This is a genomic window from Saccharothrix coeruleofusca, assembly GCF_014648515.1.
GTDB classification, from domain to species: Bacteria; Actinomycetota; Actinomycetes; order Mycobacteriales; family Pseudonocardiaceae; genus Actinosynnema; species Actinosynnema coeruleofuscum.
This window is the reverse complement of the sequence record NZ_BMRG01000006.1, coordinates 250,435-303,673: the sequence shown is the minus strand read 5'-3', so window position 1 is coordinate 303,673 and position 53,239 is coordinate 250,435. Positions and strand designations below refer to the sequence as shown.

Genomic DNA, 53,239 nt, shown 5'->3' with positions numbered 1-53,239 from the left:
CGCTTCCGTGCCTCGGGTAGTAGTTACCGGCCCTGCCAACCCCGTCGGGTAGTACTTGCCCACGCACCAGGGGGGCGACCCGCCGTCCTTGGCGACCTGCCGCGCGGCGAGCGCGCTTTTAAATCCTCCAACGCTCAGTTCACCGTGCCTGAACGCTCAGTTCACGGTGTCCGGAGGTTCGACTCGCGGGGTGACCAGGCCGGTCTCATAGGCGACGACGACGGCCTGGACGCGGTCGCGCAGGCCGAGCTTGGCCAGGACGCGGGCCACGTGGGTCTTCACGGTCGCCTCGGACAGGTGCAACCGCTTGGCCAGTTCGAGGTTGCTCAGCCCGCGCGCCAGCAGGCGCAGCACCTCCAGCTCGCGCGGGGTCAGCGAGGACAGGTCCCGGTGCACCGGGGGCGCGTCCTCGTTCCGCCGGGCGAACCGCTCGACCAGCCTGCGGGTGATGGTGGGGGCCAGCAGGGCGTCGCCGGAGCGGACCAGCCGGACCGCCGCGACCAGCTGCTCGGGGCTGACGTCCTTGAGCAGGAAGCCGCTGGCCCCGGCGGTCAGCGCGGCGTAGACGTAGTGGTCGAGGTCGAACGTGGTCAGGATGATCACCTTCGGGTCGTCCGCCGCCCCGGTCAGCACGCGCCGGGTCGCCTCGAGGCCGTCCAGCTCGGGCATCCGCACGTCCATCAGCACCACGTCCGGCCGGGTGCGGCGGACCGCCTCGACGGCCTCGGCACCGGTCGCGGCCTCGGCGACCACGTCGATGCCGTCGGCGGCGAGGATCATCCGGAAGCCGGTGCGCACCAGCGCCTGGTCGTCGGCGACCACCACGCGCGGGCCGGTCACGGGGCCTCCAGGGGGATCAGCGCCGTGACGCGGTAACCCCCGGCGGGGCGCGGCCCGGCGCGCAGGGTCCCACCGTAGACGGCCAGGCGCTCGCGCAGGCCGAGCAGACCGAGCCCGTTGCCGGAGGTGGACCCGTCCGGCTCGCCACCGGTGTCGGTGACCTCCACGCGCAGCCGGTCCGCGCCGTAGTCGACGGTCACCTCGGTGCTCGCGCCTGCCGCGTGCTTCACCGCGTTGGTCAGCGCCTCCTGCACCACCCGGTAGGCGGCCAGCCCGACCCCGGAGGGCACCGGGCGCCGCCTGCCGCGCACGGTCAGCTCGACCGGCACCCCGGTGTCGCGCACCCGGCCGACCAGGGCGTCGAGCTGGTCCAGGTCCGGCTGCGGGGCCAGCTCCGCGGCGGTGTCCGGCGCGAGCAGGCCCATGACGTGCCGCAGCTCGGCCATCGCCGCCCGGCCGCCCGCCTCGACCGCCAGCAGCGCCTCGCGGGCCTGCTCGGGGGCGGTGTCCATGACCTTGCGGGCGGCCCCGGCCTGGATGACCATCACGCTGACGTTGTGCGTCACCACGTCGTGCAGCTCGCGGGCGATGCGGGCGCGCTCGCGCTCGGCCGCGCGGCGCACCGCCTCGGCCTGCTCGCGCTCCAGCGCCGTGAGCTGCCGCAGGCTCTCGTCCGTGCGCAGCTTCCACGTGCGCAGGCCGTTGGCGGCTACCACGATCGGCACCAGGACCAGCATCGTCACGTACTTGGTCGGCACGGTCGGCAGCGTCGTGTTCCCGGCCAGGCCGACCGCGGCGACCGCGCCCACCACGCTGGCCAGCGCCCATCCCCGGTGCGGGCTGTAGGCGGCGGCGCTGTAGGCGGCGATGACGCAGGCGTAGAAGGTGAGCCTGGCCCCCTCCGGGGGCGTCAGCAGGGTCGCGGCCAGCACGACCCACAGCACCGCCAGCGGGTAGCGGCGGCGCAGCGCCAGCGGCACCGAGGCCGCGACGGCCAGGAAGACGCCGAACGCCACCACTTCCGGGGTGGGCGTGGCCATGACCGGCAGGCCGCCGACGACCGAGGGGACGAGGTCGTCGGCGCGGTCGAGGGCGTAGTCGACCGTGCCGACGCACACGACCAGCGCCAGCGCCGCGTCGAAGGCGTAGCCGCGCCAGGTCGGCCGCGGTATCGGCCCCGGTGGGCCCAGCAGCAGCCCGGCCCAGTGCCGCAGTCGTTCCACCGGCTCATTCTGGTCGACCGCCGCGCCCGCGCGGCATCCCCCGAGATGATCATCCGCGTACACCGGACGCCTACGCCCCCAGGATGACGCGCCGGCAAGTACTACCCGGCGTGGTCCTGGGGGCCGGTAACTACTACCCGCCCACGGCGTCACCCCGGGCGGGTAGTAGTTATGCGCTCGGTGGGAGCCCTCGGGTAGTACTTGCAGGTGCGGGGATGGAGGCGGCCCAGCTCGCCAGCAGGCGCAGGCGCTCCTCGCTCGGCGAGCCCACCGGGGCGGCGTAGGTGTTGATCGTGATGTCCGGGTCGTCCGCGAGCACCAGCGTCTCGTAGTTCAGGTCCAGGTCCCCGACGACCGGGTGCCGCATCCGCTTGACCCCGTGGGTCTTCTCCAGCACCGAGTGCTGCGCCCACAGCTTCCGGAACACCTCGTCCTTCACCGACAGCTCCTCCACCAGCGCGGTCAGGCGCTCGTCCTCGGGGTGCCGCCCGGCGTCCAACCGCAGGAACGCGACGGTCTCCGCGGCGATCCGGTGCCAGTCGCGGTAGAAGGTGCGCGCCGCGGGGTTCAGGAACGTGTAGCAGACCGCGTTGTGCATGGACCGGGGCAACTCCTCGAAGCTGTAGAGGGCGCCCGCCAACCTGTTCCACGCCAGCACGTCCGTGCGGCGCCCCATGACGAACACGGGCATGTCGCCCATCATCTCCAGCATCCGCCGCATCCCCGGCCGCAGGCGCTGCGGGGCCGGGCGCTTGCGGGGCGCGGGGCGAACCAGGTTGCGCAGGTGCAGCCGCTCGGTCCCGTCCAGGCGCAGCACGCGCGCCACGGCGTCGAGGACCGCGTCCGACACGGCGGGCGTGCGCCCCTGCTCCAAGCGCATGTAGTAGTCGACGCTCACGCCCGCCAGCAGGGCCAGCTCCTCCCGCCGCAGCCCCGGCACGCGCCGCCTGCCGCCGCCGGGCAGGCCCACGTCCTCCGGGCTGATGCGAGCTCGGCGGGAGCGCAGGAATTCCCCCAGTTCGTGGCTCACGCAGCCAGTATGGCCCGGTCGCGAGCGCCGAACCTAGCCCTGCCGGACCTAGGGAAAAGCGGAGCCAACGGACCTCCGCGCCACCCGCCCCAAGGTTGGGCCATGACCACTCACGACCTCAGCAACCGCACCGCCGTCGTCACCGGAGCCGCCAGCGGCATCGGCGCGGCCACCGCCGTCGCGCTGGCCCGCTCCGGCGCGAAGGTGGTCCTGCTGGCCCGCCGCGCCGACCGGCTCGCCGAGCTGGCCGCCGGGATCACCGCCGAGGGCGGGCAGGCGCTCCCCTTCGCCGCCGACGTGACCCGCGACTTCGACACCGCGCCGATCCGCGACGCCTTCGGGCGGGTGGACATGGTGGTGAACGCGGCGGGCGTCATGCTCGTCAACCCCTTCACCGACAGCCGCACCGACGAGTGGGCGCGGATGCTGGACACGAACCTCGCGGGCCTGCTGCGGGTGACCGACACCTTCCGGCCCGACCTCGTCGAAGCCGCCCAGGAAGGCCCGGCCGACCTGGTGAACGTCTCCTCCATCGGCGCCCACCTGACCCTCCCGACCTTCGCCGTCTACTCGGCCACGAAGGCCGCCGTGACCCACCTGTCCGCCAACCTGCGCACCGAACTGGGGCCGCTGGGCGTGCGGGTGACCAACGTCGAGCCCGGTGTGGTCGACACCGAGCTGTCCCAGCACATCGACAACCCGGAACTCGTGGCGCAGCTGCCCGCGGTGTTCGCCGGGGTCCAGCCGCTGTCCGCCGAGGAGGTGGCCGACGCCATCGGGTACATCACCAGCCTGCCGCGCAACGTCAACCTGCCGCAGGTCGTCATCCAGCCGACCAGCCAGTTCTGACCGGCCGGGTCCGACCGGCCAGGTCCGACCGGCCAGGTCCGACCGGCTGAGCTCAGCCCGCCACGCGGCGGCTGAGCAGGCAGAACTCGTTGCCCTCCGGGTCGGCCAGCACGTGCCAGCTCACCTCGCCCTGGCCGATGTCGACCCGGCGGGCGCCCAGCGCCTCCAGGCGCTCCAGCTCGGCGGCCTGGTCGCGGTCGGTGGGGCTGACGTCGACGTGCAGCCGCAGCTTCCGCACCTTCGGCTCGTCGACGGGCTGGAACAGCAGCGTCGGGTGCTGGTCGGGCAGACCTATCTCCACCGAGCCGTCGTCGTCGCGGCCGAGCACCCGCCAGCCCAGCACTTCGCACCAGAAACCGGCGAGCGCTTCGGGATCGGTGCAGTCCAGGACGAGTTCCGTGATGCGGCAAGCCACGGCGTGTGAGGCTACTCGCACCGGGTGCACATCGCGGCCCGCCGGTGTCACGCTGGTCGGGTAACCGTGCAACGAGACCCGGAGACCCGCGACGGCGCGGGCTTCGAGGGAGGACGGTCGGCGATGACCTCAGCGGCTGAGGTGGCGGCGCCCTACGGCAGCGGGGCGGGCAACCAGGCCCCCGCCAAGCGGGTCCGCATCCACCACCTGCAGGAGCTCAAGGAGCGCGGCGAGCCGTGGCCCATGCTCACCGCCTACGACATGTACACCGCCGAGCTGTTCGACGAGGCGGGCATCCCCGTCCTGCTCGTCGGCGACTCCGCGTCGAACAACGTCTACGGGTACGACACGTCCCTGCCGGTGACCGTCGACGAGCTGATCCCCCTGGTCCGCGGCGTGACCCGCTCGGTGAAGCGGGCGCTGGTCGTGGCCGACCTGCCCTTCGGCTCCTACCAGGTGTCGGTCGAGCAGGCCGTGGCGACCGCCGTGCGGTTCATGAAGGAGGGCCGCGCCCACGCGGTCAAGCTCGAAGGCGGACGCCACTTCGCGCCGCACATCGAGGCCATCGTCAACGCGGGCATCCCGGTCATGGCCCACATCGGGTTCACCCCGCAGAGCGAGCACCAGCTCGGCGGCTACCGGGTGCAGGGCCGCAACGACAAGTTCGAAGCCGTGGTCGCCGACGCGCTCGCCGTCGAGGCGGCCGGGGCGTTCGCCGTCGTGCTGGAGATGGTCACCTCCGAGGTGGCCAAGCAGATCACCCACGAGCTGCGCATCCCGACGGTGGGCATCGGGGCCGGGCCGGACACCGACGCGCAGGTGCTGGTCTGGCAGGACATGCTCGGGCTGCGGCGCGGCCGGGCACCCCGGTTCGTCAAGCGGTACGCCGACCTGGCCGGGGTGATGACCTCCGCGGTCCAGCAGTTCGCCGCCGAGGTCCGGGGCCACCAGTTCCCCGGCCCGGAGCACGCCTTCCACTGATCGCGGTCGGGGCGGGGTCGGGCAGAGTAGGGGGCATGTACCCCGAGATCGAACCCCACGAGCAGGGCCTGCTCGACGTCGGCGACGGGCACCGCGTGTACTGGGAGGTCAGCGGCAACCCGGAGGGCAAGCCGGTGGTGTTCCTCCACGGAGGACCCGGCGGCGGCAGCACGCCCGGCCACCGCAGGCTGTTCGACCCCGCCGCCTACCGGATCGTGCTGCTGGACCAGCGCGGGTGCGGCCGGAGCACCCCGCTGGCCAGCGAGCCCGGCGCGGACCTGTCCGCGAACACCACCTGGCACCTGGTCGCCGACCTGGAGCTGCTGCGCGAGCACCTGGGCATCCAGCGGTGGCAGGTGTTCGGCGGGTCGTGGGGCAGCACGCTCGCGCTGGCCTACGCCGAGACCCACCCCGAGCGGGTCACCGAGCTGGTGCTGCGCGGCGTCTTCACGCTGCGGAAGAAGGAACTCGACTGGTACTACGGCGGCGGCGCCGGGTTCCTGTTCCCCGAGCTGTGGGAGAAGGTCGTCGCGCACGCGCCCGACGGGGACGTGATCGGCACGTACTCGCGGCTGCTCAACGACCCCGACCCGGCCGTGCACGAACCGGCCGCGGTGGCGTGGAGCGTGTGGGAGGGCTCGACGGTCACGCTGCTGGAGCGGCCCGATCTCGTCGCCCACTTCGCCGAACCCCAGTACGCCCTGGCGTTCGCCCGGATCGAGAACCACTACTTCGTCCACAAGGGCTGGTTCGAGGAGGGGCAGCTGATCCGCGACGCGGGCAAGCTCGCGGGCATCCCCGGCGTGATCGTGCAGGGGCGCTACGACGTGGCCACGCCCCCGGTGACCGCGTGGGAGCTGCACCAGGCGTGGCCCGGCTCGGAGCTGGTCATGGTGCCCGGCGCGGGCCACGCCTACGACGACCCCGGCATCCTCGAAGCGCTCATCGCAGCGACCGATCGATTTCGCTGAGCAGCGCGGCCCTGGCCGCCACCAGTGACGGGCCGTACCAGGTGAGGTGGCGCCCGGAGACGTGCACCGGTGTCATGCCGGGGAACGACTCCGGGCCGTCCTCGGGCGTGAACCGGTACGGCTCGTCGGGCAGCACCACCAGGTCCGCCCCGCAGGACCGCAGCTCGGCCAGCGGCGGGCGCGGGTAGCGCTCGGGGTGGTCGGCGTAGGCGTTGGCCACCCCCAGCCGCAGCAGCACGTCACCGGCGAAGGTGTCCCGGCCGACCACCACCCACGGCCTGCGCCACACCGGCACCACCGCCGTGGCCCGCACCGGTTCGCGCTGCCGCCACAGGGTTTCCGCCTCGACCAGCCACCCCGGCTCCACGTCCCAGGCGGTGGCCAGCAGGCGGCGCAGCGACCCCAGCGCGGCCAGGACGGTCGCGGGCGCGGCCGTCACCCACACCGCGATCCCGTTGGCGCGCAGCCGCTGCACGTCCTCGGGCCGGTTCTCCTCGCTGTTGGCCAGCACCAGGTCCGGCGCCAGCGCCAGCACCCGGTCCACGTCGGGGTACTTCGACCCGCCCACCCGCGCCACGTCCAGCTCCGGCGGGTGGGTGCAGTAGTCGGTCGCGCCGACCAGCACCGCCGGGTCGACGGCGTCGGTGAGCACGGCCTCGGTGAGCGAGGGCACCAGGCTGACCACGCGGCGCGGCGGGCCGGGCAGCGGGACCGGCTCGCCCAGGTCGTCGACGGGGATCACGGGGTCAGGGCAGGTCGGTGATCCGCAGGCCCGCGTGGGCCTTGTAGCGGCGGTTGATGGCGATCAGGTTGGCGGTGAACGCCTCCACCTGGTGGGCGTTGCGCAGCCTGCCGCCGTAGACGCCGCGGAAGCCGGGCACGGTGTCGGCCAGCGCCCGCACCAGGTCGGTGGCCTCGCGGTCGTCGCCCAGCACCAGCACGTCGGAGTCCAGCTCGGTGACCGACAGGTCGGCCAGCTTGACCGCGGAGACGTGGTGGAACGCCGCGACCACGCGCGAGTCCGGCAGCAGCGCGGCGGCCTGCTGGGCGGCGCTGCCCTCCTCCACCGGCAGCGCGAACGGCCCCTGCTTGTCGAAGCCCAGCGGGTTGACGCAGTCGATCACGACCTTGCCCGCCAGCGGCTCCCGCAGCGACCGCAGCAGCTCGGCGTGGCCCTCCCAGGGCACCGCCACCAGCACCACGTCGGCCCGCTCGGCGCAGGCGGCGTTGTCCGCGCCGCTGACGTGGTCCACGCCCGCCGCGTCGCGGACCTCCGCGGCGGCGGCCTCCGCGCGCTCGGCCCCGCGCGAGCCGATGACCACGGTCAGCCCGGCCTTCGCCCAGCGCAGCGCCAGGCCCCTGCCCTGCGCCCCGGTTCCGCCCAGGACGCCGATGGTGAGTTCCCCGATCTCCGTCACCGGGCCATCACATCACACGCGCTCGAAGACGACCTTCCGGCGCTCGGGGTCGGCCTCCACCAGGCGAACCGCGATCCGCTCGCCCTCGGGCAGGTTCTCGCCGGTGCAGCGGCCCATCACCGGTGGCTGCGGGGTGAACACGTCCGCGCCGTTCGCGTCGGCGCGCAGCACCACCGCCTCGAACCGGTGGCCCACCCGGTCGGCCAGCACCCACGCCTCCACCTGGTCCAGGCACGCCCGCTCCACCTTGGCCGCCAGCGCGTCCGACCCGCCCATCAGCCCCGGCAGCCGCGGCAGCGCGGCGCGCAGCCAGTCCGGCACCTCGCGGCCCGCCGTCACCGCCAGGCACACCTCGGCGGCGAACCGGTCCACCAGCCGCCGCAGCGGCGCGGTGACGTGGGTGTAGGGGGCGGCGACGCCTGCGTGCGTGGTGACCGCCGGGATCTCGCCGTCGAACGCGGTGTAGCCCGCGCCGCGCAGCAGCTTGGTGGCGTCGACGAACAGCGCCAGCGACTCGGGCCTGCTCGGGTCCAGCCCGGCCAGCAGCCGCGACGGCGTCACCTCGGCGGGCCAGGGCACGCCCAGCGCGTGCGCGGAGCGGCGCAGCGCGGACACCGCCTCCCCGTCCGCGTCCGGCAGCGTGCGCAGCACGCCGACCCGCGCCTCCAGCATGATCTTCGCCGCGGACATGCCGGTCAGCAGCGAGATCTCGGCGTTCCAGGAGTCCACCGCGGCCCTGGGGCGCACGGCCAGCTTCCAGTCGCCGTCGCCGTTGGGCACGATCTCCTGCTCGGGCAGCTGCAGCTCGACCGCGCCCCGGTCGACCGCGCGCTCGCGGCGCAGCGCGCCGAACTCCGGCAGCGCCGCCACCGACGGGTGCGCGGCGCCCCCGTCGAACGCCGCCTGCACGCCCTCGTACTCGAACTGCGCGGTGGAGCGGACCACCGCCCGTCGCACCCGCACGTCGACCGGCTCGCCGTCCGCGTCGCACTCGAAGGTCCACAGCACCGCGGGCCGGATCTGCCCCGGCAGCAGGCTCGCCGCGCCCTCTGACAGCTCGGTCGGGTGCAGCGGCACGTTGCCGTCGGGCAGGTACAGCGTCTGGCCACGCCTGCGCACCTCGGCGTCCAGCGCGCCGTCCGGCGGCACGAACGCGCCCAGGTCGGCGATGGCGTAGTGCACCCGGAAACCGCGTCCGGCGCGCTGGACCAGCAGCGCCTGGTCGAGGTCCTTGGCGCCGGGCGGGTCGATGGTCACCAGCGGGAGGTCGGTCGCGTCCTCGCGGTCCGCGCCGTCGAACCCGGCGGAGACCGCGCGCCGCGCTTCGGCCAGCGCGTCGGCCGGGAACTCCTCGGGCAGCGCGAACTCGCGCCGGATGCCGGTGAAGTCCAGGTCGGCGCGGCCGGTGCGGATCACCACGGAGGCCACGCGTGCACCTTAACGCGCGTTCCACTCCTCGTCGGCCTCGTCGGCGGCCTTCGTGCGCTCGCGGGCGATCTCCAGCGCCCGCGCGGCGGTGGCCCGGTCGGGGTAGGGGCCCATCCGGTCCATCGCCCGGCAGCCGAGGCCGTGCTCGGGCTCGCGGTGGGTCAGGCAGTAGTACCAGGCGTCCGGGTCGACCATGCCGTCAAGGTTGGCACGCCGCGTGTCCGCTGTCATGCCAGGAGCGTCTGCAAGTACTACCCGACGGGGGTCGGGTAGTACTTGCAGACGCCGGTCACCACTTCCACTTCTTGCGCGGGGCCTGGGCCGGGACCTGGGGCGGGGCCTGGGGCGGCACGGGCAGCGGGCCCGAGGGCGGGCCCTGGTACGGGCCTGGGTGGGGACCGGGGTGGGAGCCTGGGTGCGGGCCGGGCTGGGGGTGCCCCTGCGGCGGGAAGCCGCGCGGCGGGGTGTTCTGGGTGGCGTTGGCGAACTCGGCCGGGATCGGGTCCAGGCAGGACACCAGCACCACGCGGTTCTCCGGGTCCTCGATGCGCTTGCCGTAGCGGTCGCGGTAGACCAGCTCGCCGTCCGAGTCGATCTCCGCGATCGCGCCGACCTCGGCCAGCTGGTCCTCGTCCAGGTCCACCAGCCGCTCCCGGCGGGAGGGCACCACCCGGTACACCGGCCACCTCAGGTGCGCGTAGGACCGGTGGAACTCGGCCAGCAGGTGCGCCATCTGCTGCTGCCACGGCAGCGGCATGGCCTCCACCAGCGACCGGGGCAGCACCGCGTAGTGCTGGTCCACCCCCGGCGGCTGGGAGCTGAGGTAGTCCCTGGTCGGCGTGGTGGAGGCGGGCGGTCCCGCGGGGCGCTGGATGGGGTCGGGGGTGAACATCAGTGCCTCCCTCGCACGACTTACACGCCCGGCCGGACGGCCAGCGGCATCAGCTCGTGGTAGTCCCAGTTGATCTTGCTGATCTTCACCACGTCACCGGTCTGGGGGGCGTGGATGTACTCGTCGTTGCCCAGGTACATGGCCACGTGGTGCACGCTCACCGGGTTGGCCGGGTTGGTGGCCCAGAAGATCAGGTCGCCCGCCTTGGCCTCGCGCACCGGCAGGTGCGCCCCGCCGGACATGTACTGGTCGTTGGCCACGCGCGGGATCTTCACGCCCACGCTGGCGAACGCCTTGACCAGGATGCCCGAGCAGTCCCACTGGTCGGGCCCGTTGCCGCCCCACTGGTACGGCTCGCCGAGCTGCTGCTTGGTGAACTCGATCGCCCCGGCCGCCACCGAGGACGCCAGCAGGAACTGCCCCGCCGCCTGGCCGCAGCCCGCCGGGTCGACCACGTCGCCCAGCTCGCCGATCAGGAAGGCCGCCATGGCCTCCCAGTTGTGGTACCGGTCCGGGAACGCCGAGCGCTCCACGGCCTGCGCCGAGTCGCCTGGCCTGCGCTCCTGCCAGTTCGGCACGGCCTCCAGCACGTCGTAGAACTTGTTGATGGCGTAGATCGGGTCCATGACCTGCTCGGGCGTGCCCCAGCCCATCGACGGCCGCATCTGGAAGATGCCCAGCGAGTCGCGGTCGCCGTAGTCCAGGCTGCGCAGCCCGGACTCGGTCATGCCCGCCTGGATGGCGATCTGCCAGGCCAGCGGCGGCAGCTTGCGCTCCTGCCCGATGGAGATGATCTTGGCGACGGTGCCGCGCTGCTCCTCGTTCAGCCTGCTCGCGTCGTGCCTGCCCTTCTCCGCGCCACCGCCCTCCCACGGGCCGATGGCCGCGTTGCAGCCGACGTTGCGGATGCCGAACGCGCCCCCGCCCTCGGTGGGCGTGGTGCCGCTGATCACCGTGGACACGCCGTTGGTGACGGCGACCGCGACCACGGCCACCACCGCGGTGACCACCAAACCGACCTTCAGCATCCTCAGCCCACCCTGCTGTACTTGTGCACGCGCCAGCCCTCGGGCAGCTTCACCACGGTCAGCACGAGCTTGCCGGTCTCCAGCGCCGCTTCGAAATCAGCCGAATCGGTGGTCGCCCCCGTCCGGGTGATGGGGCCCTTGATCTCGTTCGGCACGTTGGCCGGGTCGACCGACTGCAAGGTGGGCAGCAGCTCCTTCGACGTCCACGGCTCCAGCCCCTTGAGCCACTGCTCGTTGCTGGTGCCCGGCGGGTGGTCGACCCAGGCGTCCACCCAGTTCTCCGCGGTCAGCTGCACGTCGCCGGGCAGCTGGACGGCGGAGGAGGGCGGCGGGGTCGTGGGGCTGGGCGCCTTGGTGGGCAGCGGGCTGGAGGTGACCGAGGGCAGCACGCCGATCTGGTTGCCCGACGGCGGGGGCGCGGCCGGGGTCGAGCCGCCCGCCGGTGGTGTCGCGGACTTCGAGCCCACGGTGTTGGGCAGCACCACGCTGAGCGTGGCCACCAGCGCGGCGAAGCCCACGATGGTGGCGACGAGGTGGTTGGGTGAGCGCAGCGGCCAGCCCCACAGCCTGCGGTAGACCGCGGCCCGGCCCCGGTTGGTCCTGATCGGCATCAGCTGTCCCTGACTTCCAGCCCGCGCGACGGCCGGTAGATCACGTGCACCTGCCGCCCGGCCACCACTTCCGTCTCAGCCCGCCGCGGTCCCGGCACCACCGGGCTGTCCGCGGCCCTGGCGAAGGCGCCGGTCACCCGCGAGGGCACCAGCACCGCGTCGTCGACCCGGTCCCAGCCGCGGTCGGCCACCGGCGGGGCGTCCACCAGCCTGGACCCGCCCGCGACGGGCAGCGCCTGCGTCGGGCCGCCGTAGCCGCCCGCGGGCAGCGCCGCCACACCCGCGCCGCCCGACGCGGCGGGCAGCTCGCCCGAGGCGGGCCGCCGGTCCAGCCGCTGCGCGGTGGCCACCACCGGGTTGGCCGCCTCCGGCCGCACCCGCCGCCGGTCCCGCTGCGGCACCTCGACCTCGTCCGGGTCGCTGTCGCGCACCGTCTCCCAGAACTCGTCCTGCGGCGACGGGCCGGGCTTGCGCTTGCGCAGGCGGGAGAGCAGGCCGCCGCTCATCGGCAGCGCGTTGCTGGCCGAGCCGACCGACATCTCCACCATCTGCCACATCCGCCGCATCGGCTTGCCGATCACGAAGCAGACCAGCGTGAGCATCAGCGCCAGCAGCGTCCTGGTCAGCAGCGACAGCCCGCCGGCGTTGAAGATCGCCTGCAGCATCAGCGCGTGCGTGCCCGCCAGCACGGCCAGCACCAGCACGTTGAACACCGTCGCCGCCGCCGCCCGGCCCACCTTGCGCAGCAGGTCGTGGTGGATCAGCGCGACCAGGCCGATCAGCGGCCCGGCCAGGGTGAGGATGCGCAGCAGCAGCTGCGCCAGCAGCACCGCGGCCTTGGCGAACAGCTGGAACAGCGAGAACGCCACCGCCTGCAGCAGCGACAGGAAACCCGCGCCGGTGCGCCCGCCGTCGGCCCCGGTGAAGTAGCCCTTCACCGGCCCCAGCTGGCTGCCGATGGCCTTGTACTCGTTCCTCTTGGCCTCCAAGGCGGCCTGGTCGCCGTCCTTGTGCTCGGCCAGCTCCTGCGTCGTCCACGCCTGCGTGCCCAGCAGCCGGGGGCCGAACTCCTTGGCCTGCGGCGCTTCCGGCGAGCCGAACTCGCCGCGCAGCCAGCTCTGGTAGACCACCGCGTCGTGCAGCCGGGACGGCAGCACGTGCAGCGTGCCCTGCTCCTCCGGGGCCTCGATGAACCCGGCCTGGATCTCCGAGGTCTTGGTCACCAGCGTGCTGTCGAGCAGGTTGTAGAACTGCGGCAGCGCCAGCGTCGAGGTCGCCAGCCACATCGCGGCCAGCGCCCACAGCCCCCGCTTGCTGATCGAGGCCAGGTCGCCCTGCCAGATCTGGCGGAACATCAGCACCGCCAGGATCAGCGCCACCAGGCCGAACCAGCGCAGGTAGACGTTGTCGTAGACCTTCTGCACGCCGCTCTTCACCGCGTCGTCCAGCGGCACCAGCAGGCCCCGGCCCATCACCGTGTAGTGCAGCGCGTTGGTCGCGCCCACGATGTTCTTGCCGATGTTGAACAGCTCGTTGCCCATCCAGGTGTCGATCACCGCGGCGGTGTCCGGCAGCTGCAGGCAGCTCTCCTGGTAGACGTGCCACACCATGCCCGCGTACCCGTAGGTCAGGTACGGGGTGTCCTTCAGGCCGTTGCCGATCGGCGGGTCCAGCGCGCCGACCATGCCCGAGCCGGGGCGCTCCGGGTTCGGGGCCTCGCCGCAGGCCGCCGCCTGCGCCGCCGGGGCGCCGATGACCACCTGCAAGCCGAGGACGGCGGCCACCAGCAGCACGGCGCGCGCGCGGGGGCGGGGACCGCGCTTGAAACGCCGCCGCGCGTAGAGCGCGACGGCGACCAGCGCCACCAGCGACAGCAGCGTCATGCCCGTCCTTCCCGGCCGGTGCGGCGGTTTCCTCCCTCGCCGTGCGCGGAGTCGACCAGCTCGTCGACCAGCCCGACCTCCAGGTCCGCGGCCAGCTCGTCGTCGTAGTCGTCCGGGTAGCCGTCCGACGAGGCGGCGGCGGGCGAGCTGTCCTCGGTCCGGGCGAACGGGTCCTGCCTCGGCGCGGAGACCTCCACCTCGGCGGGCAGCCTGGTGTCGCGCAGCGCGTCCGGCGTGGTGTCCAGCGCGTTGCGCAGGTGCTCCAGGTGCGGACCGGAGAAGTCGATCCGGATGCGCTCCACGCCGCCCGCGCCGTCGGCGAAGATGAACTGCCGGGGCGCGCGGTCGCGCTCGGTGGCGTTGCGCGCGCCGCCGGGGCGGCGGCCCAGGCTGGCCACCACCTGCTCGTAGCCCGCCCCCACCGGCACCTTCAGCAGCCGCAGCGCGTCGGCCTGCGCCTGGTCGTCGTCCAAGCGGCCGACGAACACCGAGTCCAGCAGCGCCACGAAGCCCTGGATCTTGAGGAAGTCCGCGGGGATCTGCGAGGACAGCAGCACGCGGACGTTCCACTTGCGGGAGTCGCGGGCGAACCGGTTCATCAGCACCCGGCCGGTGGGCACCTCGGACAGGAAGAACGCCTCGTCGATCCAGACGCCCTTGCGCAGGTCCTTGGGCCGCTCGTAGATGGAGCGCTGGGTCAGCCACGCGGCCAGGTTCAGCATCTCCACGCCGAGCGCTTCCGCGTCGGTCCAGTGCTCGCGGCCCACCCCGTCCTTGGGCAGGTTCAACCCGGCCATGGTCAGCACGGTGAGCCGGTCGTCGCGCTGCTCGCGGTAGGGGTCGGCGTCCTGCTCGGGGATCAGCAGCGACATGCGCTCGCGCATCTCGTCGAGGAAGTCCGCCACCACCACCGCGTGCTCGTGGTGCTCGCTGGCGTCCCGGCGCAGCGCCTCGAACACCTGGCCGGGGTGGGCGTCGGGACGGCCGCCGACCGTGCGCACCGCGCGCAGCAGCACGATCCGGGTCTGCGGCAGCCGGGCCACCTCGTACGGCAGCAGGCCGGTCAGCGCGTCCAGCACCAGGCGGCGCCGGGTGGCCGCGGCCAGCGCGCGCTCGCGCCGCCACGCCCGCTCCGGGTCGTCCTCGTCCAGGAAGTGCTCCAGCAGCGGCTCGGCCACCACCCGGTAGGGGTTGAGGATGCCGGGCTGGGCGTTGAGCAGGTTGATCAGCCGGGCGTGCGGGCGCAGCTCGGGCAGCTCGCACAGCGCCGCCAGCGGGCCGGACGGGTCCAGCAGCGTCCAGTGCGCGCCCGCCCGCAGCGTCTTGTAGACGATGCCGCCGCCCAGGAACGACTTGCCCGCGCCCAGACCGGCGACCATCGCGGTCAGGCCCGAGGCGTCGCGCAGCTCCTGCGCCATCCACGGGTCCCAGGCCACCGGGCGGCGGGTCGCGGTGCAGGTCTCGCCGAGCAGGATGCCGCGCCGGTCGCCGACCTCGGCGGTGGCCGTGGGCACCGCGCTGGCCGCCCACAGCACCGAACCGCGGCGCAGGTAGGCCGAGGACGACAGCGGCTCGCCGGGGATGAACTCCCGCGCCAGCGCGTACTGCGCCTCCGGGTGCTCGATGGCCACCTTGGGCTTGTAGAGGTCCAGCAGCGCCTGCGCCAGCCGCAGCGCCTCGCGCTCGGTCGGCCCGGACACCGCCAGCCGCCACCAGCTGCGCACGCGGGTGCCCAGCGAGGTGAAGCCGGAGGTCATCTCGTCGTCGATCTCCAGCACCCGGCTCGCCTGCCGGGCCAGCGACTGCGGCGGCTCCAGCTCGTGCTCGTCGGTGTAGTGCCGGACCTGCGAGCGGACCTTGTTCATCTGCCGCTGCAGCTCGCCCGCGACCTCCTCCGGCCTGCGCACGTAGATCCGCGCCGACCACTCCACCGCGGCGGGCAGCCGGTCCGAGCGCTGCACCCACGGGTCGTCGACCTCGGGGATCTGCAGGCCGTGCATCAGACCCACGGTGAGCACCGCCACGTGGCGCTTCATCCCGGCGTTGGAGCCGGTGCGCCCGCGCACGGTGACCGTCGGCGAGTACGGCTCCTGGTGGAAGTCCGCCGCGTCGGTGAAGCTGGCCAGGTCCTCCGGCTCCCAGGGGGCGCCGGGCACGGCGGGCAGGTTGCGCGGCGCGGGCAGGCCCAGCGAGCACGACCGGTGCATCAGCCAGGACATCTCCTCGGCGGTGGCCGGGCGGCCCTCCAGGCCCGCCGAGCCGATCACCTGGTCCAGGTGGTCGACCTCGGACTCGATGGCCACCAGCTCGGCGTCCACCGCGTCCGGGAAGACCTTGCGCAGCACCGGGGCCGCGCGCTCGACCGCGCGGTCCATCATGTTGCGGGTCTGCACCTGGACGCCGAGGTAGACCTCCTTCTCCGCCATCGAGCGGCCCATCAGCTGCTGCTGCTCGCCGACCATGTAGTCGTCGAAGCTGAGCGTGCCGGGGGTGTCCGGGAGCCGCCGCACCGCGTTGTGCACGTGCGCCTCGGCCCACATCCTGATCGGGTACGGGCGCGTGGTCACCCGCAGGTGCATCCAGCGGCCCTGCAGCTCGGCGTACTGGCCCGCGATGGCCGCGATCAGGTCCTGGCGCTGCGAGTCCGACCGGAACGACCAGCGCTGCGGCGCCAGCTTGTACCAGGCGTAGACCTCCTGGCCGGTGCGCAGCAGGTGGCCGTCGATGCTGCGCGCGGCGATCGACGGCGTGTAGCTGGGCACGGCCTGCTCGCCCGGCAGGCGCCTGCCGCGCTTGCTGTAGACCTTGCGGTCCTGCCCCGCGGCAGCAGCGTGCTGGGCGACGTGCTGGGCCGCGGAGCGTCGGTCACGGTCTCGCCGGCGTCCGAACACCGCGAACCTCCTTCTTACGGCGGTCTGGCTGCCTGCGCTGGGATCGGGCGCTCGCGGCAGCGCGCTGCACACCCCTTGGACGTTTGCGCGGCCGCTGCTGGTTGACCCGGATTCGCGCGGCGCTGGCCGCGCCCCCGGCGCCGGAGGTCCGCTCGCGGGGCGCGGTCAGCTCCCGGACCCACATGGTCAGCACCGCGGACAGCGGCCGCTCGTGGCTGATCCGGGAGGTGATGAACCTGGTCAGGATGATCGTGCCGACGAACGCCCAGGCCGTGCTGAAGAAGCCGAACCCGACGCCCACCTGCCGCTCGACCGTCATGATCAGCAGGAACACCGCGATGCCGACACCCCACGCGACGTAGCGGGCACGCCACGGGAAAGTCGCCTTGGGCGGGCCGAGCCAGACGGCGTCGACCCGGTAGACCTCGTCGTCAGTGCGTACCCGCAAGGGTCACCCGCCGGTGAACAGGCCGGCGATCCACTGGCCGATGTTGGCGCCCGCGTTCGTGGTCACGGCCAGCCCGATGATCGCCAGCGCGATGATGACGCCGCCGAGGCGGCGCATGACCCCGGCGTTGTCCCCCTTGCCGCCGCCCAGCCACAGCAGCAGCACGGCCACGGTGAGCAGCAGCAGGGGCACCAGGTTGTCGAGGATCCACTGGCGCACGCCGCCTGTGCCGAAGGTTGGCCCTTGCTGCTGGGCGAGTGTTACCAGGGTCATGGCGGTCATCTCGTACTCCTGAGTACGCGGGACTTCGCCGGACGGGCCGAGGGGGGCACGCCCGGTTGGTGCGCTATCGAGTAGAACACGTCTTCGTCACGAGGTGTATCGCTCGCTGAGCGCTCGGTAGGTCAAGGCCCGTTCCCCTCGCACTGGATTACGTCTAATCTGACCACGGACATCATGGGGTGGGGGGAGCGGGTGGAGAACCGGGAGCACCGGATTCTCCCGTTTGCTGGGACAGTTCACCTGACTGCGAACACGCTGGTCACGCACCGTGTGCACGACCCCGGCCCCCTGTCCGCCCGCCAGCTCGACTGCCCCGTTCGACCGGATCACCGTTGGTCCGTTCGGGTCAAAACCCGACAGGGACGACTCCGAGGAGGCGCCCGCATGGCACACCCACCCGAAGCCACGCCCGAACCAGCCGCCGGAGTGAACGAGATCACCACGCCGGTCCCTGGTTCGGCCACTGATCAGGTTACCGGGAGCGAGCGGTCCACGGGGCGTCGGGTGCAGCGGACGGTCAACTTCGACCAGGAGGTGCTGGAGCGGGCCCGCGCCGCCGCGACCCACCTGGCGGCCTACGAACCGGCGGCCGGGGTGCGCAGCCTCGCCGACATCGTCAACCCCGCGGTGGCCGCCTACGTGGCCGAGCTGGAGCGGGAGTTCAACCGGGGCGAGGCGTTCCGCCCGGTGCATCGGATGCCGCCGGGACGGCCGGGCAAGCGGACGTGAGCCGGTGCCGTGAGCCGGTCCGGAAAACCGCCCGTTCGGCGGTAACCCGTCGGAGTCGACCCTCTGGAGGCGGCCCGAGGGGCGGAGGAGTCGGCATGTAAGCCGGATTCTGTTCGCGGGCGCCTCTCGGCGGCCCCGCTCGACGGCCATCCATCTGGGCCTGCCGTCGCCGACAGGCTCGTGCGGCCTACCCGCAGGCATCGGACGGGCCGCCCTCGATCGCCTGCGCAGGTGCCTGAGCACCCTCTTGGCCTTGCTCCGGGTGGGGTTTGCCTAGCCGCTCCCGTCACCGGGAGTGCTGGTGGTCTCTTACACCACCGTTTCACCCTTGCCCCGGCTCGCGCCGAGGCGGTCTGTTCTCTGTGGCACTGTCCCGAGGGTCACCCCTGGTTGCCGTTAGCAACCACCCTGCCCTGTGGAGTCCGGACTTTCCTCGGCGGCGGACCGGGGGCCCGCCGACGCGGCCGTCCTGCCGACTCATCCGCCCGCACAGGATAGAGGACCCCGTCCCGGGTGCTGGAACCCGGCTCCCGCACCCTTGTCGCGGTGGTCGAGGACTGCTCTACTCCCGGCCATGGCAGGAACAGCGGGGCTGACCCGCCGCCGCCACGTGGACTACGGCCGAACCGCCGCCGCGATCTGTCGCCGCTGACGCTTTTTACCTCGTGATCCGAGCCTTCTCCCAGTGAGGTGTCAGCGACCATGTCGACCGTTCTGGTGATCTCCGGCAGTCCCTCCCCCGCCTCGCGCGCGGGCGTCCTCGTCTCCCACGTGGAAGACCTGCTCACCGAGGCGGGACACGGGGTGAAGACCCTGCACGTGCGGCAGCTGCCCACGCTGTCGCTGCTCACCGAGGACCTCCAGGACCCCGAGATCGCCGACGCGATCGGCGCGGTGCTGCGCGCCGAGGGCATCGTGGTGGCCAGCCCGGTCTACCGGGCGGCCTACAGCGGGCTGGTCAAGGCGCTGCTGGACCTGCTGCCCAAGAAGGCGTTGCGGGGCAGGGTGATCCTGCCCCTGGCCACCGGCGGCAGCCAGGGGTTCCTGGTGGCGATGGACTACGCGCTCAACCCGCTGCTGGCGGGCAAGGGCGCGGACACCGTGCTGCGCGGCGAGTTCGTGCTGGACCAGGACGTCGTCGGCGGCGACCTGACCCCCGGCGCGGCCGAGGCGGTGCGCGGGGCGGTGGACCGGTTCGCCACCGCGCTCGACCGCGCCCGGTTCCGCCGCCTGCGCCCCACCGGCTGACCCACCCCCGCGAGTCGAACGCTCAGGACCCCTGAGTTCGTCGTTCGGGTTGGGTTATCCAGCAAAACGGCGCTCGCCGCGCGGCAGGTCGCCAAGGACGGCGCTCGCGGGCACCCCGCTGCGCGCTCTCCGCGCGCCCCCCTGGTGCGTCGGCAAGTACCACCCGACGGGGCTGGGGAGGCCGGTGGCTACTACCCGAGGCATGGAAGCGGGGCGCGCGAGCGCGGGCTGGGGCGCGGAAAGCGCGGGTCAGGGCGCGACAGTGCGGGTCGGGGTGCGCGAATGTTGAATTCGGGGGTTCTGAGCGTTCGACTCGCGGGGGCGACACGCCCGACACGCCCATAGGTGGGTGACACCGGGGGCGGGCGTGGCTGTCCTGAGGGTTCGACTCGCGGGGGTGGGGGCGGGGTGAGCACCGTGCGAGGCCGACTCCCAGGCGGCCGAGCCCGCCGCGCCGGAGGCGCGGCAATCAGACGCAGTGGGAGGTGTCGTTGATCAGGCGGACGGAGGCGTGGCCGTCCGGGTAGAACTCCGCCACCGACAGCGACGCGAGGTCCAGGTGCAGTCGGAACAGCAAGGACGGCCCCACGTCCAGCGCCATCCGCAGCAGCGACTTGATCGGCGTGACGTGGCTGACCACCACGACGTCCGCGCCGCCGTAGCGGGCGATCAGCTCGGTGCGGACCCGCCGCACCCGGCTGTGCACCTGGTCGAAGCTCTCCCCGCCCGGCGGCGGCACGGACGGGTCGCCCAGCCAGGTCCGGTGCACCTCGGGGTCGCGGGCGGCGGCCTCGGCGAAGGTCAGGCCCTCCCAGGCGCCGAAGTCGGTCTCGATCAGCCCGTCGTGCACCACCAGTTCCGCGCCGGTGGCGGCGGCGACCGCCTGGGCGGTGCTCCTCGCCCGGTCCAGCGGCGAGGTGACCACGGCGGCCAGCCCGTCGAGCTTGGCCAGCCTGCGCGCGGCGGCTTCGGCCTGCCGCCTGCCCACGTCGGTCAGCGGCGGGTTGCCGCGCCCGGAGTAGCGGCGGGCCACGGACAGCTCGGTCTGCCCGTGCCGCAGGAGGTGGAACCTGGTGGGCGTGCCGACCGCACCGGTCCAGGACGCGGGCGGCGCGCTCTGGCTCGCGGGCTCGGCCTGCTGGGGCTCGGCCTGCTGGGGTTCGGCGCGGGTGATCCCGGCCTGCTCGTCCATGGCCCGGTTCGCCAGCCGGTCGGCGTCCTTGTTGTGCTCGCGGGGGATCCACTCGTAGCCGACGCGGTCGAACCGCCGCGCCAGCTCCCGCGCCTCCAGGGCGAGCGGCTGCATCGCCGGGTGCTTGACCTTCCAGCGGCCCGACATCTGCTCGACCACGAGCTTGGAGTCCATCCGGACGGCCACCTCGCGCGCGCCCAGCTCGGCCGCCGCGCGCAGGCCCTCGATCAGGCCCCGGTACTCGGCCACGTTGTTGGTCGCGACGCCGACGCCGTCGAACCGCTCGGCCAGCACCTCGCCGGTGCCCGCGTCCCGGACGACCGCGCCGTAGCCCGCCGGGCCGGGGTTGCCGCGCGAGCCCCCGTCCGCCTCGACGACGACCTTCACAGCCCGGATTCCGCCGTTCGCACCATGATCGCGCCGCACTCCTCGCACTGCACGACCTCGTCCGCCGCGGCTTCCTTGACCTTGCCCAGGGCGCTGCGGTCCAGCTCGATCCGGCACGCGCCGCAGCGCCGGGACTGCAGCAGCGCCGCGCCGGTGCCCTTGTGCGCGCGCACCCGGTCGTAGAGCGCCAGCAGCGGCTCGGGGAACTGGGTGGTCATGAGCTTGCGGTCGGCGGTGCGCTTGGCCTCGGTGGACTCCAGGTCGGCCAGCGCGGCGTCGCGCCTGCGGGCGGCGTCGGACAGCGCCTCCTGCGCCTTGTCCAGCTCGACCCGCGCGTGCTGCACGTCGGCCTCGACCGCCTCGCGCCGCTCCATCAGCTCCAGCAGGTCGTCCTCCAGCGCGGACTGCCTGCGCACCAGCGTGGCCAGCTCGTGCTCCAGGTCGGTCAGCTGCTTGGCGGCGATCTTGCCCGACTGCAGCAGCTCGCGGTCGCGGGCCGCGCGGGCGCGCACCTGGTCGATCTCGGTCTCCTGCCGCTTGACGTCGCGGTCCAGGTCCCCGAGCGTGGTCTGCACGGTGGTCAGCGCGTCCTGCTTGGCGCGCACCAGCTTCTCCGCCTCGGCGATCTCCGCGATCTCGGGCAGCGTGCGGCGGCGGTGCGCGACGCGCGCCAGTTCGGTGTCGACCTGCGCCAGGTCGAGCAGCCTGCGCTGCACGGCGGGATCGGCTTTCACTTCAGCGGTCCTCCTGTTCGGCTCGTCGCGCCGACGGTCCACGGGTCGGTCCGGCGGGTGGAGACGAGGACTTCGACGGTACCGCCGAACGCGGTGCGCACGACGTCGGCCGCCTGCTCGCACCACGGCCACTCGCTGGCCCAGTGCGCCACGTCCACCAGCGCGGGTCCGCCCGCGGCCAGGTGCTCGCCCGCCGGGTGGTGCCGCAGGTCGGCGGTGACGTAGGCGTCCACGCCCGCCCTGGTGGCCGCGGACAGGTAGCTGTCGCCCGCGCCGCCGCACACCGCGACCCGGCGGATCGGCCGCTCGGGGTCGCCCGCGGCGCGCACGCCCCAGGCGGTGGCGGGTAGCGCGTCGGCGACCCGCTGGGTGAACGCGCGCAGCGGTTCGGGCTCGGCCAGCTCCCCGATCCGCCCGATGCCGGTGTCGGCAGGGAGGTCGGCGATCTCGTTGAGGTTGAAGGCGACTTCCTCGTACGGGTGGGCGGCGCGCAGGGCGCGCACGACCTCGGCGCGCAGGGCGCGGTCGAGCACCAGCTCGACGCGGGTCTCGGCGACGCGCTCCAGCCGTCCGACCTCGCCCACGGCCGGGTTCGCGCCCTGGACGGGGCGGAACTGGCCGGTGCCGTCGACGGTCCAGGCGAAGTCGCGGTAGTCGCCCAGCGCCCCCGCGCCCGCCTCGTGCAGCGCGTCGAGCACCCGCGCCGCGTCGGCGACCGGGACGTAGGTGGTCAGCACGTCCAGCCTGCGCGCGGGCGCCGGGACCAGCGGGCCGGTGACGCGCAGGCCGAGCGCGCCCGCGAGCGCGTCGGACACGCCGGGGTTGGCCGCGTCGGCGTTGGTATGTGCGGTGTAGAGGGCGATGCCGCCGCGGATGAGGCGGTGCACCAGCGCGCCCTTGGGGTCGTCGGCGGGCACGCCGTTGACCCCGCGCAGCATCAGCGGGTGGTGCGCGACCAGCAGCTGCGCGCCCACCTCGACCGCTTCGTCCACAGTGGACTCGGTCGGGTCGACGCAGAACAGCGCGCGGGACACCGGTTCGGCCCGGTCCCCGCACACCAGCCCGACCGCGTCCCACGACTCGGCGGTCGCGGGCGGGTAGGCCGCCTCCAGCGCCTTCAGCACGTCCCCGAGGCTCGTCATCGCCGCTCCTCCAGCACCACGCGCAGCGCGTCGGTCAGCACCGCGAACTCCTCCGGCGGGCGCACCGCGACCCTCAGGTGGTCCGGGGTCAGACCGGGGAAGGTGTCCGCCCGCCGGACCGCGACCCCCTTGTCCCGCAACGCCTCGCGCACGCGCTCGCCGTCGGGCACGCGCAGCAGCAGGAACGGCGCGCTGGGCGGGACCACCACCAGCTCGCCCAGCTGCCCCGCGGCGTGCCGGGCGTGCTCGCGGCCCGCCACGGCCATCCGCTCGGCCTCGGCGACGGCGGCGGGCTCGCAGCAGGCGGCGACCGCTTCCAGGACCAGGCTGCCGACCGGCCACTGCGGGCGCGGGCGGGCCAGGCGGGCCAGCAGGTCGGGCGAGCCGAGCAGGTAGCCCGCGCGCAGGCCCGCCAGGCCCCAGGTCTTGGTGAGGCTGCGCAGCACCAGCAGCCCCGGCACGTCGCGGTCACCCGCCAGCGACTCGGGCTCGCCGGGCACCGCGTCGGCGAACGCCTCGTCCACCACCAGCACCCGGCCCGGCCGCGCCAGCGACCGCACCACGTCGGCCGGGTGCAGCACGGACGTGGGGTTGGTCGGGTTGCCCAGCACCACCAGGTCGGCCTCGTCGGGCACCAGCTCGGGGCGCAGCCGGTAGCCGTCGTCGGCGGAGAGCAGGACGCGGTGCACCGGCACGCCCGCGTCGCGCAGGGCGACCTCGGGCTCGGTGAAGGAGGGGTGGACCACGGCGGCCAGCGCCGGGTTCAGCGCGGGCAGCAGCGCGAAGCCCTCGGCCGCGCCCGCCAGCACCAGCACTTCCTCCGGGAGCCTGCCGTGGCGGCGCGCGGCGGCGCGGCGGGCGCGCTCGTCGGCGGCGCGGGCGGGGTAGGCGCCCAGGTGGTCCAGGGCGGCGGCCAGCCGGTCCCGCAGCCACCTCGGCGGGGCGGGCGTCCGGACGTTGACCGCGAAGTCGGCGAGACCGGGCCCGGCGTCGACGTCCCCGTGGTGGCGCAGCAGGTCGCGCCCGCCGTCGTGCCCGGAATCGTGGCTGGTCATCGCCGGGAGTCTAGGCGATCAGGCCCGGCCCGCCGGACGGAGCCCGAGCCCGGCGGCGCGTGCAAGTACTACCCGCCCGGTCTCGTCGGGCGCGTAACTACTACCCGCCTGGGTCGACGTCGTGGGCCGGGTAGTAGTTACCGGCCCACGGAGGTGGGACGGGTAGTACTTGCAGGCGCGGTCAGGGGGTGAGCTGGGAGGTGGCCCAGGCCAGGTAGGCGGCGGGGAGCTCGCGCAGGACGCCGAGGGCCTCGCCCTCGGGCAGGGCGGGCAGGGCCTCGACGGTCTGGGCGGCCAGGTTGGCGCAGTAGGCCAGGGTCTCCGGGACCAGCGGGCCGGTGCGCAGCTCGGCCAGCAGGTCCGCCACCTCCGCGTCGGTCAGCGCCGAACCGCGCTCGTCGAGCAGGGTGCGCTGGGCGGGGGTCAGCGCGCGCAGCAGGGGAAAGGTGTAGACGCCCTGCCGGATGTCCTCGCCCACCGGCCTGCCCAGCCGCTGCGCCGTGGACGCCAGGTCCAGCAGGTCGTCCAGCAGTTGGAACAGCAGCCCGAAGTGGGCGCCGTACTCGGCCAGGCGCGTGGCGGTCTCCTCGTCCGCCTCGGCGCAGTGCGCGGCCAGCACGCACCCCACGCGGAACAACGCACCCGTCTTCAACGCGATCGAGCGCAGCGCGCTGTCCGGGTCGCGGTGCGCGTCGAACAGCTCCAGCGACTCCAGCACCTGCCCCTCGACCAGGTCCGCGGTGGCCGCCGCGAGCTTGGCCGCCGCGTGCGCCGAGATGCCCTCCAGCGCCGCCTGCCCCGCGCGCACCAGCATGAAGTCGCCGACCAGCACCGCGTGGCCGGTCCCCCACTCCTCGTCGACCGTGCGCACCCCGCGCCGCCGCGCCGCGCCGTCGACCAGGTCGTCGTGCACCAGCGACCCGGCGTGCAGCAGCTCGACGCAGGCCGCCGCGGTGATCACCTCGGCGGTGATCTCCCCGGTCAGCGCCAGCGCGCTGGACAGCACCAGCACCGACCGCAGGCGCTTGCCCCCGGCGGAGGTGACGCGGCCAGCGGAGGCGTTGAGCGCGGGCAGCGTCGAGGAGGTGGCGAGGGCGCGGATCTCGTCCTCGACCAGCGGCAGGGCCTGCGCCAGTGCCGGGAGGGAGGCGATGGTCGTGGCGGACACACCCCGATCGTGGCTCGCGCGAACTGAGAGGGGGCTGAGACCGGCTACAGGGCCGAGATCGCCACGGCGAGGGCCAGCAGCAGCGCGCCCGCCACCCAGTGCCACCGCACCGGCGGCCGGTCCGGGCACGCCGAGTCCCGCAGGAACGATCCCGCCACGACTGCCACCACCCCGGAGAAACGACTGGTCAACCCGCTTGCGGAGTCGCTGGGACCGCTCGGGTCGTTACCCCGCAAAGGTCTGGACCTTTAGGGTAGCCCCCGGCGCGGGACCGCTCCCCCGAGCACCCGGCCTGGCAGACTCGCCGCCGTGACGCTGCACGTGAGCTTCATCTGCACAGGCAACATCTGCCGCTCCCCGGTGGCCGCGATCGTCTTCCGCGAGCACCTGCGCCGGGCCGGGCTGACCGGGGTCGAGGTCACCAGCGCGGGCACCGGCGGCTGGCACGTGGGCGACCCGGCCGACCCCAGGGCGGCGAAGTCGCTGGCGGACAACGGCTACCCCACCGAGCACACCGCCGCCCAGGTCGAGCAGAACCACCTGGACGCGGACCTGCTGGTGGCGCTGGACTCCGGCCACGCGCGCACGCTGCGCCGGATGGTCGCCGACCCCGACAGGGTGCGGCTGCTGCGCTCGTTCGACCCCGACGCGGACGACACCGACGTGCCCGACCCGTACTACGGCGACGAAGAGGACTTCGACACCGTGATCACCATGGTCGAGGCCGCGATGCCGGGGCTGCTGGCGTGGGTGCGCGAGAACCGGTGAACCCCGCCGCCGCGGTCGCGGAGATCACCGGGACGCCCGCCGTCGAGGTGCGCCAACTGGCCGGGTCGGTCTACGAGGTCGACCTGGCCGACGGCGACCTCGTCGTGGTCAAGCACCACGGCGAGCCCGACGCGGTGCTCGCCGAGGCCGCGTCGCTGGAGTGGCTGGCCGAACCGGAGGGGCCGCCGGTGCCCGGCGTGCGCGGGCACGACGAGCACTGGCTGGTGGTCGACCAGGTCGAGCCGGGACGGCCCACCGAGCGCGCCGCCGAGGAGCTGGGCAGGCGGCTGGCCGCCCTGCACGCCACCGGCGCGCCCGCGTTCGGCTCGCCCCCGCCCGGCGGCCCGGTCCACGCCGCCATCGGGCTCGCGCCCATGCCCAACGTCGAGTCCCCCACCTGGGCGGACTGGTTCGCCGAGCACCGCATCGCGCACTACACCCGGTTGGCCGTGGACCGCGGCGCGCTCACCCCGCAGGAGGCCCGCCGGATCGAGGCGGTCCGCGTGGCGGCCCCCGACGAGCCGCCCGCCCGGCTGCACGGCGACCTGTGGAACGGCAACGTGCACTGGGCCGCCGACGGCCGCGCGTGGCTGATCGACCCGGCCGCGCACGGCGGGCACCGGGAGAGCGACCTGGCGATGCTGGCCCTGTTCGGCTGCCCGCACCTGGAACGGGTGCTGGCCGCCTACCACGAGGTCGCGCCGCTGGCCGACGGCTGGCGCGAGCGGGTGCCGCTGCACCAGCTGTTCCCGCTGCTGGTGCACGCTGTGCTGTTCGGGCGCGGCTACGCCCAACAGGCCTTGGCGGCGGCCCGTTCGCCGGCATGATCGGCGGATGGCGATCACGGCGTTCGGACGCGACGACTGGCAGTGGCTCAACGAACCGGGGCGGTGGTCGGCCGAGGACGGCCTGACCGTCGTGGCCGACGCGGGCACCGACTTCTGGCGCACCACGCACTACGGCTACGACCGCGACACCGGCCACGTCCTCGGCGTGCCGCTGGAGGGCGACTTCACGCTGGTGGCGTCGTTCAGCGCGGAGTACGCCGCGCAGTACGACCAGGCCGGGATCGCGCTGCGGGTGGACGAGCGGAACTGGATCAAGGCAGGCGTCGAGCTGGTCGACGGCGGGTTCCAGATCAGCACCGTGGTGACCCGCGAGGTGTCGGACTGGTCGGTGCTCCCGGCGCCGCGCGCCGACCGCGTGACCATCGCCGCGGAGCGCTCCGGCGACGCGGTGACCCTGCGCTTCGGCGTGGACGAGGAGGAGCCCGCGACCCTGCTGCGGCTGGCCTACTTCCCGCCCTCGGTGCCCGCGCTGGCGGGGGTCATGGCGGCGGCCCCGGAGGGCCCCGGCTTCACCGCCCGGTTCGACCGGGTGCGGGTCACACCGGCGTAGGGCTTACCGTGGTGACGTGCGGTTGAAGTTCCTGTTGCGGCCCGGCTGGCTGGCGTTGACGCTGGCCGTGTGGGTGTTCGCGGGCGCCTGCTTCGCCCTGCTCGCGCCCTGGCAGTTCCGCCGGGACGCCGACCGGGAGGCGCAGAACAACGCGGTGGTGCAGTCCATGCGCACCGACCCGGTGCCGGTGGCCGAGGTGCTGGACCGGCCGGGCGCCGAGGTCGAGTGGCGGCGGGTCGAGCTGACCGGCCGCTACCTGCCCGAGGCGCAGGCGGTGGCGCGGCTGCGGACCGTGCAGGGCGAGGCCGCCTTCGAGGTGCTGACCCCGTTCGCGCTGGTGGACGGTCCGACGGTGCTGGTCGACCGGGGGTACGTGCGGCCGGTGGACGGCATCAGGGTGCCCGACGTGCCCGCGCCGCCCACCGGTGAGGTGACGGTGGTCGCGCTCACCCGGTCAAGTGAGTCGGACAACCGCGACGCCTTCGACCAGGACGGGCACCGGCAGGTCTACGCGATCAACCCGGCCGTGGTGAGCCGCGCCACCGGCGTCGAGCTGCGGCCCGGCTACTTCCAGCTGGTGGAGGGGCAGCCGGGGGTGACCGCCGCGCTGCCGCTGCCCAAGCTGGACGCGGGCCCGTTCTTCTCCTACGCGCTGCAGTGGATCGCGTTCGGCGTGATGGCGCTGGGCGGTTGGGTCTACTTCAGCTGGCGCGAGGTCCAGCCCGGCGGCGCGCTGGCCGGGGAGCGCCCGGAGCGGGGACCGCGCCCGCGCCGCAAGTCCGTCGCCGAGATGCTCGCCGAGGACGAGGCCCCCGCCGGCCCCAGTGCGTCGGCAAGTACTACCCGAGCCTGATCCGCGAGCGCACAACTACTACCCGCCCGGCGGCAGCGCTGAGCCGGGTAGTGGTCAACGGCCCCGCGAGGGAGGTCGGGTAGTACTTGCAGGCGTGGTCAGCGGGGGCGGGCGAACAGGGCGATGAGGGCGGTGACCACCGCCGCCGACGCGCCGACCACCCGCGACAGCTCCACCGCGCGCGTGACGTGCCCGGCGTCGGGCTGGCGGCCGTGGCCCAGCACCGGCCGGTCCTCCGCGCCGTGCGCGTACACCGTGCGCCCGCCAAGGCGGATCTCCAGCGCGCCCGCGAACGCCGCCTCGACCTGGCCCGCGTTGGGACTGGGGTGCGCCGCCGCGTCCCGCCGCCACGCCGTCCACGCCTCCGGGGCCGAACCGCCGACCACCGGGGCGCCCGCCGCGGTCAGCAGCGCGGCCAGCCGGGACGGCAGCAGGTTGGCCACGTCGTCCAGCCGCGCGGCGGCCCAGCCGAACCGGCGGTAGCGCTTCGAGCGGTGGCCGACCATGGCGTCCAGCGTGTTGGCCGCGCGGTAGCCCAGCAGCCCCGGCACGCCCGCGACCGCGCCCCAGAACAGCGGCGCCACCACGGCGTCGGAGGTGTTCTCCGCCACCGACTCGACGGTGGCCTTGGCCAGCGCCAGGGTGTCCAGGTCGCGCGGCTCGCGCCCGCACAGGTTGGGCAGCCGCTCGCGGGCCGCGGCCAGGTCGCCGCCGTCCAGCTCGCGCCCCATCGCGGTGCCCTCGTCGGCCAGCGACGCGCCGCCCAGCACCACCCAGGTGGCCGCGGCCGTGGTCAACGCCCGCGCCACCGGGTGCCGAGCGGCCAGCCGCTCCACCGCGGCCCCGGCCAGCGCGGTGCCACCGACCAGCACGACCGTGTGCGCGACCCCGGCGGCCCGGTGGTCGCGGTACAGCTTGCGCTCCAACGCACCCGCCACGCGGCCGAACGCCGCCACCGGGTGATACCTCTTCGGGTCGCCGAACACCGCGTCCGCGGCCACGCCCAGCAACAGCCCCACCGCGCGTCCCACGCTCACACCGGCACGGTAGCCAAGTCGTGTCGGTGGTCCGCATTAGGGTTGCCCATCGTGGAACCAGCGGGCCGCCTCAAGCTCTACGCCTACTTGGACGCGCGCGAGCACCAGCGCACGTACCTGGCGATCATGCGGCTGTTCACGTCCACGCTGCTGGCCGACCTGTCCGCGGGCGAGGTCGCCGGGGCGCTGGCCGGGGCCGAGCGCGAGGGCCGGGTGGAGCCGGGCGAGTCGCGCATCGAGAACGTGATCAACCGGCTCAAGCAGCTGGTCGAGTGGGGCAACCTGGTGCAGGGCCGCCGCGAGGTGGTGGCCTCCAGCATCGCCGAGTTCCAGCACGGCAGCGTGCGCTACCAGGTGAGCAAGCTCGCGGTGCGGGTGCAGCGGGACGCGGACGAGCTGCTGCGGGTGCCCGAGGGCGCGCGGGAGGTCTCCCGCGAGCTGCTGCCCGCCGTGGAGCGCGGCCTCGGCCAGCTCGGCCGGTCGCTGTCCGAGGCGCTGGTCAGCGGCGCGCCCAGGGCCCGCGAGGTGCTGGCCGAGCAGGTCACCACGCTGTTCCTGCAGCACGCGGAGCTGGCCGCCACGGTCCGCGACTTCTACGCCTACCTCGGCCAGGTCGTCACCCGGCACCACCTGGACCCGGAGGAGATCAGCGGGTTCCGCAACCTGCTGGTCGAGTACATCCAGATGGTGGTGGAGGACGTGCTGCGGCACACCCCCGCCATCGCCGAGGCGCTGGCCGGGCTCAACGCCGCCCGCTCGGAGCTGCTGCGCCTGCTGGGCCGCGCCGAGCTGGGCGAGCGGGTGGAGCGGGCGCGCGGCCGGTCGGCGGAGGACTGGCAGGAGCTGACCGACTGGTTCGTGGACCGGCCGGGGCGGCCCAGCCAGGTCACCGCGCTGCGCGAGGCCACCGCGCGGGCCATCGGCTCGCTGCTGGCCAGCGTGAAGCGGGCCACCTCCGGCGGCGGGCTGCTGCCGGGGCGGCGGGCGGAGCTGCTGAAGCTGGCCGCCTGGTTCGACGCGAGCACCCGCGAGCAGGCGCACGAGCTGTACGCGGCGGCGTTCGGCCTGTACTCGGCGCGGCACGTCTCCCCCGCGCCGGAGCACGACAGCGACAACGAGCGCACGCCGTGGCGCGACGGGCCGGTGCACGAGGTGCAGGTCAGCGTGCGCAGCCGGGGCGATCGCGGGGCGCGCGGGCGCACCTCGCGCATCCTGGACGACCCGATGACCGAGCAGTCGCTGCTGGCCGAGGCCCGCGAGGCGGACGAGCGGCGGGCCGCGTCCGTGGCGGAGCTGGCCGCCGCCGCGCCGAGGCTGGCCGAGACCACCCTGTCCGGCGAGGCGCTGGGCGTGCTGTGCGAGCTGCTGACGCTGGCCATGGCGCAGCGCGACAGCGCGCAGGACTCGGGCTCGGCGTCGGACCCGGTGCGCGGGCTGAGGGTGACCGTCGAGCACGCGCGGGGCCGCACGGCCACGATCCGCTCGCACGCGGGCACGCTGACCCTGCACGACTCCACGCTGGTGCTCGACTGATGTTCGACGACCTCTCCGAGATCGACGCGGCCGACGTCGTGCGCTGCGCGCGCACCCTGCTGCGCAGGCCGTTCCTGCGCGCGGACGGCCCGGACGGCGAGCTGGTGGCCCTGGTGCACCGGCACCGGTTCGCGCTGCAGGACCTGTTCGCGGGCCTGCTGGGCTACCGGCTGGTGGTGGAGCGGCGGTTCGCCCGGCTCTACAAGGCCGGTCCCGGCGCGGACGACACGCGCGGGGTGCTCGGCCTGTCCCCGCGCGGCTACGCCTACCTGGCGCTGACGCTGGCGGTGCTGACCGGCGTGGCGCGGCAGACCCTGCTGTCCCGGCTGGTCTCCGACATCCGCGCGGCGGCGGTGGAGGCCGGCATCGCGGTGGTGGACGACGTGGCCGACCGGCGCGCGCTGACCGCCGCGCTGCGCCACCTGGTGTCGCTGGGCGTGCTGCACGAGACCGAGGGCACCGTCGACGCCGGGACCGAGGCGCTGATCACGGTGGACACCGACCTGCTCGGCCAGCTGCTGACCGGTCCGGTCGGCGAGGCGGACAGCGCGCGGCGGCTGGTGGAGCTGGCGGCCCGGCCGGGCCCGCGCGGCGTGGAGCACGCGGTGCGGCGCAAGCTGGTGGAGAACCCCGTGGTGCTCTACGCGGACCTGCCGCCGGAGCAGGCCGAGTGGCTGCGGCGCAACCAGCGCAAGGAGCGGGCGCTGCTGGAGACCGCGTTCGGGTTGCGCGCCGAGTGCCGCGCCGAGGGCGTGCTGACCACCGACCCCGAGGACTACCTGAGCGACCTGTCCTTCCCCGGCACGTCCACGGTGGCGCGGATCGCGCTGCTGGCGCTGCCCGAGCTGCTGGCCGACGAGCCGCGCGCGGACGGGCGGCACCCGGTGTCCCGGCAGGCGCTGCGCGAGCGGTGCGCGCGGCTGGTGGAGGACTACCCGGCGGCGTGGTCCAAGCAGTTCACCGACGACCTGGAACGGCTGGTCGACGAGGTGCTGGAGCTGCTGCGCCGGATGGGTCTGGCGGTCGCGGAGCAGGACGGCTGGGTGCTCAACCCGGCCGCCCACCGCTGGCTGCCCGAGCCGGACGGCGACCCGGAGCGCGAGGTCGTGGTGGCGGCGCCGGAGGTGCCCAGCTGGTCCCTGTTCGATGAGGAGAGCGCGTGAACGACCGGTGGCGGCTGCACCGCGGCGGCATCGTCAACATCTGGCAGTACGCCGAGCAGACGTTCGACTTCTCCGGCGGGCGGGCGATCTTCCAGGGCACCAACGGCTCGGGCAAGTCGCGCACCCTGGAGCTGCTGCTGCCGCTGTGCCTGGACGGCGACCTGCGGCAGGTCGGCTCCAAGGGCTTCGACACGGTCAGCCTGCGGCGGCTGATGCTCGACGACTACGACGGCGGGCCGAACCGGATCGGCTACGCCTGGGTCGAGCTCAAGCGCGGCGAGGACGAGTACCTGACCTGCGGGTTGGGCGTGAAGGCGTCCAAGACCTCGCAGGCGATCACGGACTCGTGGCGGTTCATCACCCCGCTGCGGGTGGGCAGGCAGCTGCAGCTGGTCGGCGCGGAGCGCACCCCGCTGGGGCCCGCGCACCTGCGCGAGGCGATCGGCGCGGACTGCGTGCTGGAGGAGGCCGCGTTCCGCGCCAAGGTCGCCGAGACCGTCTACGGCGTGCCCGCCGCCCGCTACGGCGACCTGCTGCACCTGCAGCGCACGCTGCGCAACCCCGACGTGGGCCTGAAGGTGCTGGAGGGGCAGCTGGAGCAGATCCTGTCCGACGCGCTGCCGCCGCTGGACCAGGCGATGGTGGAGCAGCTGGCGACCTCGTTCGAGGACCTGGAGTCGATCCGGGAGAACATCACCCGGCTGTCCTCGGCGGACGCGGCGCTGGGCACGTTCCTCAAGACCTACTCCGACTACGCCTTCGGCGGGCTGCGCGCGTCGGCGGACAAGCTCGGCGCGGCCGAGGACGCGGTGCGCAAGCTGGAGCGCGAGTCGGCGAAGCTGGCCGCCGCGCTGGAGCGGACCCGCGCCGCGCGGGCCGAGGCCGAGCGCTCGCAGGCCGAGCTGGAGAACGGCGAGCAGCGGGCCGAGGAGACCATCGGCGCGCTCAAGGAGCTGCCCGCGTTCCGCGACCTGCAGGACCTGCGCACCCGCGAGAAGCTGGTGGCCGAGAAGCGCTCCTCCGCGGTCAGCGCGCTGGAGGTGGCGGCCAGGCAGCGGGCGCAGGAGGACGGCGCGGTGGACGCCGTGCTGCGGCTGCTGCGCAGGCTGGCCGAGGACCTGGCGGCGGCCGACGAGCTGGCCGAGCCGCTGCGCCACCACCTGCGGGCGGCCGGGCTGGACCCGGCGCTGGCACCGGAGGTGCCCAGGCCGGTCCCCGTCGAGGCCCAGGCGCACGCCGAGTCGGTGCGCGCCAAGCCGGACCCCGAGGCCGAGCCGCTGCCCGTCGAGCGGCGGGTGCCGCCCGCCGTGCCCGACCTGCCGCTGGACTCGGTGGCCGGCCGCGCGGCGGAGGTCGCCTCGGCGGCCCGGCGGCACGGGGCGCTGGCGCTGGCGCTGGAGGAGCGGGCGGCCGGGCTGGACGCGGCGCGGCGCGAGCTGGACGCGCTGCGGCGGACCGCCCAGGACGCGGCGCGCGGCGCGGTGGAGTCGGCGGCGCTGCGCGACCGGGAGGCCGAGGAGCTGGCCGAGGTCGCCCAGGCGTGGCTGGAGGCGGTCGCCCGGTGGTGCGAGTCCGGGCCGCTGGTCGAGCAGCGGCCCGCGTCGCCGCTGGCGCTGCCCCCGTCGGTGGACCCGGCGGGCGCGCGGTCGGTGACGGCGGCGGCGCGGGAGTGGGTCGGGCCGCTGGTCGCGACCGCGCGGGAGGCCGCGCACGCGGCGACCGGGCGGGTGGGCGGGCTGCGCGCGGCCATCGACGAGGGCGACGCCGAGCTGGCCGGGCTGCGGTCGGGCACCGCGCGCTCGCCGGAGCCGGGGCGGTTCACCGCCGCCGAGCGCGATCCCGGCGCGGGCGCGCCGTTCTACCGGCTGGTCGACTTCGGGTCCGAGGTGGACGCCGACGCGCGGGCCGGGCTGGAAGCCGCGCTGGAGGCGTGCGGCCTGCTCGACGCCTGGGTCACCGCTTCCGGCGAGGTCGCTTCGGGCGATGTGGTGGCGGTGGCGGGCGAACCGGTGGCGGGGACGTCGCTGGCCTCGGTGCTGGTGCCCGCCGTGGAGCCCAGCTCGCCGGTGCCCGCCGAGGTGGTGGCGCGGCTGCTGGAGTCGGTGGCGCTGGACGAGGGACCGGCGGCGGTGTCGGTCACCGGGCGGTGGCGGGCGGGCGTGCTGACCGGTGGCTGGCACAAGCCCGCGGCGGAGTTCATCGGCGCGGGCGCGCGCGAAGCCGCCCGGCGGCGGCGCATCGCCGAGCTGGAGGACGAGCTGGCCGCGCTGCGCGCCGACCTCGGCGCGGCCGAGCGGGACCTGACCGCCGCACGCGACCTGGTCGGGCAGTGGGAGGCGCACCTGGAGCGGTTCCCCGCCGACCGCGAGCTGGTCGCCCGGCGCGGCAGGCTCCAGGCCGCGCAGGAGTCCGCCGACCGCGCCGCGCGCCGGGCCGAGGAGCTGGACGCGGAACTGGCGCGGGCGACCGAGCACGGCGAGGCCGCGCACGCCGAGGTGGTGCGGCAGGCCGGTGACGCCGGGCTGCCCGCCGACACCGAGGGGCTGCGGCAGGCCCGCCAGTCGGCGGCCGAGGCCCAGCGCACCGCCGACCGGCTGGCCGACGTGCTGCGCCGCCAGTGCCGGGGCACGGTCGCCGACCTGGCCGACGCCGGGCACCGCTACCGCTCGGCGGTCGCCGACCGGGTGGCCGCCGAGGCCGACGCCGATGCCCGGTGCGCCGACTACGCCGCCCAGGCGGGCGCCGTGGCCGAGCTGACCGAGGCGATCGGCGGCGAGGCGCGGGCCGTGGCCGACCAGCTCGGCGCGCTGGAGACGTCCCGGCGCGACCTGCGCGCACGGCTGCGCGTCGCGCGCGAGGAGGTGGCGGCGGCGCGCGAGGAGGCGGCCAAGCTGGAGGCCCGGCTGGACGGCGCGACCGCGCAGCTGGCCGCCGCCCAGGACGCCGCGGCGCGGGCCGTCGAGCAGTTCGAGGCCGTCCTGCGGGCCCCCGGCGTGCTGGTGGCCGCGCTGCCCGACGTGCCGCAGGACGTGGCGTCGGTGCGGGCCGCGCTGGTCGAGGCGGGCGACCGGCGCGGCGCGGGCGAGGCCACCGTGATCACCAAGCTCCAGGCGCTGCAGACCGCGCTGGCGGGCAGCCACGACATCGCCGCCGAGCAACACGCGGGCCTGCTGACGGTGACCGTGACCGGCGAGGAGGGAGCCCGGCCCGCGGCCGTGGCGGCCCGCCGGGTCACCGCCAAGCTGGCCGAGCAGCGCGGCTTCCTCGACGAGCGCTACCAGGGCATCTTCGCCGACTACCTGATCCGCGACCTGGCCGAGTGGCTGCGCGGGCAGATCGCGGTGGCCGAGGACCTGTGCAAGCGGATGAACGACGTGCTCGGGCGGGCCCGCTCCAGCCAGGGCGTGCACGTGAAGCTGGCGTGGAAGCCGTCGGCGGCGCTGGACGAGCCGACCCGCGACGCGCTGGCGCTGGTGCGGCTGCCCTACGCCGAGCGCGGCCCGGAGCAGGACGCCACCCTGCGGCGGGTGTTCACCGAGCGCATCGAGGCCGAGCGGGACTCGCGCACCGGCAGCTACGCGGAGATCCTGTCGCGGGCGCTGGACTACCGGACCTGGCACCAGTTCACCGTGACGGTGGCGGACACCGGCCCGGACGGCGGGCCGCGCGAGCGCAGGCTGCGGCAGCTGTCCTCCGGTGAGACGCGGCTGATCTCGTACGTGACCCTGTTCGCCGCGGCGGCGTCGTTCTACGACGCGGTCAGCGACGAGTTCTCGCCGCTGCGCCTGGTGCTGCTGGATGAGGCGTTCGAGCGGCTGGACGACCCGACCATCGCCCGGATGCTGGGGCTGCTGGTGGACCTGGACATGGACTGGGTCATCACCTGGCCGTCGGGCTGGGGCGTGTCGGACAAGATCCCCCGGATGCACATCTACGACGTGCTGCGCCCGAAGAACGGGCGCGGCGTCGCGTGCACCCAGACCACCTGGGACGGCGCCGCCCTCGACCGCGTGGACCCCTGACCCCCCACTCCGCGAACCGAGCGTTCCGACACCGCGAACTCCGCGTTCGGGCATCCCGAACGCGGAGTTCGCGCTACCCGTCGAGCTGGTCCAAGGCTTTCGGGAACTGCGCGACGCACTGCTCCACCGACTTGGCCCGAGCCGCCCTGGCACTCCACCTCAACGCCGGGTGAGGTCGGAAGGGCTCAACGCCGGACGAGGTTCGCCCGCAGGACCTCTTCGAGGTTCAGCTCCACCTCGCGCGTGTGAACCCCGGCCGCGAGCGCTGCCCTGGCGAGCTCTCCGGACGCGGACGTGAACGTTTCCCCGAGCAGGCGGTCTTCCGCGCGCAGTGCGTCCTCCAGCGTGCCGTCGGCCGCGTCGATCGCTTTGGTGGCCGCGGCGCGGACACCGTCGGGCAGAGTCGCGATGGTCAGTGCGACCCGCTCGACGTACTCGTCCAGGTCCGCGGCGGGCAGAGCCCGGTTCACCCATCCCCAGCGCTCGGCGGTCGCCGCGTCGACCAGACCGCCTGTCAGCACGATCTCCAGGGCGCGAGCGCGCCCTACGAGGCGGGGCAGGTGGGCAGTCGCACCAGCTCCGGGGACGATGCCGAGCAACGCCTCGAACTGGCCGAACGCCGCGGTTTCGAGGGCCGCGAATCGCAGGTCCAGGCTGGAGGCCAGCTCGGCCCCACCGCCTCGGGCGAGTCCCGCGACCTTGGCGATGGTGGTCTGGGGCAGACGCCGCCAGCGTTCGTGGAGCCGCATCATCGGGCCGGTCCCGACAAGCGTCTCCTCCGCGACCGGCAGGGCGGCGTACGTCGCGGGGTCCTCCACGAACGACAGGTCGCCGTGGGCCAGGAAGAACTCCGGATTGGCGCTCTGGACCACGATGACGTGCAGGTCGGGATCTTCCTCCGCCGATGCGGCGACGGCGTCCAGGTCGAGCATGAGCTGGGCCGTCATCAGGTTGACGGGCGGAACGTCGATGGAGACCCACAGCACCCCGTCTTGGCGCTTGACGTGGAGGCTGGGCAGGGACTGTTCGGTCACGGGATTCCTTTCGACCTGCGGTATCCCTGGTGTACCAGGTATATAGCGGGTACTTCAAAGAAACCTGGTATCCGCGAAGGTCGTCGGCGGGGATCGCGGCCGCTTGATCGAGGTCGAGGACGGCCGCTCGACTTCTTCGACGCGAAGCCACGGGAGCGGGAGAAAGCGCGGAAGCCCGTCAGCGACAGCCGAAGCGCGCGTACGTGGATCTCCGAACGCGGAGTTCGCGCTACCTGAGCGTTGAACTCGCGCTACCCGTGCGTTCGACTCGCGGGGGGCGGCGGACGCCGCCGGTGGCCAGGAACTGGGCCACGGGCAGGGTGGCCGCGCCGAGGGCGACCGACTCGGGGCCCAGCTCGCACAGCACGATCGAGGTCTGCTCGAACGGGCGGCGCAGGGCGTGCCGGGCGACCTCCGCCCGCACGTCCGCCAGCAGCCGCCCGCCCAGCAGCAGCCCGGCCCAGCCGCCGACGACCACCCGCGAGGGGTTGAACAGGTTGATCAGGTTGGCGATGCCCAGGCCGGCGTAGCGCGCGGTCTCCGCCAGCACCCGCTCGGCTTCGGGCGTGCGCGCGGACACCAGCGCTCGCAGCGCCTCCTCCTGGTCCTCCGGGACGCCCGGCGTGGTCGAGCGGTACCGGTCCACCACGCCGTACGCGCCGATGTAGGCCTCCAGGCAGCCCAGCGCGCCGCAGCGGCACGGCCGGCCGTCCAGCGCCACCGCCGTGTGCCCCCACTCCCCCGCGCCGCCGGACACCCCCCGGTACAGCGCGCCGCCCACGATCACGCCCGCGCCGACGCCGGAGCCGATGAGCGCGATCACCGCGTCGGACGCGCCCCGGCCCGCGCCGAACCACACCTCGGCCTGGCCCAGCGTGTTGGCCCCGTTGTCCAGGTACAGCGGCAGGTCGGTGCCCTCGCGCAGCATCCGCGCCAGCGGCACGCCGTGCCAGCCGACGGTCTGCGCGTGCACCACGCCGTCCTCGACCACGCCGGGCACGCCGACGCCGACGCCGAGCACCTCGCGCGGCCCGATCGCGGCCAGGCACCGGTGCAGGCCCTCCAGGACGCGGGCGGCGACCTCGTCGGCGGGCTGGCGGTCCGGCGACATCGGGAAGGTCGCCTCGGCCAGCCGCTCCAGGGTCAGGTCGAACACCTCGACCAGCACGCGGGTCTCGCCCACGTCCACGCCGACCACGGCGGCGTGGTGGGGGTTCACCCGCAGCAGCACCCTCGGCCGGCCGCCGTCGGACTCGACCTGACCGGCCTCGACCACGACGCCGTCGGTGATCAGCTCGCCCACGACGGTGCTCACCGACGCCTGGCTCAGCCCGGTCAGCCCGGCCAGCTCCTGCCTGCTGCGCGGCTGGTCGAAGTACAGGGTGCGCAGGACCCGCGCCCGGTTGACGGTGCGCAGGTCGCGCACGGTCAACTTCCGCTGCACGGTACCCCCTGTCGCCAGCCCAGACGGTACGGCACGGCGAGCACGCCACCACCGGGTGAACCGCCGGACGTCGGCGAGTACCACCCGGCACCCCGAAGGCTCGGTTCGGGGTGCCGGGACGCTCGACTCGCGCGGGTCAGGCGGTGGCGGCGGCCCAGGAGGTGAGCATCCGGTAGGCGATGGACGAGTTGGGCGGCAGCAGGAGGTCGGGGATGCCGCCGGGGTCGGCCAGCGCCCGCCGGACGTCGGCCCGGTCGACCCACTTGGCCTGGGCGATCTCGCCGTCGGCGGGCCGCAGCGGCTCGGCCGGGTCGGCGACCGCCTCGAACCCGACCATCAGCGAGCGCGGGAACGGCCACGGCTGGCTGCCCAGGTAGTGGATGGCGCCGACCCGCACGCCCACCTCCTCCTCGACCTCCCGCGCCACGCACGACTCCAGCGACTCGCCCGCCTCGACGAACCCGGCCAGCACCGAGTACCGCCCCTCGGGCCAGCCCTCGCCGCGCGCCAGCAGCACCCGGTCCGCGCCGTCGTGCACCAGGCAGATCACCGCCGCGTCGGTGCGCGGGTACTCCTCGCGCCCGCAGTCGGAGCACACCCGCGCCCAGCCCGACTTCACCGGCTCCGTCGTCCCGCCGCACAGCCCGCAGAACTTGGCCGTGCGGTGCCACTGGAACAGCGCGACCGCCGTGGTGAACAGCCCGGCGCCGGTGTCGTCCAGCAGCGCGCCGGTGGTGCGCAGGTCCAGCCACTGCGGCCGGTCGGTCAGCTCCGGCGGCGTCCACGAAGCCGTCCGACCGGGGGGTGCGGCCACGTCGGTCTCGTCGCCCGCCGACGGCACGGCCCAGAAGGCCACGCCGTCCTGCTCGCCGAGCAGCACCGCGTCCGGCGGCGGCCCGTCGCCGAACTCGGTGGCGGGCCGGTCCACCAGCCGGGTGCCCCGCTCCGCCACCAGCGCCCGACCCCACGGGTCGACCTCCACGACGCGCGCCTTGGGCCACAGCTGCGCGATGCGCTCGGCGTCACCGCGCAGCGGCTCCCTGCGGTCGACGGTGAACCGGGACAGCGCGGGCAGCCCCACCAGCTCGAAGCTCACGGCAGCGTCACGTCTCCCAGCGCGCGCAGCTGCGGGGCCAGCACCTCGGCGTCGCCGACCAGCACGCCGGTGAACGCGCTGGGCGCGAAGAACTCCAGCGCCGCCTCGGCGACCTGCTCGGCGGTCACCGCGGCCAGCCGCTCGGGGTGGCCGAGGAACCAGTCGATGTCCAGGCCCAGCCCGAGCAGGTTGACCAGGAACGAGGCCAGCCCGCCCTGCGAGGAGGTGGCGGTCAGCAGCGAGCCGATCGCGTACCGGCGGGCGGTGTCCACCTCGGCCTCGGTCGGCGGCACCAGGCCCAGCCTGCCCAGCTCGTAGCGGGTCTCCAGCAGGGCGGCGGCGGTCACCTCGCTGGCGGTGTCCGCGTCCACCAGCAGCGTGGCGCTGCCCGGCGTGAACTCCGGGTGCGAGCGGGCGCTGTAGGTGTAGCCCTTGTCCTCGCGGATGTTCTCCACCAGCCGGGAGGAGAAGAACCCGCCGAAGACCAGGTTGGCGATCTGCAGCGCCGGGTAGCGCGGGTCGGTGCGGGTCAGCCCCTGGCCCGCCAGCCGGATCTGCGACTGCACCGCGCCGGGGCGGTGCACCAGCAGCACGTCGCCGCCCCTGACCGGGGGCAGCGGGCGCAGCTCGACGGCGGCCCGCTCACCGGTCCACCCGCCGAGCGCGTCCTCCACCGCGCGCACGGCCGCGTCCGGCTCCACGTCGCCGACCACCACGAGCACCGAGCCGCGCGGCAGCACGGCATCGGCGTGCAGCGCCAGCACGTCCTCGCGGGTGACCTCGGCGACCTCGTCGGCCTCGGGCATCTCCTTGGCGAAGGGGTGGTCGCCGTAGAGGTGGCGCTGCAGCGCCTCCCTGGCGATCACGTTGGGCTGCGAGCGGGCCAGCCGGATGCGCTCGACCAGCCGGGCGCGCTCCCGCTCGACCTCGTCGGCCGGGTAGGTCGCGCCGGTCAGCGCGTCGCGCAGCACGTCGAGCACGGTGCCAAGGCCGGAGGCCAGCGCGTTGCCCGACAGCGCCAGCCGCTCGGGGTCGACCACCGCGTCCAGCTCGCCGCCGACCAGCGCCAGCTCGGTGTCCACGTCCACGCGGGAGCGCTTGGCGGTGCCGGTGAGGATGGTGTTGGCCAGCACCTCGGCCCGCGCGGAGTGCCGGGAGCCGGTGGAGCTGTCGGCCGGGTCGGCGAACGGGACGCGCAGCCGCACCTCGACCAGCGGCACCGAGGCGCGCCGCACCGCGACCACCCGCAGGCCGTTGGGCAGCACGGTGTCCAACGAGGACAGCTCCGGCGCGACGCGGTGCTCGCCCAGCTCCGGCAGCGGGCGCGGCCCGAGCTCCGTGCGGCCGATCTGCTCGGCGCTGCGGTGGGACGTCGGGGCGCTCACTCGGAACCTCCAGCGGGCTTGGCGGCGGGCTCGCCCGCGGGCTTGACGGTCAGGACGGCGCGCGAGTCCGGGCGCAGCGCCTTGGCGGCGGCGGCCACCTCGTCGACGGTGATCGCGGCCAGCTTGTCGGGCAGCTCGTAGAGCAGCTCGGCGCGGCCGAACAGCAGCTCGGCCGAGCCCAGGCCCAGGGTGCGGCTGGTCAGCCGGTCGTGCTCGCGGTGCATGGTGGACACCCAGCGCGCGGTGACCTTGGCCAGCTCCTGCTCGGTCGGCCCCTGCTCGGCCAGCCGCTGCAGCTCCTCGTCGATGGCGGTGATGACCTGCTCGGAGGGCACCTCGGGCGGGTGGATGGCGGTGATGTTGAAGGTGTCCGGGTCGCGCGCCTCCAGCGGCCCGAACAGGCCGCAGCCCGCGCCCACGTCGACCACGACGGCGTCGCGGTGCACCAGCCGCTGCTGCAGCCGGGAGCCGTCGCCGTCGGTCAGCACGCCCGCCAGCACCAGGTACGACAGGTACGCCTCGACCTCGCCCACCGGGTCCGGGACGCGGTAGCCCAGCGCGATGGCGGGCATCGGCGCGTGCTTGTCCTCGTGCTCGGAGCGCAGCTCCCCCTTGGGGGCGGGCTCGGCGAACGAGGGCCGCGGCGGCACCGGCCGCGCGGGCACGTCGCCGAAGTGCTTCTCCACCAGCTCGCGGGCCTCGGCGGGGTCGACGTCGCCCGCCACGGTCAGCACCGCGTTGCCGGGTGCGTAGTAGGTGTCGAAGAACGCCGCGCAGTCGTCGACCGTGGCGTTCTCCAGGTCGGTGAAGTCGCCGTAGCCGTTGTGCGCGTTGGGGAAGGTCTGGAACAGCACCTGGGGCAGCAGGATCCAGGGGAAGCCGCCGTAGGGCCGGTTCAGCACGTTGAGGCGGATCTCCTCCTTCACCACGTCGATCTGGTTGCGCAGGTTCTCCTCGGTCAGCTTGGGAGCCCGCATCCGGTCCGCTTCCAGGAACAGCGCCCGCTCCAGCGCCGCGGAGGGCAGCACCTGGTAGTAGTCGGTGTAGTCCGGGTGGGTGGACCCGTTGAACGTGCCGCCGGAGGACTGGACGTGGCGGAAGTGCGCCAGCTTCTCCAGGCTCTCGCTGCCCTGGAACATCAGGTGCTCGAACAGGTGCGCGAACCCGGTCCGCCCCTCCGGCTCGGAGCGGAATCCGACGTCGTAGTGCACGCTCACCCCGATCACCGGGGCGCTGGGGTCAGGGGCGAGCACCACCCGCAGACCGTTGGGAAGCGTGAACCTGTGCAGCTCGGGTAGCGCCATGCGGGCAGCCTACGGGTTCCGCGCCGGTCCGCGCTGGCGGTGGACCCGCCCGGCGGACCCGTGGCCGATCTCAGTCGCGCAGCGACCTCAGGTGGCCCGCCTGGGCCAGCATCCCGCCCACCGCGCCGAGGAAGGTCGGGAACCGCCGCGCGAACCGGCCCAGGTCACCGGTCCGCTCGGCCTCGCCGTACCAGTACAGACCCGGCCGCGCCGAGGCGAAGGCGGCCAGCCAGCGGTCGGTCTGGCCGAGCACCACCGCGTAGGGCAGCGACCGGGAGAAGACCATCTCGCGGTCGCCCTCCGGGATGTCCTCGGGCGTGGCGGCGTGCAGGTAGCCGCGCAGGCCGCGCACGTGCTCCAGCAGCGCGCTGCCCCGCTTGGTGCGGGCGGGCATCCACCGCGCGCCCAGCGCCAGCGCCGCACCGGCCACCGCGACCACCAGCCCGAACAGCGCCGGGCCGCGGACCGCCACCAGCAGCGCGGTCAGCGCCGCGCCAAGGCAGGCCAGCGCCACCCCGACCCACCACCACAGGCTGCGCTCGGCGTCGGGCCTGCGGGCGAACCAGTTCTTGGCGACCACGTCGGCGTACAGCGCGTCGCGCACCCGCGACAGGTCGACCCGGCGGCCGCGCAGCTCCGACAGCAGCACGGCGTCCGCGCCGGGGGGCAGCAGCGCGTCGTAGACCGCGCGCTCGTAGGCCGACAGCGAGTCGTCGGCGGGGTTGCGGCGGACGAAGCGCCAGTCCAGCTCGCCCACCTCCTCGACCCACAGGTAGTTGCGCACCGCGAGGTCGACGATCGTGGCGGTCACGTCCACCACGTCCACGTGCTCGTCCACCACGGTGCCCACCTGGCCGGGCAGCACGCCGTCCGGGGAGGCGAACGCCACCCGGCCGGACGGGTCGGTGACCAGCACGTTCACCGGCACCACGTCGCCCGCCACGGCACGCGCGTCACGCCCGCGCAGCGACCACAGCAGCACCGCGCCGCCGAGCAGCAGCACCACCAGCGCGGCCAGGCCCGCGCCGGTCGCCGGGGTCAGCGCGAACGCCGCGGCCAGCCAGGAGACCTCCTCGACGCGCGCGTTGGGCGGGGCGGCGCCGTCCTGCAGGCCCACCGCCACGTCCACCCGCTCGCCCGCGGCCAGGCCGATCTCGGTGGCCCGCACGCCGCGGCCGTCGCCGAGGTCGGCGGTGGTGCACGGCTTGTTCGTGCCGGGCGGGCCCGCCAGGCAGTTCACCGACTTGGCGGCGTCGGGGGTGATCACCGAGACCTCGACCGAGTCGATCGCGGTGTCCCAGCCGCCTGCGGGCTGCCAGCGCAGCTCCAGCGCGTCGCCGATCTTGGCCACCGCGCCGACCACCTGGTAGGTGACCGTGGCGGTGCCCGCCTCCAGCGCGACCACCAGCTCGTCGGGCGAGGCGGTGGCGCTGCCCCGGCCGCTCACCGCCGGGGAGCGGACCTCGAAGACGCGGTCGCGGTCGTCGCCCACGGCGATGCGCAGCGGCACCGAGCGGCGGGCGGTGCGGCCCTCGGGGACGGTGATCGTCTCGGTGACGCTGAGCACGCCGTCGCGCTCCAGCTTGAGCCGGACGTCGGCGGCCACCTCGCCCGGCAGGCCCGACGGGCTGCTGGGCTGGGCCGAGGCGGCGGGGGAAGCGGTGAGGGGGGCCGCGCACAGCGCCACGGCGCAGGCGACCGCCGCTCCCCTAATTCTCGACACGGCCGCGGAGGATAGCGGAGTCGGCCTATGCTTCAGTGCTGATTCGGGCATCCGCGACCTGGGGGACCACCAGCGATGACGCAACCACCGACGCCGGGTGGCTGGCCGCCGCCACGACCGGTCGGGCCACCTCCGGTGTCCGCGCCGCTGCACCCCCAGCAGGCGTCCCCCGCCCAGTTCCAGCCCCACCAGCAGCCCCACCAGCAACCCGGTCAGCAGCCCTGGCCGCCGCAAGCCCCGCAGCAGACCGCGCAGCAGCCCTGGCCGCAGCAGCAGCCCCCGCAGCAGCAGTGGCCCCCACCGCCCCCCGTCGCGCCCCAGCCGCCACCCGCGCACTGGGGGCCGCCGCCCGCCGCGCCCGGCTGGGGGCCGCCGGGGTTCCAGCCCTACCCCCTGCTGCCGCGCAGGCGGAACAACGGGCCGCTGGTGGCGGGCGTGATCATCGGCGTGGTGGTGCTGGGCATCGCCGCGATCGGCGTGATCACCGCGGCCACCGCGACCAAGCGGATCAACGACTCCGCGTACTCCGGCTACTCGTCCTACAGCTACAGCCCCCCGCCGACCACCACCAGCCGGACGACGACCACCACGACCAGCCGCAGCGCCGAGCGCCCCAGCAGCTCCCCGCCCACCAGCACCAGCACCTCCGCGCGGCCCAGCCCCCGGTCGGTGATCGCCCTGGGCGACAACCCCATCCACGCCGCGGGCCTGGGCGCGTTCGACATCCAGGGCTGCCCGCTGCCCGGCATGGACTACACCCCCTCGGGCCAGGACCGGTTCCTGCGCGCGGCGCTGCCGTGCATCGAGCGGATGTGGCAGCCCTCGCTGGAGCGGGCCAACCTGCCCTACCAGCCGGTCGAGCTGGTCATGGTGACCTCGCAGATCACCAACCCGTGCGGCTCGATGGGCCCGGACCGCACCGCGATGTACTGCGACGGCACCATCTACTGGACGCCCGAGCACTACGCCCGCGAGCAGGGGGCGGCCAACCCCAACCACCCCGGCAAGTACCTCGGGCAGCTGGCCCACGAGTACGGCCACCACGTCCAGTGGCTGTCGGGCATCCTGCGGGCCACCGGCCAGGCCCAGTACGACAAGGGCGGCTGGGACACCCCCGAGGGCCTGGACATCAACCGCCGCAAGGAGTTGCAGGCGACCTGCTTCGGCGGCATGACGCTGGCGCCGCTGTCGCACGGCGCGGTGCCCTCGGACGTGATCTCGGTGGCGCTGATGGACGCGGGCAACCGCGGCGACTACCCGCAGTACCCCACCCGCGACCACGGCGCGCCCGAGCGCAACGCCGCCTGGGTCAACCACGGTTTCAAGACCAACGAGACCAGCGCGTGCAACACTTGGCTGGCCAGCGCGGCCGACGTCAGCTGAGCGGTGTTTCAACAGGACTGAGAAGCGGGAACCCCCGGCAGGCCCGCGCGCACGGAGTCACCGACACCCGGTCGCGGCCACACCAGGACACGACCCAGCCCACCGGGAGGAACGTGCACACGCCCGAGGCGCCCAAGAACAACCCGGTCGTGCTCGTCGCCGTGTTCACCGCGGTCGCGCTGTCCGTGCTGAGCCTGGGCCTGGTCGACCAGGTCGACGCGGGCCGCCGGGTGGCGGGCCGGGCGGTGCCCGCCGCGAGCGCGCCGGTCCAGACGGGCGAGATCAGGGCGGCCGAGGCCCAGCGCCCCCGCGCGGTGCACCGGCTGGCCGACCACCCGCTGCTCACCTCGGGCGCGCGGCTGGCGCCGGTGACGTGCGCGCTGCCCGAGTTCGGCACCTCGGACGCGCAGCTGGCGGCCTACTACCGGGCCGGGGCCGCGTGCCTGGACCAGGCGTGGGAACCGGTGCTGGCGGTCGGGAACCTGCCGTTCGAGCCGCCCACCCTGGACACCTCCCCGGAGCTGGGCCCCGGCCCGTGCGGGGTCGCGCCCGCGCAGAGCGAGGCGGTGGCCTACTACTGCGGTCGCAACCGCACCATCTACATGCCGACCTCGCGGCTGCGCGACAACGGCGGCGGCCACCGGCCGGAGTCCCACCTGGCGACCCTGGCGCACGAGTACGGCCACCACGTGCAGTCGGTGTCCGGGATGCTGCGCGCGGCCGACACCCGCATCCTCGACGCGGGCGAGCAGACCCCCGCCGGGCTGGAGATGTCGCGGCGGGTCGAGCTGCAGGCCAACTGCTTCGCCGGGCTGTTCCTGGCCGCCGCGGCCGGGCGGGGCTCGATCACCAGGGCCCTGGCCGAGAACGCCGCGGCGGACTTCCGCTACGCGGTGGAGGAGGCGCCGGAGAAGAACGCCCACGGGTCGCCCCGCAACCAGGAGAAGTGGGCGGGCAGCGGCTTCTCGGACGGCACCACGGCCTCCTGCAACACCTACGCGGCCACCGTGGAAGCCGTGCGCTGACGCCGCAGGAGCAGGTAGGTGTAGAGGCCGCCCGCCAGGCCGCTCAGGCACATGAGCATCGCCGTGAGCCTGGTCCCGAACGGCAGGTCGTCGGACATGGTGCCCGCCGCCTGCACCAGGAACTCGCCGCTGGTGTCGGCGGGCACGACGACCTCCACCACCTCGTTCACCGAGTGCCCGCAGCCGTCCAGCCGGGCCCGCCTGGTCTGCTCGCCCACCTTGAGCTCCACCCGGTCGTAGGCGTCGCCGCCGCCGCACGAGGCGGGCTCGACCACGGTCGCGGTCGCCCGCTGCGCCGGGGCGGGCGCGGGCGGCCACCACAGCGCGACCGCCGCCCCGACCGCCGCCAGCGCCACGACCAGCGCGATCAGGGCCCACCGCACGGGAGCTGCGCCAACCGCCACAGCGTGGATGGTGACAGACGGCGGCCGGGGTTGTCGTGCCGGCCTGAGCGAACCCCGAAGGACCGCGCCGAGGACCGGGACGGGCCGCCGGAGCGGCCCCAGAATGGGCGGGTGCCGACTGCTGCCAGGGTGCTGGTGATCGAGGACGCGGAGGCGATCGCCGCCGCGGTGGGCTCCGCGCTGCGGGAGGCGGGCTACCGGGTCCTGCTCCGCCCGGACGGCCGCGACCTGGAGGCCGAGCTGGTCCGGTTCCGCCCGGACCTGGTGGTGCTGGACGTGATGCTGCCAGGCCGGGATGGGTTCGCGCTGCTGGAGGTGGTCCGGCGGGCCTGCGACGCGGGCGTGGTGATGCTGACCGCGCGCGACGGCGTGGCCGACCGGCTGCGCGGGCTGGACCGGGGCGCGGACGACTACCTGGGCAAGCCGTTCGCGCTGGCCGAGCTGGTGGCGCGGGTGAGCGCGGTGCTGCGCAGGCTGGGGCGGACGCCGTCCACGGTGCGGGTCGGCGACCTGGTGGTGGACGCGGACTCGGCGGTGGTGCTGCGCGGCGGCGTGCCGGTCGAGCTGACCGCGACCGAGCTGCGACTGCTGCGCTACCTGGCCTCGCAGCGCGGCCGGGTGGTCGGCAAGGCGCGCATCCTCACCGCGGTGTGGGGCTACGAGGACTACGACCCGAACCTGGTGGAGGTGCACGTCAGCGCGCTGCGCCGGAAGCTGGAGGAGCACGGGCCCCGGCTGCTGCACACCGTGCGCGGGCTGGGCTACGTGCTGCGGGCGGAGGACGCGTGAGGCTGCGCACGGTCTCGCTGCGCCGCCGGGTCACCCTGGCCGCGCTGGGCGTGGTGGCGGCGGTGCTGGTCGGGCTGGTGATCGGGGTGGACGCGCTGTTCGCCACCCAGTCGCAGCACGACCTGGACCAGGTGATGGCGGAGAAGGCCAGGGTGGCGCAGCAGCTGGCCAAGCAGCGCGTGCGCGGCCAGGAGCTGGTCAACCGGCTGGAGAACCGCGGTGTGCGGGTGCGCCTGGTGACGGCGGACGGGCAGAGCTACGGGCGCGCGCCGGAGGGGACGCGGCGGGAGGTCGCCCAGGAGCTGCCGAACGGCGCGGTGATCACCTTCTACGGCGACACCTCCGTGCTCACCGAGGCCCAGTCCCGGCTGCGGCGGCTGCTGCTGCTGACCGCGCTGGCGGCCCTGGTGGTGACGGCTTTGGCGCTGGTCGGCGTGGTGCGGCGGGCGCTGGCCCCGCTGGACGAGATGACCGGCCTGGCCCGGTCGATCGCCGCGGGCGGGCGCGGCGCGCGGCTGGCCCCGGCGCGCACCGACACCGAGCTGGGGCGCACCGCGGCGGCGTTCGACGACATGCTGGACTCGCTGGAGGGCTCGGAGGCGCGCACCCGGCGGTTCGTCGCCGACGCCGCGCACGAGCTGCGCACGCCCGTGGCCGGTGTGCGGGCGGTGGCCGAGGCGCTGGTGCACAGCTCCGGGGTCGAGGAGCGGGAGCGGCTGAACCTGCTGCTGGTGCGGGAGGCGCGGCGGGCCGGGCGGCTGGTGGACGACCTGCTCGACCTGGCCAGGATAGACGCCGGGCTGCGGCTGCGGCGGGAGCCGGTCGACCTGCTGGAGCTGGCCGAGGCGGAGGCGGCCCGGACCCGCGTGCTGGCCCCCTGGCTGGACGTCGCGGTCTCCGGGACGCCCGCGGTGGTGTCGGGCGACCCGGAGCGGCTGGCGCAGGTGCTGGCCAACCTGTGCGACAACGCGCGGCAGGCGGTGGGCCCGTCCGGGCGGGTCCGGCTGACCACGTCGACCTCGGCGACCTCGGCCGTGCTGGTGGTGACCGACGACGGGCCGGGGGTGCCCGAGGCCGAGCGGGAGCGGGTCTTCGACCGGCTGGTGCGGTTGGACGAGGCGCGCGACCGGCGGCGCGGCGGCGCGGGGCTGGGGCTGTCGATCGCGCGCGGGGTGGTGCGGGCGCACGGCGGCGAGCTGTCCTGCGTGCCGCCGGACGACGGGCGGGGCGCGGCGTTCCGGGTGGTGCTCCCGCCCGCCTGAGTCGGGGTCACGCGGGCAGGCGGCGCAGCGCGAGGACGTTGTCGACCAGCACGCCGGTCTGCCCGTCGGGGCCGGTGCCCTGCCTGCGCGGCGAGCCCATGCGCTCGGTGCGCCACCGGGCGTCGTCCAGGCCGATGCCTGCCAGCGTCTCCTCCGGCGTGGGGAAGCGCACGTCCAGGTTCGGCGACCACGGGGGCGGCGCGCCGTGGTCGACGACCAGCAGCAGGCCCCCCGGCCGCACCGCGTCCGCCGCCCGGCGCAGCGCCTCGGCTCGGGGGAAGTCCACCGGCGACTGCAGGTACTGCGCGGACACCAGGTCGAAGGCGCCCTGGGGAAAGGTGTGCGCCAGGTCGTGGCGCTCGAAGCGGATCTCCACGCCCGCTTCGGCGGCGTGGGCCTCGGCCCGCGCCAGCGCGGTGGCGGAGACGTCGACCGCGGTGACCCGCCAGCCCCGGCGGGCCAGCCACACCGCGTCGCCGCCCTCGCCGCAGCCCAGGTCCAGCGCCGCACCGGTGGGCAGCCCGTCGGCCACGTCGGTCAGCACCGGGTTGGCCCGGCCGCTCCACAGCCGCCGCCGGGTGTTGTAGTGCGCTTCCCAGTACTGCTCCGACTCGCTCAGGCCGTGCCTGCGGTCGCCCATGACGCGCTCGCAGTTCTCCGCTTCGGCCTGCGCCGAGAAGATCTCGTGCATCGGTCCTCCCTGGTCATCGGTGCTGCCCCGATGCTGCGCCGGAGTTCGCGGGGTTGACAAGAAATGTTGCCGAGGTGGCAACATGGAGGGGTGACCGAGGAAGCGAACCCCGTCCTGGACGCGGTGGGCCCCCGGCTGCGGGCGCTGCGCCGCAAGCGGGAGCTGACCCTGGCCGAGCTGTCCGCCGCCACCGGCGTCTCGGTGAGCACCCTGTCCCGCCTGGAGTCCGGCGAGCGGCGGCCGACCCTGGAGCTGCTGCTGCCGCTCGCGCGGGTGCACCAGGTGACGCTGGACGAGCTGGTGGGGGCCCCGGAGACGGGCGACCCGCGCGTCCACGCCCGCCCCATGGTCCGCAACGGCGTCACCTACCTGCCGCTGACCCGGCGGCCCGGCGGGGTGCAGGCGTACAAGATGATCTACCCGCCGGGCACGCCCAGCCGGGAACCCGAGCAGAAGGTGCACGAGGGGCACGAGTGGTTCTACGTGCTGTCCGGGCGGCTGCGACTGCTGCTCGGACAGCACGACGTGATGCTGGGCCCCGGCGAGGCGGCCGAGTTCGACACCCGCACGCCGCACTGGTTCGGCAACCCCGGACCGGGACCGCTGGAGATCCTGAGCCTGTTCGGCCCGCAGGGCGAGCGGCAGCACGTCCGCGCCAGGGCCTGAACGCTCGGTTCGCGGGTCAGTCCTTGGACTCCCTGGAGTCCTTGGGCGGGGTCACCTTCTTGACGTAGAGCAGGCGGTCGCCCGCCTCCACCGCGTCGGCCTCGGGGGCGTCCACCCGGTACAGCACGCCGTCGCGCACCACGCCCAGCACGATGTCGGGCAGGTGCCGGGGCGAGCCGCCCACCTCGGAGCGCTCCACGTCGCGCTCGGCGATGGCCAGGCCCGAGTCGGGGGTGAGCAGGTCCTCCACCATGTTCACCACGGTCGGCGTGGCGGTGGCCATGCCCAGCAGGCGGCCCGCCGTCTCGCTGGAGACCACCACCGAGTCCGCGCCGGACTGGCGCAGCAGGTGCTCGTTCTCGCGCTCCCGCACCGACGCCACGATCTGCGCCTTGGGCGCCAGCTCGCGCGCGGTCAGCGTGACCAGCACGGCCGTGTCGTCGCGGTTGGCCGCCACGACCACCGCGCGGGCGCGCGGCACGCCCGCCACCCGCAGCACGTCGTTGCTGGTGCCGGTGCCGTGCACGGTGACCAGCCCGATCGCGGACGCGGCGTCCAGGGACTCCTGGGAGGTGTCCACCACGACCACCGAGCCGGGGTCGACCCCGTCGCCGAGCAGCGCGCTGACCGCGGAGCGGCCCTTGGTGCCGTACCCGATGACGACCACGTGGTCCCGCACCTTGGTCCTCCACTTCTGGATGCGCAGCGCCTGCCGGGAGCGCTCGGTGAGCACTTCGAGGGTCGTGCCGACCAGGACGATCAGGAACAGCACCCGCAGCGGGGTGATCACCAGCACGTTCACCAGCCTGGCCGAGGAGCTGGCGGGGGTGATGTCGCCGTAGCCCGTGGTCGACAGGGACACGGTGGCGTAGTAGACCGCGTCCAGCAGCGACAGGCCGTCGTTGTTGACGTCGCGGTAGCCGTCGCGGTCGAGGTAGACGATGAGCACGGCGGCGACCAGCGCCGTGGTCGCCCCGATGACCCGCTTGAGGATGGCCCGGACGGGGCTCTGCACCGTGTCGGGCATCCGGATGACGCCGACCAGCGAGTGCCCCGGCCGCTCGGTGAGCGTCTCGCCGGGGTGGTTCTTCCGGATCATCGCAGCCTCTCGGGCAGCAGCCGCCACAGCCGCGCCGCGGCCTCGGCCCCGCGCAGCAGCAGGGGCACCACGACGCGCTCGTTGGGCGCGTGGATGCGGTCGTCCGGCAGCGTCGCGCCGAGGTAGACCACCGGGACGCCGAGCCAGCCGTGCAGCAGCGCCGCCGGGCCGGAGCCGCCGGTGCGGCTGTAGCGGACCGGCTGGTCGAACGCGGCTTCCAGGGCGTCGCGGACCGCGCCGACCGCCGGGTGGGACACGTCCACCGCGTAGGGCGGGGCGCCGTCGCCCGCGGCGATCACCTCGGACCGCACGCCGTCGGGGGTGTGCGCGGCGACGAACTCGCGCAGCGCGTCGGCGATCCGCTCGGGGTCCTGGTCGGGCACCAGGCGGAAGGACAGCTTCACCGACGCGCTCGCGGGCACGATGGTCTTCAGGCCCGGCCCGGTGTAGCCGCCGAAGATGCCGTTGACCTCGGCGGTCGGCCGCACCCACACCCGTTCCAGGGTGGACCAGCCCGCCTCGCCCGCGAGCACCTGCGCGCCGCCGGAGTTGGCCAGCCACACCGCCTCGTCGAAGGGCAGCGCGGCGTAGTCGGCGCGCTCCCGCTCGGTCGGCTCGACCACGTCGGCGTAGAAGTCGCGCAACCGGACGCGGCCCTCGTCGTCGTGCAGCGCGGCCACCAGCCGGGCCAGCGCGGTGGCCGGGTTGGGCACGCTGCCGCCCGCGCGGCCGGAGTGCACGTCGGAGCCGCCGCCGGTGAACACCACCTCGGCGCCGTAGACGCCGCGCTGCCCGGTGCACACGGTCGGCGCGTCGCGCGAGTACAGCGGCGTGTCGCTGAACACCACCAGGTCGCACGCCAGCTCGTCGCGGTGCTCGTCGAGCAGCTTGGTGATGTGCGGGGAGCCGGACTCCTCCTCGCCCTCGACGAACAGCTTGATGGTCACCGCGGGCGCGCTCGCGCCGGTCGCCGCCAGGTGCGCCTTGACGCCCAGCAGGTGCATGGCGACCTGGCCCTTGTCGTCGCTGGCGCCTCGGCCGAACAGCTCCTCGCCGACCAGGGCGGGCTCGAACGGCGGGTGCCGCCACAGCTCCACCGGGTCGACCGGCTGCACGTCGTGGTGGCCGTAGACCAGCACGGTCGGCGCGTCCGGGTCGGCGGCGGGCCAGCAGGCGTAGACCGCGGGCAGCGCGGGGCCGGAGTCCCAGACGCGCACGTCGGGCCAGCCGTCGGCGCGCAGGGTGTCGGCCAGCCAGCGCGCGGACCTGGCCACGTCGCCGTGGTGGGCCGGGTCGGCGCCGATGGACGGGATGGTCAGCCAGTCGCGCAGGCCCGCCACGAAGTCGTCGGCCAGCGCGGCGACCGCCGTCCGCTCGGGACGGTCGGGATGTTCGGGATCACCGCTCACGGTGCGCGAGGATAGCCCTGGGGGCGTGCGGGCGGCGGGGGCATGACAGGGTGGGTCGCATGCAACCCACTCGGTCCCGCGCCCCGGCGGCCCTCGCGCTGGCCGGGTTGCTCGGCGTGGCGGGCGTGACGCACTTCGCCAGGCCGAGGCCGTACGACTCGATCGTGCCGCGGTCGCTGCCGGGCGGGCCCCGCGCCTGGACCTACGCGTCGGGGGCGGCGGAGCTGGCGCTGGCCGCCGCGGTGGTCGCGCCGCGCACGCGCGGGCTGGGCGGGCTGCTGGCGGCCTGGTTCTTCGTGGCCGTCTTCCCGGCGAACGTGAAGATGGCGCGCGACTTCCGCCACAAGTCGGCCAAGGCGCGGGCGATCGCGTACGGCAGGCTGCCGCTGCAGGTTCCGCTGGTCCTGTGGGCGCTGAGGGTCCGCCGCGACGCCTGACCGATGACGCTGCGCGCCGGGGTGAACACCCTGCGCGAACCTAACACTGTTGTTGACCCCACAACCAGCTCTAGGATGCCCGAGTGCAACCGCTCCTCCACCACGCCGCGACGGCACTGGGCTGGCAGGGCATCGTCGTCCCCGACGTCGCCGTGCTGGGCCACCAGGTCTCCGCGGTCGTGCGGGTCCGCACCGACGTGCACGAGTGGCGCAGCGCGAACGGCTGGCCCCCGCACGCGGACCCGTCCTGGTTCCGCTCGTGGTTCGAGCCGAACGCGCACGACCGGCTGCCGGTGGCCGCGGTCGACCTGGTCGGCGTGCTGGTCGGCGAGTCGACGGTGGACCGGGCGCTGCAGTCGTGCGGGACGCTGATGACGCTGGCCCCGTGCTCGGTGGTGCTGCCCGCGCCGCAGGGCTCGTCGTGGCCGCTGATCGAGCTGGACTACTACGGCATCGGCGTGGTGTCGGT

Annotated in this window: 50 protein-coding genes and 1 other RNA gene; 19 read left to right on the top strand and 32 right to left on the bottom strand. The window is 74.6% G+C overall.

All coding sequences use genetic code 11. From position 1 onward, the window contains the following. Positions 1–156: 156 nt before the first annotated feature. From IEZ00_RS18840 to IEZ00_RS18830, 3 genes are all read right to left on the bottom strand, one after another. Positions 157–840, bottom strand: coding sequence for a response regulator (locus IEZ00_RS18840; protein ID WP_189224575.1), 684 nt, complete (start codon positions 838–840; stop codon positions 157–159). Further along, the gene (locus IEZ00_RS18835; RefSeq protein ID WP_229795877.1) at positions 837–2,063 is read right to left on the bottom strand and encodes a sensor histidine kinase; all 1,227 of its coding nucleotides are present in this window, start codon (positions 2,061–2,063) and stop codon (positions 837–839) included. The genes IEZ00_RS18840 and IEZ00_RS18835 overlap by 4 nt, the downstream gene beginning before the upstream one ends. A 169-nt stretch (positions 2,064–2,232) precedes the next feature. After that, positions 2,233–3,093, bottom strand: coding sequence for a helix-turn-helix transcriptional regulator (locus tag IEZ00_RS18830; protein ID WP_189224574.1), 861 nt, complete (start codon positions 3,091–3,093; stop codon positions 2,233–2,235). A 102-nt stretch (positions 3,094–3,195) separates the two neighbouring features. Here IEZ00_RS18830 and IEZ00_RS18825 point away from each other — a divergent pair, with 102 nt between their 5' ends. Next, on the top strand, positions 3,196–3,942 hold the full coding sequence (locus IEZ00_RS18825) for an SDR family oxidoreductase (protein ID WP_189224573.1): 747 nt from the start codon (positions 3,196–3,198) through the stop codon (positions 3,940–3,942). A 52-nt stretch (positions 3,943–3,994) separates the two neighbouring features. Here the strand turns inward: IEZ00_RS18825 and IEZ00_RS18820 are convergent, their stop codons facing one another. Next, positions 3,995–4,357, bottom strand: coding sequence for a VOC family protein (locus tag IEZ00_RS18820; protein WP_189224572.1), 363 nt, complete (start codon positions 4,355–4,357; stop codon positions 3,995–3,997). 123 nt (positions 4,358–4,480) lie between these two features. Here IEZ00_RS18820 and panB point away from each other — a divergent pair, with 123 nt between their 5' ends. Continuing rightward, positions 4,481–5,338, top strand: a complete 858-nt coding sequence (gene panB / locus IEZ00_RS18815; protein ID WP_189224571.1) for a 3-methyl-2-oxobutanoate hydroxymethyltransferase — start codon at positions 4,481–4,483, stop codon at positions 5,336–5,338. 35 nt (positions 5,339–5,373) lie between these two features. Further along, the gene (pip, locus tag IEZ00_RS18810; protein ID WP_189224570.1) at positions 5,374–6,309 is read left to right on the top strand and encodes a prolyl aminopeptidase; all 936 of its coding nucleotides are present in this window, start codon (positions 5,374–5,376) and stop codon (positions 6,307–6,309) included. Here pip and IEZ00_RS18805 read toward each other — a convergent pair. The 11 genes from IEZ00_RS18805 to IEZ00_RS18755 form a co-directional block, all read right to left on the bottom strand. Continuing rightward, entirely contained in the window at positions 6,281–7,051 is a 771-nt protein-coding gene (locus IEZ00_RS18805; RefSeq protein WP_189224569.1) for a helical backbone metal receptor, read from the bottom strand. The genes pip and IEZ00_RS18805 overlap by 29 nt on opposite strands. A 4-nt stretch (positions 7,052–7,055) precedes the next feature. Next, positions 7,056–7,727, bottom strand: coding sequence for an NADPH-dependent F420 reductase (gene npdG, locus IEZ00_RS18800; RefSeq protein WP_189224568.1), 672 nt, complete (start codon positions 7,725–7,727; stop codon positions 7,056–7,058). Between the two features lie 12 nt (positions 7,728–7,739). Continuing rightward, positions 7,740–9,143: an RNB domain-containing ribonuclease gene (locus IEZ00_RS18795; protein WP_189224605.1), complete on the bottom strand. Its 1,404-nt coding sequence runs from the start codon at positions 9,141–9,143 to the stop codon at positions 7,740–7,742. Positions 9,144–9,164: 21 nt separating this feature from the next. Next, positions 9,165–9,350 carry a hypothetical protein gene (locus tag IEZ00_RS18790; protein ID WP_189224604.1) on the bottom strand — a complete coding sequence of 62 codons (186 nt, stop codon included), beginning with the start codon at positions 9,348–9,350 and terminating at the stop codon, positions 9,165–9,167. A 94-nt stretch (positions 9,351–9,444) separates the two neighbouring features. Continuing rightward, a complete protein-coding gene (locus tag IEZ00_RS18785) occupies positions 9,445–10,047 on the bottom strand; it encodes a hypothetical protein (protein WP_229795876.1) in 603 nt (200 codons plus the stop codon). 20 nt (positions 10,048–10,067) lie between these two features. Continuing rightward, the gene (locus tag IEZ00_RS18780) at positions 10,068–11,075 is read right to left on the bottom strand and encodes a C40 family peptidase (protein WP_189224567.1); all 1,008 of its coding nucleotides are present in this window, start codon (positions 11,073–11,075) and stop codon (positions 10,068–10,070) included. Between the two features lie 2 nt (positions 11,076–11,077). Continuing rightward, positions 11,078–11,686, bottom strand: coding sequence for a hypothetical protein (locus IEZ00_RS18775; protein WP_189224566.1), 609 nt, complete (start codon positions 11,684–11,686; stop codon positions 11,078–11,080). Further along, positions 11,686–13,569, bottom strand: coding sequence for a hypothetical protein (locus IEZ00_RS18770; protein ID WP_189224565.1), 1,884 nt, complete (start codon positions 13,567–13,569; stop codon positions 11,686–11,688). The genes IEZ00_RS18775 and IEZ00_RS18770 overlap by 1 nt, the downstream gene beginning before the upstream one ends. Further along, the gene (locus IEZ00_RS18765; RefSeq protein ID WP_189224564.1) at positions 13,566–16,460 is read right to left on the bottom strand and encodes an ATP-binding protein; all 2,895 of its coding nucleotides are present in this window, start codon (positions 16,458–16,460) and stop codon (positions 13,566–13,568) included. Before IEZ00_RS18765 ends, IEZ00_RS18770 begins: the two co-directional genes overlap by 4 nt. After that, a complete protein-coding gene (locus tag IEZ00_RS18760; protein ID WP_189224563.1) occupies positions 16,435–16,908 on the bottom strand; it encodes a hypothetical protein in 474 nt (157 codons plus the stop codon). The genes IEZ00_RS18765 and IEZ00_RS18760 overlap by 26 nt, the downstream gene beginning before the upstream one ends. Positions 16,909–16,911: 3 nt before the next feature. Then, positions 16,912–17,190, bottom strand: a complete 279-nt coding sequence (locus IEZ00_RS18755; RefSeq protein ID WP_189224562.1) for a hypothetical protein — start codon at positions 17,188–17,190, stop codon at positions 16,912–16,914. A gap of 504 nt (positions 17,191–17,694) precedes the next feature. Here IEZ00_RS18755 and IEZ00_RS18750 point away from each other — a divergent pair. Continuing rightward, entirely contained in the window at positions 17,695–17,919 is a 225-nt protein-coding gene (locus IEZ00_RS18750) for a ParB family protein (RefSeq protein WP_229795875.1), read from the top strand. Between the two features lie 82 nt (positions 17,920–18,001). On the opposite strand, the gene rnpB is transcribed toward IEZ00_RS18750, so the two are convergent. Beyond that, positions 18,002–18,399, bottom strand: an RNA gene (rnpB, locus tag IEZ00_RS18745) — RNase P RNA component class A. Positions 18,400–18,621: 222 nt separating this feature from the next. Here rnpB and ssuE point away from each other — a divergent pair. Further along, positions 18,622–19,167, top strand: coding sequence for an NADPH-dependent FMN reductase (gene ssuE, locus IEZ00_RS18740; protein ID WP_189224560.1), 546 nt, complete (start codon positions 18,622–18,624; stop codon positions 19,165–19,167). A 469-nt stretch (positions 19,168–19,636) separates the two neighbouring features. On the opposite strand, the gene IEZ00_RS18735 is transcribed toward ssuE, so the two are convergent. The 5 genes from IEZ00_RS18735 to IEZ00_RS18715 all read right to left on the bottom strand — a co-directional run bounded on the left by IEZ00_RS18735 (position 19,637) and on the right by IEZ00_RS18715 (position 24,845). Continuing rightward, entirely contained in the window at positions 19,637–20,746 is a 1,110-nt protein-coding gene (locus IEZ00_RS18735) for a bifunctional RNase H/acid phosphatase (RefSeq protein ID WP_189224559.1), read from the bottom strand. Further along, positions 20,743–21,480, bottom strand: coding sequence for a zinc ribbon domain-containing protein (locus IEZ00_RS18730; RefSeq protein WP_189224558.1), 738 nt, complete (start codon positions 21,478–21,480; stop codon positions 20,743–20,745). The genes IEZ00_RS18735 and IEZ00_RS18730 overlap by 4 nt, the downstream gene beginning before the upstream one ends. Further along, positions 21,477–22,622, bottom strand: a complete 1,146-nt coding sequence (locus IEZ00_RS18725) for a Nif3-like dinuclear metal center hexameric protein (RefSeq protein ID WP_189224557.1) — start codon at positions 22,620–22,622, stop codon at positions 21,477–21,479. The genes IEZ00_RS18730 and IEZ00_RS18725 overlap by 4 nt, the downstream gene beginning before the upstream one ends. Then, a complete protein-coding gene (gene cobC / locus IEZ00_RS18720) occupies positions 22,619–23,677 on the bottom strand; it encodes an Rv2231c family histidinol phosphate aminotransferase CobC (RefSeq protein WP_189224556.1) in 1,059 nt (352 codons plus the stop codon). The genes IEZ00_RS18725 and cobC overlap by 4 nt, the downstream gene beginning before the upstream one ends. Positions 23,678–23,858: 181 nt before the next feature. Continuing rightward, positions 23,859–24,845 (bottom strand): polyprenyl synthetase family protein, encoded by a 987-nt coding sequence (locus tag IEZ00_RS18715; protein WP_189224555.1) that lies wholly within the window; start codon positions 24,843–24,845, stop codon positions 23,859–23,861. A 315-nt stretch (positions 24,846–25,160) separates the two neighbouring features. Here IEZ00_RS18715 and IEZ00_RS18710 point away from each other — a divergent pair, with 315 nt between their 5' ends. From IEZ00_RS18710 to IEZ00_RS18695, 4 genes are read left to right on the top strand one after another with little or no spacing between them, the layout of a single operon-like run. Further along, the gene (locus IEZ00_RS18710; protein WP_189224603.1) at positions 25,161–25,613 is read left to right on the top strand and encodes a low molecular weight protein-tyrosine-phosphatase; all 453 of its coding nucleotides are present in this window, start codon (positions 25,161–25,163) and stop codon (positions 25,611–25,613) included. After that, positions 25,592–26,440 (top strand): fructosamine kinase family protein, encoded by an 849-nt coding sequence (locus IEZ00_RS18705; RefSeq protein WP_189224554.1) that lies wholly within the window; start codon positions 25,592–25,594, stop codon positions 26,438–26,440. The genes IEZ00_RS18710 and IEZ00_RS18705 overlap by 22 nt, the downstream gene beginning before the upstream one ends. Positions 26,441–26,447: 7 nt before the next feature. Next, positions 26,448–27,011, top strand: coding sequence for a DUF1349 domain-containing protein (locus tag IEZ00_RS18700; RefSeq protein WP_189224553.1), 564 nt, complete (start codon positions 26,448–26,450; stop codon positions 27,009–27,011). 16 nt (positions 27,012–27,027) lie between these two features. After that, complete coding sequence (locus tag IEZ00_RS18695; protein WP_189224552.1) at positions 27,028–27,864, top strand: SURF1 family cytochrome oxidase biogenesis protein; 837 nt, start codon at positions 27,028–27,030, stop codon at positions 27,862–27,864. 98 nt (positions 27,865–27,962) lie between these two features. Here the strand turns inward: IEZ00_RS18695 and IEZ00_RS18690 are convergent, their stop codons facing one another. Next, the gene (locus IEZ00_RS18690; RefSeq protein WP_189224551.1) at positions 27,963–28,901 is read right to left on the bottom strand and encodes a cobalamin biosynthesis protein; all 939 of its coding nucleotides are present in this window, start codon (positions 28,899–28,901) and stop codon (positions 27,963–27,965) included. 51 nt (positions 28,902–28,952) lie between these two features. On the opposite strand from IEZ00_RS18690, the gene IEZ00_RS18685 reads away from it, so the two are divergent. Genes IEZ00_RS18685 through IEZ00_RS18675 form a run of 3 tightly spaced genes read left to right on the top strand, consistent with a single transcriptional unit; the run spans position 28,953 to position 35,619 of the window. Next, on the top strand, positions 28,953–30,434 hold the full coding sequence (locus tag IEZ00_RS18685) for a DUF2397 domain-containing protein (protein ID WP_189224550.1): 1,482 nt from the start codon (positions 28,953–28,955) through the stop codon (positions 30,432–30,434). Then, positions 30,434–31,597: a TIGR02678 family protein gene (locus IEZ00_RS18680; protein WP_189224549.1), complete on the top strand. Its 1,164-nt coding sequence runs from the start codon at positions 30,434–30,436 to the stop codon at positions 31,595–31,597. The genes IEZ00_RS18685 and IEZ00_RS18680 overlap by 1 nt, the downstream gene beginning before the upstream one ends. Further along, positions 31,594–35,619: a TIGR02680 family protein gene (locus IEZ00_RS18675; protein ID WP_189224548.1), complete on the top strand. Its 4,026-nt coding sequence runs from the start codon at positions 31,594–31,596 to the stop codon at positions 35,617–35,619. Before IEZ00_RS18680 ends, IEZ00_RS18675 begins: the two co-directional genes overlap by 4 nt. 185 nt (positions 35,620–35,804) lie before the next feature. Here the strand turns inward: IEZ00_RS18675 and IEZ00_RS18670 are convergent, their stop codons facing one another. The 6 genes from IEZ00_RS18670 to IEZ00_RS18645 all read right to left on the bottom strand — a co-directional run bounded on the left by IEZ00_RS18670 (position 35,805) and on the right by IEZ00_RS18645 (position 43,605). After that, positions 35,805–36,653 carry an enoyl-CoA hydratase/isomerase family protein gene (locus tag IEZ00_RS18670; RefSeq protein WP_189224547.1) on the bottom strand — a complete coding sequence of 283 codons (849 nt, stop codon included), beginning with the start codon at positions 36,651–36,653 and terminating at the stop codon, positions 35,805–35,807. Positions 36,654–36,882: 229 nt separating this feature from the next. After that, complete coding sequence (locus tag IEZ00_RS18665) at positions 36,883–38,097, bottom strand: ROK family transcriptional regulator (RefSeq protein ID WP_189224546.1); 1,215 nt, start codon at positions 38,095–38,097, stop codon at positions 36,883–36,885. Positions 38,098–38,233: 136 nt separating this feature from the next. After that, positions 38,234–39,193 carry an NAD(+) diphosphatase gene (nudC, locus tag IEZ00_RS18660; protein WP_189224545.1) on the bottom strand — a complete coding sequence of 320 codons (960 nt, stop codon included), beginning with the start codon at positions 39,191–39,193 and terminating at the stop codon, positions 38,234–38,236. Further along, positions 39,190–40,578 (bottom strand): M16 family metallopeptidase, encoded by a 1,389-nt coding sequence (locus IEZ00_RS18655; RefSeq protein WP_189224544.1) that lies wholly within the window; start codon positions 40,576–40,578, stop codon positions 39,190–39,192. Before IEZ00_RS18655 ends, nudC begins: the two co-directional genes overlap by 4 nt. Next, a complete protein-coding gene (locus IEZ00_RS18650) occupies positions 40,575–41,882 on the bottom strand; it encodes a M16 family metallopeptidase (protein ID WP_189224543.1) in 1,308 nt (435 codons plus the stop codon). The genes IEZ00_RS18655 and IEZ00_RS18650 overlap by 4 nt, the downstream gene beginning before the upstream one ends. A gap of 70 nt (positions 41,883–41,952) precedes the next feature. Beyond that, on the bottom strand, positions 41,953–43,605 hold the full coding sequence (locus IEZ00_RS18645) for a DUF2207 domain-containing protein (protein ID WP_189224542.1): 1,653 nt from the start codon (positions 43,603–43,605) through the stop codon (positions 41,953–41,955). Positions 43,606–43,680: 75 nt separating this feature from the next. Between IEZ00_RS18645 and IEZ00_RS18640 the strand changes: the two genes are divergently transcribed. Beyond that, positions 43,681–44,988, top strand: a complete 1,308-nt coding sequence (locus IEZ00_RS18640; RefSeq protein WP_189224541.1) for a neutral zinc metallopeptidase — start codon at positions 43,681–43,683, stop codon at positions 44,986–44,988. 113 nt (positions 44,989–45,101) lie between these two features. Next, entirely contained in the window at positions 45,102–46,013 is a 912-nt protein-coding gene (locus tag IEZ00_RS18635; protein ID WP_189224540.1) for a neutral zinc metallopeptidase, read from the top strand. Here the strand turns inward: IEZ00_RS18635 and IEZ00_RS18630 are convergent. Next, complete coding sequence (locus tag IEZ00_RS18630; protein ID WP_189224539.1) at positions 45,983–46,417, bottom strand: hypothetical protein; 435 nt, start codon at positions 46,415–46,417, stop codon at positions 45,983–45,985. The two genes, IEZ00_RS18635 and IEZ00_RS18630, sit on opposite strands and share 31 nt — an antisense overlap. Positions 46,418–46,528: 111 nt before the next feature. Here IEZ00_RS18630 and IEZ00_RS18625 point away from each other — a divergent pair, with 111 nt between their 5' ends. Together IEZ00_RS18625 and IEZ00_RS18620 are read left to right on the top strand one after the other, a co-directional pair. Continuing rightward, positions 46,529–47,206 carry a response regulator transcription factor gene (locus IEZ00_RS18625; RefSeq protein WP_189224538.1) on the top strand — a complete coding sequence of 226 codons (678 nt, stop codon included), beginning with the start codon at positions 46,529–46,531 and terminating at the stop codon, positions 47,204–47,206. Next, a complete protein-coding gene (locus tag IEZ00_RS18620; RefSeq protein WP_189224537.1) occupies positions 47,203–48,468 on the top strand; it encodes a sensor histidine kinase in 1,266 nt (421 codons plus the stop codon). The genes IEZ00_RS18625 and IEZ00_RS18620 overlap by 4 nt, the downstream gene beginning before the upstream one ends. A gap of 7 nt (positions 48,469–48,475) precedes the next feature. Here IEZ00_RS18620 and IEZ00_RS18615 read toward each other — a convergent pair whose 3' ends face one another. Beyond that, positions 48,476–49,159, bottom strand: a complete 684-nt coding sequence (locus IEZ00_RS18615) for a class I SAM-dependent methyltransferase (RefSeq protein ID WP_306344682.1) — start codon at positions 49,157–49,159, stop codon at positions 48,476–48,478. Positions 49,160–49,249: 90 nt separating this feature from the next. Between IEZ00_RS18615 and IEZ00_RS18610 the strand changes: the two genes are divergently transcribed. Continuing rightward, a complete protein-coding gene (locus tag IEZ00_RS18610) occupies positions 49,250–49,825 on the top strand; it encodes a helix-turn-helix domain-containing protein (protein WP_229795874.1) in 576 nt (191 codons plus the stop codon). Between the two features lie 16 nt (positions 49,826–49,841). Here the strand turns inward: IEZ00_RS18610 and IEZ00_RS18605 are convergent, their stop codons facing one another. Both IEZ00_RS18605 and IEZ00_RS18600 read right to left on the bottom strand, forming a co-directional pair. Continuing rightward, complete coding sequence (locus tag IEZ00_RS18605) at positions 49,842–50,924, bottom strand: potassium channel family protein (RefSeq protein ID WP_189224535.1); 1,083 nt, start codon at positions 50,922–50,924, stop codon at positions 49,842–49,844. Continuing rightward, complete coding sequence (locus tag IEZ00_RS18600; RefSeq protein WP_189224534.1) at positions 50,921–52,333, bottom strand: M20/M25/M40 family metallo-hydrolase; 1,413 nt, start codon at positions 52,331–52,333, stop codon at positions 50,921–50,923. The genes IEZ00_RS18605 and IEZ00_RS18600 overlap by 4 nt, the downstream gene beginning before the upstream one ends. 59 nt (positions 52,334–52,392) lie before the next feature. Here IEZ00_RS18600 and IEZ00_RS18595 point away from each other — a divergent pair, with 59 nt between their 5' ends. Together IEZ00_RS18595 and IEZ00_RS18590 are read left to right on the top strand one after the other, a co-directional pair. After that, positions 52,393–52,770: a DoxX family protein gene (locus IEZ00_RS18595; RefSeq protein WP_189224533.1), complete on the top strand. Its 378-nt coding sequence runs from the start codon at positions 52,393–52,395 to the stop codon at positions 52,768–52,770. Positions 52,771–52,853: 83 nt separating this feature from the next. Continuing rightward, a partial coding sequence (locus IEZ00_RS18590; RefSeq protein WP_229795873.1) for a hypothetical protein occupies positions 52,854–53,239 on the top strand: 386 nt, incomplete at its 3' end.

What these genes read in the sequence shown, in the direction of transcription:
- IEZ00_RS18825 (WP_189224573.1), top strand. Translation starts at nt 3,196, where the DNA reads ATGACCACTCACGACCTCAGCAACCGCACCGCCGTCGTCACCGGAGCC.
- panB (WP_189224571.1), top strand. Translation starts at nt 4,481, where the DNA reads ATGACCTCAGCGGCTGAGGTGGCGGCGCCCTACGGCAGCGGGGCGGGC.
- pip (WP_189224570.1), top strand. Translation starts at nt 5,374, where the DNA reads ATGTACCCCGAGATCGAACCCCACGAGCAGGGCCTGCTCGACGTCGGC.
- IEZ00_RS18790 (WP_189224604.1), bottom strand. Translation starts at nt 9,350, where the DNA reads ATGGTCGACCCGGACGCCTGGTACTACTGCCTGACCCACCGCGAGCCC.
- IEZ00_RS18785 (WP_229795876.1), bottom strand. Translation starts at nt 10,047, where the DNA reads ATGTTCACCCCCGACCCCATCCAGCGCCCCGCGGGACCGCCCGCCTCC.
- IEZ00_RS18780 (WP_189224567.1), bottom strand. Translation starts at nt 11,075, where the DNA reads ATGCTGAAGGTCGGTTTGGTGGTCACCGCGGTGGTGGCCGTGGTCGCG.
- IEZ00_RS18775 (WP_189224566.1), bottom strand. Translation starts at nt 11,686, where the DNA reads ATGCCGATCAGGACCAACCGGGGCCGGGCCGCGGTCTACCGCAGGCTG.
- IEZ00_RS18770 (WP_189224565.1), bottom strand. Translation starts at nt 13,569, where the DNA reads ATGACGCTGCTGTCGCTGGTGGCGCTGGTCGCCGTCGCGCTCTACGCG.
- IEZ00_RS18755 (WP_189224562.1), bottom strand. Translation starts at nt 17,190, where the DNA reads ATGACCGCCATGACCCTGGTAACACTCGCCCAGCAGCAAGGGCCAACC.
- ssuE (WP_189224560.1), top strand. Translation starts at nt 18,622, where the DNA reads ATGTCGACCGTTCTGGTGATCTCCGGCAGTCCCTCCCCCGCCTCGCGC.
- IEZ00_RS18725 (WP_189224557.1), bottom strand. Translation starts at nt 22,622, where the DNA reads ATGACGAGCCTCGGGGACGTGCTGAAGGCGCTGGAGGCGGCCTACCCG.
- cobC (WP_189224556.1), bottom strand. Translation starts at nt 23,677, where the DNA reads ATGACCAGCCACGATTCCGGGCACGACGGCGGGCGCGACCTGCTGCGC.
- IEZ00_RS18700 (WP_189224553.1), top strand. Translation starts at nt 26,448, where the DNA reads ATGGCGATCACGGCGTTCGGACGCGACGACTGGCAGTGGCTCAACGAA.
- IEZ00_RS18680 (WP_189224549.1), top strand. Translation starts at nt 30,434, where the DNA reads ATGTTCGACGACCTCTCCGAGATCGACGCGGCCGACGTCGTGCGCTGC.
- IEZ00_RS18650 (WP_189224543.1), bottom strand. Translation starts at nt 41,882, where the DNA reads ATGGCGCTACCCGAGCTGCACAGGTTCACGCTTCCCAACGGTCTGCGG.
- IEZ00_RS18640 (WP_189224541.1), top strand. Translation starts at nt 43,681, where the DNA reads ATGACGCAACCACCGACGCCGGGTGGCTGGCCGCCGCCACGACCGGTC.
- IEZ00_RS18615 (WP_306344682.1), bottom strand. Translation starts at nt 49,159, where the DNA reads ATGCACGAGATCTTCTCGGCGCAGGCCGAAGCGGAGAACTGCGAGCGC.
- IEZ00_RS18605 (WP_189224535.1), bottom strand. Translation starts at nt 50,924, where the DNA reads ATGATCCGGAAGAACCACCCCGGCGAGACGCTCACCGAGCGGCCGGGG.
- IEZ00_RS18595 (WP_189224533.1), top strand. Translation starts at nt 52,393, where the DNA reads ATGCAACCCACTCGGTCCCGCGCCCCGGCGGCCCTCGCGCTGGCCGGG.